Here is a 56255-nt window from a genome sequence, read left to right as displayed (position 1 = left end):
GCGCCGGTGCGCGTCGGCGGGGAGCACGGCGAGGTCGATGGGTTCACCGGCGAGGGCCGTCCGCAGCGCGTCGGTGAGGGACGCCGCGGCGGCGGGCTCGCCCGGGACGAGCAGCTCGGCCGCCACCGCGCCGTGCAGGATCCGGGGCTGGTGCTCCGTCCGCAGCACCGCGCGGGCCTCGGCCAGCACCGCATCGGTGATGGACGGCCGATCCGGGTTTGCTATCAGGACCGCGACCAGCATCGTGGAGTTTCACCTTGCCGCCAGACCGGGAGGAAGCCGGGGGGCGCCCGGCGGCGATCCTCATCGCAGGGCCCACCGCGTCGGGCAAGTCGGCGCTGGCCGCCCGGCTGGCGGAGCGTCACGGCGGCGTGGTGATCAACACCGATTCCATGCAGGTCTACGGCGACCTGCGGCGCCTCACCGCCCGGCCCGACCCGGACGAGGAGGCACGGGTGCCCCACCGGCTCTACGGGCATGTCGACGGCGCCGTGAACTATTCCGTGGGGCATTTTTCACGGGATGTGGCGGCGCTGCTGACGACGCTCGGCGGGCAAAGGCCGGTCTTCGTCGGCGGCACGGGCCTGTACTTCCGGGCGCTGGAGCAGGGGTTTTCGGAGCTGCCGCCGGTGCCCGAGGCCGTGCGCGCGCAGGTGCGGGCGGAGGCCGAGGGCCGTCCCACCGAGGCGCTGCACGCCGACCTCGCTCGCCACGATCCCGAGGGCGCCGCCCGCCTGCGCCCGAGCGACCGGATGCGGGTGATGCGGGCCCTGGAGATTTTTCTCGCCACCGGCCGGCCGATCGCGAGCTTCTACGGCGATCCGATACCCGGGCCGCTCGCCGGGTGGGCCCTCGAAAAAATCTTCCTGGCCCCCGACCGCGCGGTGTTGCGCGCCCGCATCGACGCCCGCTTCCGGACCATGATCGCCGAAGGGGCGCTGGACGAGGTCGCCGGCCTGCACAGGCGAACCCTCGACCCGCTGCTGCCGGTGATGCGCGCCCACGGCGTGCCGGGCCTGATCGCGCATCTCGAGGGGGTGATCGGACTCGAGGAGGCAATCGTCCGGGGGCAGGCGGACACCCGGGCCTACGCCAAGCGCCAGTTCACGTGGTTCCGCCACCAGATGGGGGAGGACTGGCGCTGGATGGATCCGGAGGAGGCCGCGGCGGCGCTGTGAGGCTTCCCGCGGGCTCCCTGCCCGTGCGGGTGAGGGAGCCCGGCTTCCGGAGAAGGCAGGGCCTGCACGCGGGGCAGAATCTTCTGCACCGACGCTGTCCTCGCCCGACACCCTCTCCCGCGACGGGGCGAGGGAGGGGGTACACGGGGCCGTTTCCGACCCCTCCGGACCGCGAGGGGAGCTGCCGCCCTCAGCGCTCCAGCCGGGCCACGAGGCTCGACGTGTCCCAGCGGTTGCCGCCCATGGCCTGAACCTCGGCGTAGAACTGGTCCACCAGCGCCGAGACCGGCAGCTTGGCGCCGTTGCGGCGGGCCTCGTCCAGCAGGATGCCGAGATCCTTGCGCATCCAGTCGACCGCGAAGCCGAAGTCGAACTTGCCCGCATTCATGGTCTTGCCGCGGTTCTCCATCTGCCAGGAGCCGGCGGCGCCCTTGGAGATCACGTCGAGCACCGCTTCCACGTCGAGGCCGGCGCGCTTGGCGAAGTGGACGCCCTCGGAGAGGCCCTGGACGAGGCCGGCGATGCAGATCTGGTTGACCATCTTGGTGAGCTGGCCGGCGCCCGCCGGGCCCATCAGCCGGCAGGCCCGGGCGAAGGACCCGATCGCGCCCTCGACCTTGGCGTAGGTCGCCGCGTCGCCGCCGCACATCACGGTCAGCACGCCGTTCTCGGCGCCGGCCTGGCCGCCGGAGACCGGCGCGTCGATGAAGCCGAGCCCCTTGGCCTCCGCGGCCGCGGCCAGTTCCCGGGCCACCTCGGCGGAGGCGGTGGTGTGGTCCACGAAGACCGCGCCCGGCGTCATGCCGGCGAGCGCCCCGTCGTCGCCCAGCACGACGCTGCGCAGGTCGTCGTCGTTGCCCACGCAGGCGAAGACGATCTCGGCGCCCTCGGCGGCCTGTCGGGGCGTGGGGGCGAAGGCACCGCCATAGGTCTTCACCCAGGCTTCCGCCTTCGGCGTGGTGCGGTTGTAGACGGTGACGTCGTGGCCACCCTTCTTGGCGAGGTGGCCGGCCATCGGCCCGCCCATCACGCCGAGACCCAGGAATGCGACCTTCGCCATGGTTGTCCGCTCCTCGCAGGCCCGGACCGCGCCGGCGCCCTTCCTTCTCCGACGGCGGGCGGCGACGGAGCTCGGCAGCCTGGCCGTGAAGGGGGTCGGGGCCGTGCCGGAGACCCGATGTGACACATTGGGCGTCGTGCCGCCGCCGACGCTGCATCACAGCTCGGATCGCTTGCGTCAACGGCGGACCAATAGGATAACCCGCCCGTGTAGCCCGGGACCACGAAGTCCCAGCCGGAGCCCCCGCGCGTGGCCCCGTGCGCGAGGCGGTCGGTCAGGGAGTGGGACATGGGTACGGCGCTCGGCAGGCATGGGCCATGGGCCCTCGTGGGCGCCCTCGGCGCCGCGGCGCTGGCGATCGTGGCGAGCCAGCGGGGCGAGACCATCAACGCCCTCTGGGTCGTGGTCGCGGCGGTCTGCGTCTACCTGATCGCCTACCGCTACTATTCCCAGTTCATCGCCGACAAGGTGATGCGCCTCGACCCGAAGCGCATGACGCCGGCCGTGCGGCACAATGACGGTCTCGATTACGTCCCCACCAACCGCGGCGTCCTGTTCGGCCACCACTTCGCGGCGATCGCGGGCGCGGGCCCGCTGGTCGGCCCGGTGCTCGCCGCCCAGATGGGCTACCTGCCCGGCATGCTCTGGATCCTGGCCGGCGTGGTCCTCGCCGGCGCCGTGCAGGACTTCATGGTCCTGTTCGTGTCGATGCGCCGGGACGGCCGGTCGCTCGGCGAGCTGATCCGGGCCGAGCTCGGGACGATTCCCGGCATCATCGCGCTGTTCGGCACCTTCCTGATCATGGTGATCCTGCTGGCCGTGCTGGCCCTCATCGTGGTCAAGGCGCTCGCCGAGAGCCCCTGGGGCACCTTCACGGTGATGTCGACGATCCCGATCGCCATGCTGATGGGCGTCTATTCCCGCTATATCCGGCCCGGCAAGATCGGCGAGGTCTCAATCCTGGGCTTCGTCCTGCTGATGCTGGCGATCGTGGCCGGCGGCTCGGTGGCGGCGAGCCCGGTCTGGGGACCGGCCTTCACCTTCACGGGCCCGCAGCTCTGCTGGATGCTGATCGGCTACGGCTTCGTCGCCTCGATCCTGCCGGTCTGGCTGCTCCTCGCCCCGCGCGACTACCTGTCGACCTTCCTCAAGATCGGCACCATCGTGGGCCTCGCCCTCGGCATCGCCGTCGTGGCGCCGCACATGCAGATGCCGGCGGTCACCAAGTTCGTCGACGGCACCGGTCCGGTCTGGGCGGGCAGCCTGTTCCCGTTCCTGTTCATCACCATCGCGTGCGGCGCGGTCTCGGGCTTCCACGCCCTGATCTCGTCGGGCACCACCCCGAAGCTGATCGCCAGCGAGGCCGATGCCCGCTTCATCGGCTACGGCGGCATGCTGATGGAATCCTTCGTGGCGATCATGGCGCTGGTCTCGGCCTGCGTGATCGACCCCGGCGTCTACTTCACCATGAACTCGCCCGCCGCCCTGCTCGGCACCACGCCCGAGACCGCCGCCGCCGCGGTGACCAAGCTCGGCTTCGCCACCACCCCGGAGGTGATCACCCAGACCGCCGCCGATGTCGGCGAGCACACGATCATCTCCCGCGCCGGCGGCGCCCCGACGCTCGCGGTGGGCATGGCCCACATCATCTCGTCGGCCATCGGCGGCAAGGCGATGATGGCCTTCTGGTACCATTTCGCGATCCTGTTCGAGGCGCTGTTCATCCTCACGGCCGTGGACGCGGGCACCCGCGCCTGCCGGTTCATGGTGCAGGATCTGGTCGCGCTGGCGGTGCCGTCGTTCAAGAACACCACGTCGTGGGGGCCGAGCATCGCGGCCACCGCCATCTCGGTGGGGGCCTGGGGCTACTTCCTCTACCAGGGGGTGACCGACCCGCTCGGCGGCATCAACACCCTGTGGCCGCTCTTCGGCATCTCGAACCAGATGCTGGCCGCGGTGGCGCTGACGCTCTGCACGGTGGTGATCTTCAAGATGAAGCGCGAGCGCTACGCGTTCGTGACCATCATCCCGACCGCGTGGCTGTGCATCTGCACCCTCACGGCCGGCTGGCAGAAGATCTTCTCCGCCGATCCGAAGATCGGCTTCCTGGCGCACGCCCAGCGCTACGCGGCCGCCGCCGCGGAGGGCAAGATCCTGGCCCCGGCCAAGAACGCCGACCAGATGAGCCAGATCATCCTCAACGACCGGATCGACGCGGTGCTGGCGGCCCTGTTCATCGGCCTCGTCGTCGCCATCGCGGGCTTCGGCATCGCCGCCTGCCTGAAGGCGTGGCGCGCGGATCGCTGGACCGCCCTGGAGACCGAGCCCCACATGGTCCCGGCGGAGTAGGGGGAGGGCCATGCGGCAGCCGTCGAACCTGCGGGATCGCCTCCGGACGCTGTCCAAATGCGTCTGCGACGGCGCCCGGCTGATGGTGGGGCAGGGGGACTACGCGGCCTATGCCGAGCATGTCCGCCGCACCCATCCGGACCAGGCGCCGATGACCGAGGTGGAGTTCTTCCGCAACCGGGAGAACGCCCGCTTCGGCGTCGGCAACACCGCGGGCTTCCGCTGCTGCTGAGCGCGGACCCGATGCGGCCCGGCCGGCGTTCTCCAGGCCGGAGGGCCGCCCCGCCCTCGCGAGACGCGGAGCACCGATGACCGACGAGAGCGTGCAGGCCCCGATCGAGCCCCGGGCCGTCAACATCGCCCATGCCTGGGAGCGGGCCTACTGGGCGCGCCGGTTCATGGTTCCGGTGGAGCAGGTCGAGGCCGCCGTGGCGGCGGTCGGCGACGATCCGCCCCGCGTGGCGGCCCATCTCGGGCGGGACTGGCCGGGCCACGAGCCCGCCACCTGAGCGCTCGTCCTCCACGATCCCGGGCTTAAGCTCGGCCGCATCTTGACTCGGCGGCCACAATATCCGCCATCTCACGCCCGACGGGAGGTCGGCATGAGCATTTTCCAGGACGCCATCCTTCGGTTTGGCCGCACGATCATGTCGTATGCGGGCGACGCGGTCTTCCTGCAGGCTGCGGTTTCGTCCGCCGCCAACGTCATCGTGGCGGATGGGGACGTGGGCGAGGAGGAGATCGAGTCGGCCATCACCGGCATTCGCGCCAACCCGATCCTCGAGAAATCGTACGACACGCTGCGCGTCGAGCAGGAGCTCTATGAGGCGATCGCCCGAGCCAAGACCCGGGCCGGGCGCATTGAGAACCTGCGCCACGTCGGCGCCATCGCGGAACGGCCGATCGAGCAGCGCCAGGACGTGTTCCTGATCGGCGCCGACGTGGCCGATATCGACGGGATCAGCGCGGTCGAGCACAAGGCGCTCGACGAGATCGCCGCCGCGCTGCAGGTCGACAAGTCCGCGCTGCTGCGGTGATCCAGAGGGCGCAGCGCCCAGCAGGCGCGGGGCTGCGCCGAGATGTATCGCCAACCCGCCCCCTCATCCTGAAGGGCCGAAGCGCCGCGGAGGCCTCGAAGCAGACCGCCAGTCGGCGCCGCGATCCCTGGCGCCCGCCTTCGAGTCCCGCGACGCGGGCACCGCAGGATGAGGGCGCAGCGGGATGCGGGGCATGAGGGGGGGGCGACCGCAACCCTGCGGCGATGCGGTCCGGCCCTTGCTTGACCGGACGTGATCGCGAAACAATCCGGGTCTAGCCGGTGAGCCGGTACACAGCGCGGAATTGCCGGCCCGCGGCCGGCCGGCGGAGACCGCATGGGCCTCGTCCTCTACGCCCTCAAGTTCCGGATCACGACCTACGTGCTCGCCGTGCTGATGATGCTCGGCGGCGTCGGCGCGATCCTCGTCACGCCCAAGGACGTGCTGCCGGTCGTCGACATCCCGGTCGTCGTCGTGGTCTGGACCTATACCGGCCTGTCGGCGCCGGAGATGGAACAGCGCATCACGACCTACGCCGAATACGGGATCTCCAATAACGTCAACAGCATCCGACGGATGGAGTCGACGACGCTCCAGGGCACGGCGGTTCAGCGGATCTACTTCGACCCGTCCGTCAGCCTGGATCTCGCCATCGCCCAGGTGGTCTCCTCCACCAACTCGATCCGCGCCGTGATGCCCACCGGCACGCAGCCGCCGGTGATCGTGCGCTACTCCGCCTCCTCGGTGCCGGTGATCCAGCTCGCCCTGACCTCGGCCAAGCAGAGCCTCAACGAGGTCTACGACTACGCCCAGTACCGGATCCGCCAGACCCTCGCGCAGGTCCCGGGCTCGACCCTGCCGTCGCCGTTCGGCGGTGCGCCCCGGCAGATCATGGTCGATCTCGACCTCAACGCCCTCCAGGCGCTCGGCCTGACGCCGCTCGACGTCACCAACGCCATGACGGCCCAGAACCTGACGGTGCCGTCCGGCCTCGCCAAGATCGGCGAGCAGCAATATCCGGTCCAGCTCAACGGCACCCCGCCCTCGATCGAGACCCTGAACCTCGCGCCGATCAAGGTTGTGGCCGGCCAGCCCGTGCTGATGCGCGACGTCGCCTATGTCCGCGACGGCGGCCCGCCGCAGGTCAACGTGGTCAGCGCCGACGGCCAGCAGGCCGTGCTGATGCAGATCATCAAGAACGGCAACGCCTCGACGCTGAACGTCGTCAACAACGTCAAGGCGGCGATGCCGACGATCCGCGCCGCCGCCCCCGACGGCCTGTCGATCAAGCCGCTGTTCGACCAGTCGGTCTTCGTGTCGAACGCCATCGAGGGCGTGCTGCACGAGGCGCTGACCGCCGCGGCCCTGACAGGGCTGGCGATCCTGCTGTTCCTCGGCTCCTGGCGCTCGACCATCATTGTGCTGATCTCGATCCCGCTCTGCGTGATGACCTCGCTCGCGGTGCTGGCGGCGCTCGGGGAGACCATCAACGTGATGACGCTGGGCGGCCTCGCCCTGGCGGTGGGCATCCTGGTGGACGACGCCACGGTGGCGATCGAGAACACCTACCGGCTGTTCGAGGAGGGCGAGGAGTTCCGCGAGAGCGTGGTCCACGGTGCCGCCGGCATCGCCAAGCCGGCGCTGATCTCGACGCTGGCGATCTGCGCGGCCTTCACGGCGGTGTTCGCGCTGACCGACACGCCGAAATACCTGTTCACCCCGCAGGCGCTCGCGGTCGTGTTCGCGATGCTGACCTCCTACCTGCTGTCGCGCACCCTGGTGCCGCTGCTGATCGACGTGATCGTGGCGCCGGAATACCGGCAGAAGCACGCCAAGGACCGGGCGCAGCACGAGGCCCCCCGCCGGGGCCGGATCGCCCGGGCCGCCGGACTCGTCGGCGCCCCCGTGATGCGGCTTGCCGGCTGGATCCATGGCCACTTCGAGCGCGGCTTCGCGCGGTTCCACCGGGGCTATGTCGGCCTGCTCCACGCGGTGCTGCGCCACCGGATCGTCACCGTCGGCGTCGTCGGCGGCGTGCTCGGGCTGACCGGCGTGCTGTTCGCCTTCGTGGGCCAGGATTACTTCCCGCAGATCGAGGCGAGCCAGATGACCCTGCATCTGCGCACCCGCACCGGCATGCGCATCGAGACCGCCCGGCAGGTCTTCGCCGAGGTCGAGGGCACCGTCCGCGAGGTGATCCCGGCGGATGAGATCGATCAGATCCTGCAGAATCTCGGCCTGCCGTCGAACAACTACAACTTCGCGTTCTCGGACGGCTCGTTCGTCTCCTACAATGACGGGCAGATGCTCATCAGCCTGAAGGAGGGGCACGGCCCGGTGGCCGGCTACATGAAACGCCTGCGCGACGTGCTGATGAAGCGCTTCCCCGACGTGACCGTCTATTTCCAGCCCGCCGACATGATCACCCAGATCCTGAATTTCGGCGTCCTCACACCGATCGACGTGCAGGTCTCCGGCCGGCACAAGGAGAAGGATCTGGAGGTCGCCCAGCGCATCGTCCAGCGGCTGAAGCACACGAAGGGCCTCGTCGACGTCCACCTGCAGCAGATCGTCAACGCGCCGCAATTCTACGTCGACGTCGACCGGCGCCTCGCCTCCGAACTCGGGCTCACCGAGCAGCAGGTGGCGCAGAACATGAACATCTCGCTGTCGGGCAGCTACCAGGTGACGCCGAACTTCTGGCCCGACCCGAAGACCGGCATCCCCTACCAGCTCTGGGTGCAGACGCCCGAATACCGCAACAGCTCACTCACCGATCTGCGCAACACGCCGATATTCGTGCGCGCGGCCGCCACCTCCGGCTCGGGCCCCGGCGTGCTCACCCTGCTCTCGAGCCTCGCCGACATCCGTCGGACGCCGACGCAGACCATGATCAGCCACGTCAACATCCAGCCGACCTTCGACATCTTCGCCTCGGTGCAGGACCGGGATCTCGGCACGGTGGCCCGCGCGATCGACGCCATCGTCCAGGACGAGCAGAAGAACCTGGAGGCGCCCGACAAGATCGTGGTGCGCGGCCAGATCGAGAACATGCGCTCGGCCTTCTTCCGCCTGGAGATCGGCCTCGGCATCGCGCTGATCGCCGTCTACCTCTTGATGGCGGTGAACTACCAGAGCTGGGGCGACCCGTTCGTGGTGATCGCGGCCCTGCCGATGGCGTTCTGCGGCATCACCTTCGCGCTGTTCGTCACCGGCACGACCTTCTCGATCCCGTCGATCTTCGGGGCGATCATGTCGGTGGGCATCGCCTCGGCGAACTCGATCCTGCTCGTCACCTTCGCCAAGGAGCACCGGGAGGCGACGGGCTGCAGCGCCCTGGAGGCGGCGATCACCGCGGGCGAGACCCGGCTCCGGCCGGTGCTGATGACCGCCTCGGCGATGTTTTTGGGCCTGATCCCGATGGCGCTGGGCACCGGCGAGGGCGGTGAGCAGAACGCGGCGCTGGCCCGCGCCGTCATGGGCGGCATCGCCTTCGCGACGCCCGCGACCCTGCTGCTGGTGCCGTTCCTCTACGTGCTGATGCGCGGCGGTCCGGCCCGGCCGGTGCAGGATTACCTGGAGCCGGAGGGGCGACCGGCGGCGGCCTGAGCGCCGGACGCGCGGCTCGCGCCTGCCCCGCGTGGGGAGGCGTCGGAGGTGGGGGGGCAGGCGGCGCCGGGACGCTCGATCCTGCACCTTCCCGAGCCCCACGCCATCAGGAGGAGGGGAAACGGCTCACCCCTCCTTGAACCCGCATTCCGGCGTGTCGTCGGCGTTGCCGTGATACGTCTACGGCAGGAACAGCCTCGGGCCGGCGTGGTGGCGTCGTGCGGTGCCTATCCGATCAGTAGCGCCGCTCCATCCGTCGCTCGTGCCGATCCATCCTCCGGTCCTGCCGGTTGACCTGCCGGTCCATGCGTCGCTCGTGTCGATCCATCCTGCGATCGTGCCGACGCTCCATGCCGAGGGTCTGCGCCTTGAGGATCAACCCGTCTGCGACGCTGGCCGCCTCGACCGCAGGCCGAGAGGTGCCGAAGGGCGCTGCCATCACGCCGCTTCCCAGACCGAGCGCGAGGGCTGCGGCGACGGAAAACCCCGCCAACTTCAGATGCGACATCGCCCTCTCCCTCGCTTGGTCGTTGCCGTCAGGACCGACCCTCGCAGTCTTGCGGATTTTTCGTGCGCTGCTTGATCGACGGAGACAATCCGAACGGAATGCGGCGCACGCCATGGCGCGACAGCGCAGCCGGGATAGTCGCGGATCGGAGGCGTCCGGCGGATTGACGGGATCGATCGGGCTCAGGCCCTGACGGACGCCGCGCGCCCTGAGCCCTCCGGGGCGACGACACGCACGCACGCCATCGCTTGCCGGAGCCGCGCTCCTCCCCCTTGCGGGGTGGATTTGGAGGTGGGGCGCAGGATGAGGCGGTGCGGTGCCTTCTGCACCACCCCACCCGTGACCCCTCCCGGCAGGGGGAGGGGATGCGCGCTGCCCTGTCGGAACGGGGTGTCAGACCGAGCGGTGTGGATCCTGAGGCCCGCAGGGGGAGAGGGGCGGCGGGCGTCGGTTCGGAACCGCCACGCCCGGACACCGCTGGGCCGTGCGGACCGCACGAATGTCCTCAGCCCTCCTTGAAGCCGTATTCCGGCGTGTCGTCGTCGTTGCCGTAATACTTGTACGGCAGAAACTTGCCCGACATGGTGAGCTTCACCCGGTCGCCCTTGTTGTTGGCCTCGCGGGCCATGTCCATGTTGAAGTCGATCGCCGACATGATGCCGTCGCCGAACTCCTCCTGGATCAGCTCCTTGAAGGTCGTGCCGTAGACCATCACCAGCTCGTAGAACCGGTAGATCAGCGGGTCGGTGGGCGGCAGCGACGGGATCGAGCCGCGGTAGGGCGGCTCGTTGAGCATCCGCTCCTCCGCCTCGGTGAGGCCGAAGAGTTCGGCCGCCCGCTTGGCCTGGGCCTTCGGCAGCTTCATCTGGCCGAGGCACGCGGCGGTGATCAGGAACGGCGACAGGCCGCCGATCGCCTCGTGGATGTGCTTCCAGGTCCAGCCCTTCTCGCGCTTGATGTCGAGAAGCTTCTCGGTGAGGTCCTCGCGCTTCATGGTCGGCTCCTGGGTTTCAATCTGCGATGGGTTCGGTGAGGCCGCGTCGTCCGCGGCCCCACCCACCCCGATGCGGGGTGCGCGTCCGGATCGCGACCGGTGAGGGGATACGGTCGCGACCGGACGCGGACATCCGCCGATCATCGGCCTGGCCGCTATCGGGAACGGCACCGGCCGACGGGCGGACCCCCTCCACGGCGCAAGCGGTATGCCAGCCGCGGAAATTCCGGAATCGCCAGCGCCGGCAGGAGGTTGGCCGGCCAGTGCGAGAATCACGACATCTCGTTGGAAACGAGATATCGTCAGACCATGACGACATATCGTGACGCCGGCGAGATGGGCGCGTTCGGGGTGGTCTTCGCGGCGAGCCCGGATCCCATGCTGGTGCTCCTGCCCGAGGAGGACCGGATCGCCGACGCCAACGCGGCGGCGGCGCGTCTGCTCGGTCACGGGCGTCCGGCGCTGCGGCGCGCCCGGGCCAGCGCGCTGTTTCCGGGCCAGCTCGCGGCCCTCACGGCGTTCACCCAGGCCGTCCTGGCGAAAGGGCATTGGTGGACGCGGACCCTGGCGCCCCGCGACGCGGCGGGCCGCGACCTGCGGGTCGAGACCGTGGCCTTCCCGCTTCCGGGCGAACAGATGCGCCTCGTCGTGGCGCTCGCGGATCCGGACGCCCTCCACCGCCGTCAGGTCGACGGCGAGGCCGAGGCTCATATGCGCGCGGGCCTCTCCGAGTGGCAGCGGATGGAGCGGATCTTCCGCGACATCGAGCGGGGCAACCAGCTGATCCTGCGCGCGGCCGGGGAGGGGATCTACGGCGTCAACGCGGAGGGCGTGACCACCTTCGTCAATCCGGCTGCCGCGCGCATGCTCGGCTGCGAGGCCGCCGACCTCGTCGGCCGGGACATGCATGCCGCCGTGCACCACACCCGCGCCGACGGCAGCCACTACCCCCATCGCGACTGCCCGATCTATGCGGCATTCCGCGACGGGATCGTGCATCAGGTCGATCACGAGGTCTTCTGGCGCGCCGACGGGACGTCCTTCCCGGTCGAGTACACCTCGACGCCGATCCGCGACCGGGGACGCCTGCTCGGCGCCGTCATCGTGTTCCGCGACATCAGCCAGCGCCGGGAGGCCGAGGCCCGGCTGACGAGCGCGCTCGCCGAGGTCGACTCCCTCCGGGAGCGCCTCGAGCTGGAGAACGCCTATCTCAAGGAGGAAATCCGGGCCGAGCGCCAGCACCAGGGCATCATCGGCCGCTCCCCCGCCATCGCGGCCACGCTGCGCCAAGTCGACCTCGTGGCCGGAACCGACGCCACGGTGCTGATCACCGGCGAATCCGGCACCGGCAAGGAACTCATCGCCCGGGCGATCCACGAGGCGAGCCGCCGCAGCGCGCGCCCGATGATCCGGGTGAACTGCGCGGCGATCCCCCGCGAGCTGTTCGAGAGCGAGTTCTTCGGCCATGTCAGAGGTAGCTTCACCGGGGCGCTGCGCGACCGGATCGGGCGGTTCGAACTCGCCGATGGCGGCACGCTGTTCCTCGACGAGGTCGGGGAGATCCCCCTCGACCTCCAGGGCAAGCTGCTCCGCGTCCTGCAGGAGCGCTCCTTCGAGCGGGTCGGCGAGGCCCGCACCCGCGCGGTGGACGTGCGCGTGGTCGCGGCCACCAATCGGGACCTGCGCGCCGAGGTCCGGGCGGGCCGCTTCCGGGAGGATCTCTACTTCCGCCTCAACGTCTTCCCGATCCAGGCGCGGCCCCTGCGCGAGCGGCCCGAGGACATCCCGCCGATCGCCCTGCACCTGCTCCGGGTCGCCGCGCGCCGCCTCACCGTCCCGGAGCCGCGGCTCTCGGAGGGCGATGTCCGCCGCCTCTGCCGCTATCCCTGGCCCGGCAACGTCCGCGAGCTGGAGAACGTGATCGAGCGGGCGGTGATCCTCTCCGCCGGGGGCCGGCTCCGCCTCGATCTGCCCGACGGCGAGGCGATCGGGCCCACGGACCCGGCCGCACCGGCCGCGGCGCCCGGCGGGCGGCCGGCCACGGAGGCCGAGCGCCGGGCCCGGGATCGCGCCGAGATCGTCGCCGCCCTGTCCCTGGCGGGCGGCCGGGTCTCCGGGCCGGGCGGGGCGGCCGAGCTGCTCGGCCTGCGCCCGACGACGCTCGCCTCGCGGATCAAGGCCCACGGGATCCCGCGCGGCTGATCCGGCAGGTCCTTGATCCGATCTTAAGATCGCTGTGCCAGGGGTCGCTCCGGCCTTCCCCGTCGACGTCGCAGCGCACCGGCCGATGCAGGATCTCTCCGAGCCCGTCACCCTCCCGGCCGGCGCCGTCCTGTTCGAGGAGGGGGCGATCGGGCACTGTGCCTACCTGATCCTGAGCGGGCGCATCGCGATCTTCCGGCGGCGCGACGGCGGCGAGTCCGTGCTCGGCCGGCGCGGGGCCGGCGAGCTCTTCGGCGAGATGGCCATCCTCGACGCCCTCCCGCGCTCCGCCGGCGTCCGCGCCGAGGAGGACTGCGTGCTCGTGCCCGTGGGGGCGGCGCAGATCCGCCAGCGGCTCGCCGGCGCCGATCCGATCCTGCGCCTCTGCCTCGAGGGGCTCATCGCCCGGTTCCGGGAGACCCTGCCGCGCCTCGGACCGGCGGTGGCGGAGAGCCGGCCGGCGGCGCTGTCGCCGGCCGCCCGAGCCGATTTCGACGCGACGGTCGCCGCCCTCGCGCAGGAGCGCGCCTTGCGGCGGGCCCTGGCCCAGGACGAGTTCGCGCTGTTCCTGCAGCCGATCGTGCGGCTCGCCACCGGGCGGCTCGCCGGCTTCGAGGCCCTGATCCGCTGGCACGATCCCGAGCGCGGGCTCGTGCCGCCCGCGGCCTTCATCCCGGCCGCCGAAGCAAGCGGCCTGATCGTCGCCATCACCGCCTGGGTGATCGGCGAGATCGGCCGGATCGTGCCCCCGATCCTGCAGGCCGGCCTGCGTGCCCCCGGCTCCGTCGAAGCGTCCCTGTTCGTCAGCTTCAACGTCACCGCCCAGGACCTCGCCCGGTCGGACATTCCGGGCCTGATCGACGCGATGCTGCGCCGGACCGGTATCGCCCCCGGGGCCCTCAAGCTCGAGATCACCGAGAGCACGCTGATGCAGGATCCGGCCGGCGCCGCCGCCGCCCTCGCGCGCTGCCGCGCGGCCGGCCTCGGCATCGCGGTGGACGATTTCGGCACGGGCTATTCCTCGCTCAGTCATCTCAGCGCCCTGCCGATCACCACGCTGAAGGTCGACCGGGCCTTCGTCCGGGCGATGCTGGCGGAGCCGCGCGATCGCCGGATCGTCCAGACCATTCTGCGGCTCGCCGAGGAGATCGGGGTCGCGGCGGTCGCGGAGGGCATCGAGGGCCGCGCCGAGGCGGAGGCCCTGGCGGCGATGGGCTGCGCCCTGGGCCAGGGCTACCATTTCGGCCGTCCGATGCCGCAAGCCGATGCCCTTGCGGCGGCGGCTGCCTGGGATGCCCTGCGCTGGCGGTGCGGGCCGGCCGAATTGGCCGATTCCGGGCGGCAGGGGGCCCACGGCGCCCGGATCTGAGGGAGTCCGGGCCTCGGCGGCGACGTTTGCCGCCTCCGCGAGCGTGGTTTCGATGCACCGGGCCGGCGGGAAGCGCGCGGCTCCGGGCGGAAACGCTTGCATCCGGTGCGTGTTTTCGGACCATGCGTCTTCGGGTCTCGGAGGCGGGCTTTGGACGGAGACGAGCGGGACGGGCAGATGGCCGATGGGGCGGCAGGCGCATCCGCGCGGCCGGTGCCCTGGGAATTCGTGCTGCCGGACGAGACGGCCACGGAGGATCTCGGCCTGTTCCTCTCCGAGTTTCTGCTCCCCGGCGACGTCGTCGCCCTGTCGGGTGGCCTCGGCGGCGGCAAGACCACGCTCGCCCGCGCGGTGATCCGCGAACTCGCCGGCGACGCGCAGCTGGAGGTTCCGAGCCCGACCTTCACGCTGATCCAGCCCTATGCGGCCCGGGACGGTCGGCCGATCATCCATGCCGACCTCTACCGGCTGCGTGACCCGGACGAATTGGTGGAACTCGGCTTCGACGAGATGGCCGAGGGCGCGATCACCCTGGTCGAGTGGCCGGACCGGATGCCGCCCCGCGACGGTCCGGTGCTGACCGTCGACCTGTCCCTGCGGGCGGAGTTCGGCCCCGAGGCGCGGCTCGCCCGGATCGACGGCACCGGCGGCATGCGCGCCCGCCTCGATCGGGCCCGGGCGGTGCGCCGCCTCCTCGACCGCAGCGGGTGGGACATCGCCGAGCGGACGCTGATGCAGGGAGACGCCTCCTCCCGCGCCTACGAGCGCCTGACCAAGCCCGACGGCACCAGCGCCGTGCTGATGATCGCGCCGCCTCGGCCGGACGGGCCCCCGGTGCGGGACGGCAAGCCCTACAGCGCGATCGTGCACCTCGCCGAGAGCGTCCACGCCTTCGTGGCCCTGGACCGCGGCCTGCGGGCGCTCGGCCTCTCGGCGCCCAAAATCTACGGCGAGGACCTCGCCGAGGGCCTGCTGATCCTCGAGGATCTCGGCAGCGAGCCGGTGATCGAGGGGGGCGCCCCGCGGCCCGAGCGCTACGCCGAGGCCGTGCGCGTGCTCGCCAAGCTCCACGCCAACCCGCTCCCCTCGGCCCTGCCGGTGGAGGACGGGATCGAGCACGTGCTGCCGCCCTATGACATGGAGGCGCTGCTGTTCGAGGCGGAACTGATGCCCGAATGGTACGCGCCGGCGATCCGGAACGTCCGCCTGACGGCGGAGGCGCGGGCGGCGTTCGTCGACCTGTGGCGGGAGGCGCTTCAGGGCGCGATCCCGGACCGGCCGACTTGGACCCTGCGCGACTACCACTCCCCGAACCTGATCTGGCTGCCCGAGCGCGACGGGCTGGAGCGGGTCGGGCTGATCGACTTCCAGGACGCCGTGATGGGCCACCCGGCCTACGACGTCGCCTCCCTGCTGCAGGATGCCCGGGTCGATTCCAGCGCCGAGTTCGAGCTGCGGCTGCTCGGCCTCTACGCCCGCGAGCGCCGCGGCCGGGACCCGGCCTTCGATGTCGGGGCCTTCGCCACCGCCTACGCGCTGCTTGCGGCCCAGCGGGCCACGAAGATCCTCGGCATCTTCGCGCGCCTGGACCGGCGCGACGGCAAGCCCGGTTATCTCGCCCATCTGCCGCGGATCGAGGGTTATCTCGCCCGCAACCTCGCCCATCCGGCGCTCGCCGGACTGCGGGCGTGGCACGCGGATCATCTGCCGGGCCTCGTCGCTCCGGCTCCCGAACCCTGACCATCGGATTCCCGACCGCATGAGCGAGCCCGCCCCCGCCGTCAGCCGCGCCTTCGTCCTGGCCGCGGGCCTGGGCAAGCGCATGCGGCCGGTGACCGCCACGGTGCCGAAGCCCCTGGTGGAGGTCGCCGGCAAGGCTCTGCTCGATCACGCCCTGGACCGGGTCGCCGAGGCCGGAATCGGGACCGCGGTCGTCAACGTCCACTATCTCGCCGACCTGATCGAGGGGCATCTTGCGGGCCGGACCGAGGGGCCGGCCACGCTCGTGTCCGACGAGCGTGGAGCGTTGCTGGAGACGGGCGGTGGCATCCGCAAGGCCTTGCCGCTGCTGGGCGCGGGGCCGTTCGTGGTGCTGAACTCGGATTCGTTCTGGCTTGAGGGGCCGGCCTCCAACCTGCGCCGGTTGATCGAGAGCTGGAATGGGGACCGCATGGATGGCCTGTTGCTGGTGGCCCCCACCGCCACCAGCCTCGGCTACGAAGGGGCCGGTGACTTCGTGATGGACCCGGACGGGCGCCTGGAGCGGCGCGGCGAGCGTGAGGTGGCGCCCTTCATCTACGCGGGCGTGGCGATCCTCACGCCGAGCCTGTTCGCGGACACGCCGACGGGCGCCTTCTCCCTCAACCTGCTGTTCGACCGGGCGATCGCGGCGGGGCGGCTTTTCGGGATGCGGCTCGACGGCCAGTGGCTTCATGTCGGAACGCCCGAGGCGATCCGGGCCGCCGAGGAGCGCGTGCGGGCGAGCGCGCGGACTCCGTAGGTCCGGGGGAGCGAGGTGGGACGCATGGGCCAGCAAGTCGTTGTCCAAAGTGTCTTGCCAAGCCGGATCCGAGCCTCTAGAAGCCCCTTCACACCGGCGGGCCAAGACCCCGCCGCCGTGTCAGGCGCCCGTAGCTCAGCTGGATAGAGCACCAGACTACGAATCTGGGGGTCAGAGGTTCGAATCCTTTCGGGCGCGCCACCACTTAGCCAGATTTCAAGACATTCCCGAACCCAGCGGGTTAACGCTGTGGGTAACAGCGGAACCACGCGGTAACGGCTGACGCCTGCACCGGATGCGCGATCAGCGTTCGTGACGTCGGGACATGATCCGGCAAAGCTCGCTTGCTACTGCCGAGCTTGTCGGTGGCCTAAGCCCCCACTGACCTTCCACGCTCGCCTCGCCACACCTCCGACCGTAGCGGGCGGGCGTGGATGCCAGGGAGATCGCGAAATGCGACTCCTCCTTTGGCCGCTGGCTTGCCCTCGTTCTGAAGCGAGAGTCCGTCGATCAGGGGACGGACGATGAAGAAGAGCCGGTTCAGCGAAGCGCAGAGCATCGGATCCTGAAGGAGCAGCAGGCCGGATTGCCGGTTGTTGAGATCTGCCGCCGTCGCGGCATCGGCGACGCGACGTTCCACACGCGGTGCTCGCGCTGGGGCGGCACGGAGGTCTCGGATGCGCGCCGGCTGAAGGCGCTCGACGAGGAGAGCCGTAAGCGCAAGACGCTCCTGGCCGAGGCGAGGCTCGACGTGGCCACGCTGCGCGAGGCTCTGGGGAAGACCTTCTGACGTCCAGTGCACGCAGCAGAGCGGCTTCGTCGAGGCCCTCAATGGCCGCTTGCGCGACGAGTGGTTGAGCGAGCAGCTGTTCCGGAGCCTGCCGGCGGCTCGGACCATGGCCGAGCTGTGGCGGCCGGACTGCAACACCTGCCGCCCTCACACGAGCTTCGGCGGGCTCAACCCCGAACGCATCTGCAACCCGGTCCGAGCACGACCAGAACCGAAACGGGCTCCGGTTACGAACGAGGGCAAACAGGGGGCAAGGTCGCCCATCAGGAAGCGATTAAACTCCTCAACCCTCGAACGTCGGTGAGATGTTCAAGGTCGTTGAGACGCGTGATCAGCGCGTCGGCGCGCGGCACACCGAGCACCGGCGTGATGAGGTCGCGCACCTTCGCGTTCACCCGCTCCGTATTCAGGGGGTTCTCCTTGGTCCCGGGCGGAAACTTCGTGAAATGTTCCAGCCTCCTCCCGTCGGTGAGGGTCACCTCGACCCGCGCGCTGCGCGGGGCCTCCCGCGTCATCAGGCCGGGATCGCCCACCACCTCCACCTTCTCGCGTGCGGACCGAATCGAAGGATTCTGCATCAGGCTCGCATCATGGCTGTCCGTGAAGGAGACGGCTCCTTTCACGAGTGCCAGGGCGACGAGATGCTGGCAGTTCACATCCGGCATGGCGCTGTGCCCGACGATGCCAAGCGCGTCGGTCGGCAGGTGCACGACGATCCGCTGCACATCTGCGGCGCGCAGGCCGTGGCGCTCGCGCAAGGTCAGGATTGCATCGAGGGGCGACTGGATCGGATACCCGACCGAGAAGGTCTTGATCGCGGTTTCCGTGATGAAATACCGGCTTCCGAGCCCATCCAGCATCGCTTCGGGCTTGGGGTCGGTCGAGAGCGCGATGAACAGATTGTGCGTGCCGTCGAGGACGTCGGCGACGCCAGTCAGGCCGGCCTGGACCATCGTGACCGCGGTGACGCCGTTGCGGGCGCCCATCCCGGCGAAGTCGAAGGCCTTCTCGATATGGTCCTCGTCCTTGACCCAGCTCCAGAGCCCGGAGACCTGCTGGGCCGCATAGGAGAGCGCGAAGCGCGTGCGCCGCTCGTCGAGGCGGGCGAGCGCGGCCGCTGCGCCCAGGGCCCCGAAGGTGGAACTCGTTCCCTCGGCGCTCCGGTGGGAGCCCCGGACGAGATCCGGCCCGAGCGCCAGGAGGAGACGGCAGCACAGATCGTAGCCGAGAACGACGGCGCGGATCATGTCCTGACCCGAGCGGCCCTCCTTCTCAGCCATCGCGAGAGCCGCCGGCACGGTGGCCGAGCCGGGATGCGCTTTGGTGACAGGCTCGAAATCGTCCGTCTCGTCGGCATGGGCGCACATGGCGTTGGCGAGGGCCGCGTTGATCGCGGTGGTGCGCAGATCCGAGGCCACGACGGTGGCCTGATCGATGCCGCCGAGGCTGCGGACATAGGCCGTCGCCATCTCGCCTGGCCGCATGCGAGCGCCGGAAATCATGGCGCCGAACGTGTCGAGGATGCGGTGCTTGCAGGCCAGCACGACATCCGGCGGAAGCGGCCTGTCGCGTGCCTCGACCATGTAGCGGGCGAGCCGCCCGGTGATCTCCGCCCCGGCCGGGGCCGCCCGGGCCGGCACGGCGGCGGTGGCGAGGAGGCCGCCCGCCGCCTGCAGAATCCTTCTCCGGCTCGTTCCGCGTGCCGTGGTGTCCTGGGCCATGCCGTGCTGCTCCCTGAGCCCTGCCGTGGGCAACGTGGCCCTCATGCGTCGGTTCGAGCGAGATGGGGCGGCACGGCGTGACCGTCTGCCCGGCCGGGCGCAACGGGGCGCGGGTCCCGGGCGCCCGGGTCACCGTGCAGATCCGCGCCGGCGGTCTCCGGGAGAAGAAGCGTCGCACAGAAGGCGACGCCGTAGGCGCACAGGGCGCAGGCGCCCATCGCGGTGCCGAGCGGCAGGCTGGCCGCCAGGATGCCGACCGTGGCGGGCACCACCGAGCCGAACCCGCGTCCGCCACCGAGGCAAAAGCCCTGGCCGCTCGCCCGGATCGACGTGGGGAACAGCTCCGCGAAGGTCGGCAGCATGCCGGCGGCCAGGGCGCCCTGGAACGCGCCCAGGAAGAAGCTCAGCACGATCGTGGTGCCGAGGCCGATCGGCGCGAGCAGGAGGATCGCGACGTTGCCCGATTGCAGGACGAGGAACGTCATGAAGGCGGGACGGCGGCCGATCCGGTCCGACAGCCAGCCGTAGAGCAGCGGGCCGACGAGGGAGCCCAGGATATTCATCGCGAGATAGCCGGTGCTCGACTTGATCGAGAGGCCGAGGGCCGTCCGCAGATAGGTCGGCAGCCACGTGATCATCACGTAGGCGCCCCCGAAGATGCCGGTGGACATCACCGCTGCCGCGAAGGTGCGGCGCAGATGCCGGCCCGTGAAGATCGTCCAGACCGGCGGCGACACCGCGCCGTCGGATTGCGCGGCCTTTGCCTGCATGTAGATGCCGGATTCCGGCACGAGCCGGCGGATGAAGAAGACGAGGCCGGCCGGCACGATGCCGAGGGCGAAGAATACCCTCCAGCCCATCTCCTCCGAGAAGAGCGCGGCGATGACCGGCAGAAGGCTGACCGAGATCGCGTAGCCGACCGCGTAGCTGCTCTGGACAGAGGCCGCGACCCGGCCCCGAAGGCCCGGCCTGATGACCTCACTGATCAGCACCCCGCCAACGGCCGCCTCGCCGCCATAGCCGACGCCCTGCAGGAACCGGACGGCGGCGAGCGACCAGAAATCGCTCATGAACGCGGCGAGGCAGGTGAAGCCGGCCACCATCAGGATGGTGAGCTGGAGAATCCGGACCCGGCCGATTCGGTCGGCCAGGATGCCGGCGGCCCAGCCGCCGACCGCGGCGCCCGCGAGGGAGGCAGTGGCGAGGTAGCCGGCCTCGGCCTGCGTGAGGCCGAGCGTTGCGATGAGGGCCGGAATGACGAGCGCGTAGATCGTCGTGTCCATGGCATCGAGGCCGAAGCCCGCGAAGCAGGCCCAGTAGGTTCGCCGCTCCGTATCGTCGAGGTCGTGGTACCAGCCGAGCTTCATCATGGTGCGTTTCCTCCTGGCACGACGGATCGTGCCCTGCGCCGCCTCTTTCGGGCGGTCTGCCGGGCGCCCGGGTACGGGGGCGTCAGTCCTGCGGATCGTCGACGTATTCCAGGCCGGCGGCCGCGAGGGTCTCGCGCATCCGGTAGAGGTCGAGGCCGAGTTCGCCCGCGGCGAGGCGGGCGCGCTTCGCCTCCTCGTTGGCGGTCCGGGCGTCGGCCTTCGCCGCCACCGCGGCCGCGTCGGCGCAAGGCACGACCACGACGCCGTCGTCGTCCGCCACGATCGCATCGCCCGGCCGGACCAGGGCGCCGGCGCAGACCACCGGGACGTTCACGCTGCCGAGGGTCGCCTTCACGGTGCCCCTGGCCGAGATCGCGCGCGACCAGACCGGGAAGCCCATCTGCTTGAGGGTCCGCACGTCGCGGCAGCCCGCGTCGATGACGAGGCCGATCCCGCCGCGGGCCTTCAGCGAGGTGGCGAGGAGATCGCCGAACATGCCGTCGGTGTTGTCGGTGGTGCAGGCGACGACGAGGACATCCCCCGGCCGGCACTGCTCGATGGCGACGTGCAGCATCCAGTTGTCGCCGGGCTGGGCGAGCACCGTGACGGCCCTGCCGGCGATGGCAGCACCTTCCCAGATCGGACGCATGTAGGGCTTCAGCAGGCCCGTGCGTCCCTGGGCCTCGTGCACGGTGGAGACGCCATGTCCGGCGAGCCGCTGCGCCACCTCGGGCGCGAGGCGCGGGATGTTGCGGACGACGACGTTCCTCATGACAGCACCTCCGCCGCCATCGGGAAGAGCCGCTGGTAGGCCTCGCCGTATGTCATCGCCGTGCCGGAGTTCCGGCCGCCCTGGACGCCGCGGTTGAGGGCGACGCGCTCGTAATAGTCCCAAAGGTGGCGCTGGGCGGCGAGCACCCGGAAGGCCCGCTGCTTCGTCGCCCAGACGGAATCGATGTTGAGGATCACCTGGGGCTTGAAGTTGCACTGCTCGGGCTGGTGCGGCTCGAACAGGAAGACCGGCGGCGCGCTGTAGCGGCGCTCGTGGTCCGGCTTATGGCCGGCGGCCTGTGCGATGACCCGCGCTTCCTGGGCGAGATGGGCGGCGACCGGATGGTCGAAGTTGTAGGGATCCTCCAGCGCGTGCGTCAGCACGAAGGCCGGATTCAACTCGCGGTAGACATCAACCAAGCGGTCGAGCTCGGCCTCGCCCACGCGCAGGGGATAATCGCCGACGTCGAAGAACTCGATTTCGGCGCCGAGGATCGCGGCGGCCTCCTCCGCCTCGGCACGCCGCTGCGCCTTCACATCGTCCAGGCGCACGCCGGCCGACTTCCAGGCCCACTGGCTCTCGCCGCGCTCACCGTAAGAGAGGCAAACGATCTTGAGGCGGTAGCCCTTCGCTGCGTGGAGCGCGATGGCCCCGCCTGCCCGCCAGACGAAATCGCCGGGGTGGGCGGTCACCACGAGACCTGACTTGGGAACTGAAGTCATGGCCGTCGGTGTCCTCCCTCATTCCAGCGGCGAGGCAGGACCTGCGCGCTGTCTTCAGGATCGATGACTAGTCAACGCCCATGTATGAGACAAATGAAATGATTGCAGTTTTTATTGCATAAAATCGATAGATGAGTGCGATCCCAAGGCCCGCCGTCCCCGCTCAGACCGTCTGAAAATACTCGCGGAAGATCCGCGCCAGACGTTCGGCCGGCGACGACAGCGTGTGGCCGCGGCGAGTGACGATGCCGATCGTGCGCGAGATGCTGGGCCCTCGCAGCGGCACGGCGACGAGGTCGCTGCCGGGTGCCGTCTGGAAGGCAAGGCGCGGGACCACGGTGATGCCGAGGCCGCCGAGCACGAGGCCGATCGCCGTGGCGACGCGGTGAACCTCGTATGTCCAGCCCATCTCGGCATAGCGCCCGCCGAGCCCGGCCGCGATGAGCAGGTTGTTGCCGGTCTGCTCGCCGATCTTGACCAAGCGCTCGTCGCGCAGATCGCTCCATGTAACCGCCTTTTCCCCCGCGAACCGATGACCGGCACGACAGACGAGCACGAAGGGCTCCTGATGGATCGGAGCGATGTCGAGGTCGTAGTGCTGGGCGGACATGATGGTAACGCCGAACTCCGCCTCGCCCGCCCGCACGCGCTCCACGATGGCAGTCGCCGAATGGTCTAGAATGCGTACGAGCACCCCTGGGTCGCGCTGGCCGAAGCGCTGCAGGATGAGGGGCAGGTGAGAACTCGCGATGGTTGGCAGGCACCCGATGCGGACGAGATCCTGGCTCTCGCGCCCCTGCGCGCGCAGCTTTCCGAAGATCTGGGACAGCTCCTCGACGATGCGCTGAGCGCTCGGCAGCAGGTCGACACCGGCGGGGGTCAAGGTGACCTGGCGCGTCGTGCGGGCGACGAGCTTCACCCCGAGTTCGTCCTCCAGCTTCTTGAGGCGATGGCTCAAGGCGGCCTGGGACAGGTTGAGGCTGGCCGCCGCTCGGTTGAAGCTTCCCCAGTTGGCGATGCTGAGAAAGGCCTGAAGCCCCAGGAAGTCCACGCGCTCCATCGTGCCCTACGTCCCACGCGCGACCGCGCTGTCCATCGTGCGGAGTGACATGCTTGCGGCTCGGCGAGAAGCTGCCCCTGTCCGCACGCTCGGGACCGGATCATGCGGCCAAGCCCATCGCACGGGCACGATGCCGCGTTTGCGCATCGGCGGAGACACTGGCCCATTCGCTGCACCGGCGATCGGTGGGTAAGGCCCTGCGGATGACAGCTGTGCCGGCGTTCAAGCCGGTCTGATTCTTCGCATCAGAGCTTTGCGACGCAGGCATTGGCGCTGGAGCGCTTCCGCTCCGGTCGGCCGTGCGCCGCCTCGTCGGGGCTGACATCGCTGCAGGACTGCAGCGGCGGCCGGGCGACCGCGGCCTGCGCCGCCTGTCCGACCTGGCCGTGCCCGCGGGCATCGTACTCGCCCACTACGTGCCGCCGGACGGAGCGGGCGATTGACCGATCTTCCACTGGAACGGGGGCTCGGTGCCGTTCACGGCGAAATCCCCGACGATGCGGTCCTTGTAGATCCGCGGATTGTGGGACGCGATCGTCCGGGCGTTGCGCCAGTGTCGGTCCAGCGCGAGACCGGACCGGGTGGCCGACGCGCCCAGGGCGTCGAACAGGATCGTTCCTGCGTCCAGGACGAGTCCGGTGAGAACGCTCTGGGCCTGCGCCAGCTCGATCTCCGCCCTCACGTTGATCGCATGGGCTTCCTCCTCCCGCACAGCACCGATGCGGGCGTCGTAGGCGCGCTGGACGGCCTCCGCAGCCCGCAGGGTGATGGCGCCGGCGGCATAGGCGAGGCCGTGGACCCGCCCGACCACCTGGAGCACCTGCGGATCGGAACTCGGCCGGGCCCCCGCCGCATGGGAATAGGTCCGGTTGCGGTCCCGGACGGCGCTCGTCACCTCCGTGGCCGCGGCCCGGGCGATGCCGGTGAGGGTGGCGAGATGGACGGCCTGAAAGAAGGCCGGCCCGTAGGAGAACCGCGAGGCGGTCGGAAGCGGATCCCCTAGAACGTCGGCATCGTCGAAGACGGTCGAACCGCTGGCCGTGAGCCGCTGGCCGAAGCCGTCCCAATCGTCGACGATCTCGAGGCCCGGTCCTTTCGCCGCGACGATGGCGGAGGTCTCTTCGCCATCAGGACCGGTGCCGACCACGTCGATCCAGTCCGCGAAGAGAGAGCCGGTCGTGTAGAATTTCTGACCCGTCACGCCCCACCCCGCACCGCTGCGATGGATGCGGGTTTCGAACACGCCGACTTTGGCCGGGCCGGTCTCGGACCACGCTCCCCCGAACAGGTCGCCCGCCGTCAGACGCTGGATCCACCGCGCGCGGCGCTCGTCTTTCGGGCTGCCGACGGTGTCCTCCGCGAAGCCAAAATGATTTCGCAACGCCTGAGGCAGGTTGGAATCGGCCTCGGCCAACTCGGCGAGGAGCGCGAACAGGTCCGGCAGGCTCGCCCCGAACCCCCCCTCGGCCTCGGGGACCCGAAGGGCACCGAATTTCGCGTCCCGCAACGCGGCGAAGGCCGGATAGGGAAGGTCTCGGTTCCGTTCCCGTTCGATGGCGCCCTCGCGGATTTGGGCAAAGAGCGGCCGAAATCGCCCCGCGAGGGCCTCGTAGCGCGGGCTCGGCGCGACCCCCCAATGGGCAGATCCCTGTCGTTCCGAAGCAGTCATGGCGGTCTCGTGTCCTCCGGATGCGATGGAAGCCGGGCGCGGGTCAGTGGCGTGTCGGCGTGGCGCCCGGCTCACCGAGGTAGAGAGCGTCGAGCCGGCCGCTGGCCGAGAGGTCGCGGCCATTCCCGGTCGCGACGACGCGCCCGTTCTCGAGCACGACCGCGCGGTCGGCGTGCTCCAGGACGAGGTGAGCGCTCTGCTCGGCGATGAGGAGGCTCAGCCCCTCTTCGCGGTTCAGGCGAGCGAGGCTCTCGAAGATCTCGGCGACGACGCGGGGGGCGAGGCCCATGGAGGGCTCGTCCAGCAGGAGCAGCTTCGGACGCGTCATCAGGGCGCGGCCGATGGCCACCATCTGCTGCTCGCCTCCTGAGGTCAGTCCCGCCCGCGTATGCCGGCGCTCCCTGAGCCGTGGGAACCACGCGTAGATCCGCTCCAGATCGCGGGCGAGTTGCGCTCGGCTCGGTCGGCGGAGATAGCCGCCGATCTCCAGGTTCGTCTCGACCGTGAGCTGGCCGAAGACGTGCCGGCCTTCGAGCACCTGCACCAAGCCCCTTCGGACGAGGCTGGCCGGATCGAGCCGCGCGGTCGCTTCCCCCTGCCAGCGGACGTGGCCGCGGCGAAGTGAGCCGCGCTGCGCACCGAGCAGGTTCGAGATCGCCCTGAGCGTCGTGGTCTTCCCGGCGCCGTTCGCGCCGAGCAACGCCACGATCTCTCCCGCACCGAGGGAAAGGGAGACGTCCCTCAGCGCCAGGATGGCGTTCCCGTAGACGGCCTCGATGCCGTCCACCTCGAGAAAGGCCGCCGGCGCCGTCATCGCGCGATCGCCTCGGCGGTCTCCTCGCTGCGGGGCGTGATGCCCTTCTCCCGGGCATAGGCCGCGGCGCGCTCGTAGATGCGCGGAAGGAGCAGGTCCCGGTCGGACTTCACCCAGCCGTGGCTGACCGCCGCCCATTGCGTGCCGTCCCACTGCAGCACCTTGCCGGCACCGCCTCCCTCATGGTCCTTCACCGAGAGACGGAGGGGCTGCACCAGCCCTTCCGCGCCCAGCGCCTTCAGGCGGGGCTCGTCGAGGACGAGGTGCTCCAGGCCCCATTGCCCTTGTGCGCCGTCGATCGGCTTGCGGCCAAAGCGCCCCTGCGCCGTCCGGATGGCCTCGACGGCGATGATCGCTTCGATCACGCCGGAATTGTAGTAAACCGATCCGAAGCTCTTCGGGTCCTTCAGGTTGCTCAGGCCCTTGTCGACGATGGCGGCCTTGATCTTCTTGAGGATCTCGAAGTCCTGCCCCGCCGGGAACGGTGTGATGGCGCGATATCCCTTCCCGACGCTGCCGGCCGGGCGCACGTCTTCCTCGGAGCCCGACCAGATCCCGCCGATGATGTGATCGACGGGGAAACCCGTCTTGGCGGCGGTCTTGATCGCCACCGGCGTCATCACGCCCCATCCCCGCAGGAACACCCAATCCGGCTTGATCTGCCGGATCCGCGCCCATTGCGCGGACTGGTCGTTGCCGGGATGCGGCACCGCGATCTGGATATTCTCGAAGCCGTAGGTCTTGGCCAGAAGGTCGAGGGGGATCTGCGTCTCCTTCCCATACGGGCTGTCGTGGTAGACGGTGGCGATCTTCAGGCCCTTGAGCTTGTCCTTCCCGCCCACTTGCTCGGCGATATAGTTGATTGCCGAGGAGGCCTCGCTCCAGAAGCTGAACAGAACCGTGAAGCTGTAGGGAAACACCCGACCGTCGATGGCCTCCGTTCGGCCGTAGCCGGTGGTCACGAGGGGGATCTTGTCGGCCACCGACTTCTCGGTGAGCGCCTTCGAGACCGGATCGCCGTGGGGTAGGAAGAGGGGCACGGGCGAGCCGTCACGGCCGCCTTTCACCCGCTCGTAGCACTCCACGCCCTTCTCGACCGCCCATTCGGTCTCGCACTCGTCCCAGAACAGCTTGACGCCGTTGATGCCGCCTTCGACCTCGTTGATGTAGCGAAGGTAATCGATGGTCCCGGCCCAGACGGGAATGCCGGACGAGGCGTAGGCGCCCACGCGGAATGTTGGGAGCGGGAAGTATTGCCGGGCCGCGTCTCCGGCCGGGGCCGTGGTGACCGTGCCGGTTCCGAGAAGGGCGGCCAGCGCAACGATGCGCATGGTCCGTGCAAGGCGGGTCATCAGTCTTCTCCGAGAGGGTCAGGTCGGTGGGCCAGACGGCGCAGGCGGTCGACGAGGCTCCCGAGGAGCGCGGCGAGGCCGTTCGGCTCCTTGATCAGGAAGCCGATGATGAGGGCGCCGAAGACGACGCGCTGGAGATTGGCGATCTGCCCGCCGTCGAGGCCCGTTCCCAGGATCGTGCCGGACAGGTGCGAGAGCAGGATCGGCGTGAGCACGATGAACGCTGCGCCGAGGAAGCTTCCCGACAGGCTGCCCAGACCGCCGACGATGATGATGAACATCGCCTGGAACGAGCGATCGAGATCGAAGCTTCGGGCATCGACCGTGCCGAGATAGGCGAAGGCCCAGAGTGCGCCGGCCACGCCGCTCACGGCAGCCCCGACGAAGAAGGCCGACAGCTTCGCTCGGGACACCGGGACGCCGATGATCGCGGCAGCCGTCTCGCCGTCGCGTACGGCGCGCCAGTCGCGGCCGGTCCGACTCCGCACGAGCCGCCACGCCACGGCCGTGACGACGACGACGCTCGCGAGCGTCAAGGCGTAACGCCCGGCCGGGCTCGACAGATCGCGGCCGAGCAAGGCCAGATGGGGGGCCGAGATCGCGCTCGACGTGGCGTAGTTCGAGAACCAGCCGACCTGATTGAAGGTCCACGCGATCAGGAACTGCGCCGCCAAAGTCGGCGCCACGAGGTAGAACCCCCTGATCCGCAGGCTCGGCAGGCCGACGACGAGGCCGACGAGGCCGGCGATCAGCCCTCCACCGAGCAGGCTGAGGGGCAGCGGGAGCACCGGCACCCTGAGCAGGAGGTTGTAGGTTGCGTACGCGCCGACCGCCATGAAGGCGCCCGTGCCGAGGGACGCTTGGCCCGCGAAGCCCATGGTCAGGTTCAGGCCGAGGCCCGCCAGCGCCATGATCAGGAACGGAATCAGGATCGCGTTGTACCAGTAGTCGTCCGCGACGACCGGCACCGCCACGGCGGCGATGGCGAGGGCGGCGAGAATGCCCGCTGCCCGGATCGGTGAACCGGCCGGCGTGAACGTCGCGGCGAGGGCGCGGCCGTCGAGGGCCGCGGCGGCGGGAGGCATCGCGTCAGACCCTTTCGATCGGCCGCTCGCCGAACAATCCGGCCGGCCGTACCAGCAGGAAGGCGACCGCAAGCCCGTAGGCGAACCACGTGGAGACGGATCCGCCGAGGAGCGGCCCGAGATAGATCTCGGCCAGGGCGTCGCCCGCCCCGACGATGAGGCCGCCGACGATGGCGCCGGCGATCGAGGTGAATCCGCCGATGATGAGCACCGGCAGCGCCTTCAGCACCACGAAGGTCAGGGAGAACTGGACGCCCTGCCGTGCGCCCCAGAGCAGTCCCGCCACCAGCGCGACGAACCCGGCCACGGCCCAGACGGCCGCCCAGAGTGCCGGAAGCCGGATTCCCACGGACAGCGCGGCCTGTGGGTCGTCCGCGACGGCGCGCAGGGATTTGCCGACCCGGGTGCGTTCGAAGAACAGGGCGAGACCCAGGACCAGCGCGCCGGCACTGGCGGCGGCCACCAGATCGAACGAGCTGACCTGGATCGGTCCGAGCGCGACCGGAAGGTCGGCGATCCCGAGGTCGAGTTCGTGGACGCGCGCGTCCATGAGAAACTGCGAGCCGCCCTCGATGATGTAGGACAGGCCGAGCGTCGCCATGAACAGGGTGACCTGCGAGCGGTTGACCAGCGGGCGCAGCACCACCCGCTCGACCGCCACGGCGAGCGTCACCATGATCGCCAAGGCGACGAGACCGGCGAGCCAGAACGGAAGTCCCTTCTCCGTCAGGGTCACGAAGGTCAGCGCAGCGCAGAGCACCATCGAGCCCTGCGCGAAGTTGAACACGCCGGACGCCTTGTAGATCAGCACGAAGCCGATCGCGACGAGGGCATACATCACGCCCGCGAGCACTCCGCCCACGAGCGTCTCCAGGAAGAAGCTCATCGCGCGGTCCTCACTGCGGCTTGCCGAGATAGGCGGCGATGACGGCCGGATCGCTGCGGACCTGGGACGGTGGGCCGTCCCCGACCTTGCGCCCGTAATCGAGGACGACGACGTGGTCGGAGAGACCGAGGACCACGCCGATATCGTGCTCGATCAGGACGATCGTCGTCCTGAGGGTGTCGCGCGCGGACCTGATGAAACGCGCCATGGCCCGCTTCTCCTCGCCGTTCATCCCGGCCATGGGCTCGTCGAGAAGCAGGAGCTTCGGTTTCGCGATCAGCGCCCGCCCGAGATCGACGCGCTTCTGAAGGCCGTAGGGAAGGGTCGAGACGAGGCGGTCGCGGTGGGCGGCGAGATCGAGGAAGCCGAGGATCTCGTCGGCTGCAGCGAGAAATCTGCGCGTCTCCGCGCGCGCGCGCGGCAGGCCCAGGGCATCGTCGAGGAGCGTCGTCCGGCTCTTGCGCGACAGGCCGGCGAGAACGTTGTCGCGCACGCTCAGGCCGCCGAACAGGGCCGCGTGCTGGAAGGTCCGCCCGATGCCCCGCCGCGCGGCCGTGACCGGACGGATCTGTCCCAGGCGGCCGCCGTCGAACACGATCGCCCCGCCATCGGCGCGATAGACGCCGTTGAGGATGTTGAGGACCGAACTCTTTCCCGCGCCGTTCGGACCGATCAGGGCGCAGATCTCGCCGCGCGTCACCGAGAAGCTCAACGCGTCGAGCGCCTTCAGGCCTCTGAAGGAGAGTGAGACGTCCAAGACGTCGAGAAGAGGTTTGGGCATCGCCGCCCTCACTCGGCCGCCGCAAGGCCCGCGGCCTCGCGCGCCTTCACGGCTTCGATGTCCCGGTAGCCGTGAGCCGGATGGGACTCGGGCAAGTAGGCGCCGCGTCCGAACAGTTTCTCGCGTAGGGTCCCGGGCCTGTACGCCTTCGGATAGACACCGCGACGCTGCAGTTCCGGCACCAGCAGGTTGACCGTATCCTCGAAGGTCTCGGGCGTGACCGCATAGGCGAGGTTGAAGCCGTCGACCCCGGTCTCCTCGACCCATTCCTGCAGGATGTCGGCGACGGTCGTCGGCGAGCCGACGAAGACCGGCCCGATTCCGCCGATGCCGCCCCACCGGGCCAACTCGGCGATCGACCAGGGTTTCTCGTCCGCCGTGAAGGTCTCGACCATCGAGACGATGGCGTTGGTCTCGACCTTCTTCACGAGATCGGTCGGTGCGTATTGCCCGAAGTCGATCCCGCTCCAGCCCGACATGAAGACGAGCGCGCCGTCGTAGGATGCGTAGTTTTGATAGTCCTCGAACGTCCTCTGCGCGGCTTCGTCGGTCTCGGCGACGATCACGGTCGTGAGGTTGTAGATCAGGATGTCCTCAGCCGACCGCCCCGCGGCGACGGCCTTGGCGCGGACATCGGAGACATAGGCCCTGAGCATCGCCTTGAGGGGCGCGGCCACGAAGACGCATTCGGCATGCGTTGCCGCGAAGGCCTTGCCGGGGCCCGACGCGCCGGCTTGGTAGAGCACGGGTGTGCGCTGCGGTGAGGGCTCGCTGAGATGATAGCCGGGGACCGTGAAGTGCCGCCCGCGGTGGCCGATCTCATGGACCTTCGACGGGTCCGTGAAGATCCGCCTATCCCGGTCCCGCAGGACCGCCCCATCCTCCCAACTCCCCTCGAAGAGCTTGTAGAGAACTTCGACGTATTCCGACGCGACCTCGTAGCGGTTGTCATGGCGCTGCAGGCCGCTCTGGCCGACATTCCTGGCTCCGCTCTCCAGGTAGGACGTGACGATGTTCCATCCGATCCTGCCCTTGGTGTGGTGATCCGCCGTCGAGAGGCGCCTTGCAAAGGTGTAGGGGTGCTCGAAGGACGTGGATGCAGTGATGCCGATCCCGAGATGGTCCGTGGCGAGGGCGATCGGCGCGGCCAGCTGCAGCGGATCGTTCACGGGGATCTGGGCCGCCTGCTCGAGGGCGTGCCAGTTGGAGCCCTTGTAGACATCGTAGTATCCGACGACATCCGCGATGAAGATACCGTCGAAGATGCCACGCTCCAAAGTCCGAGCGAGATCCTGCCAGTATTCCAAGTCCTTGTATCGCCACGAACGGTCTCGCGGGTGGGCCCAGAGGCCGGGCGATTGATGGCCGACGCAATTCATGGCGAAGGCGTTGAAGCGAATGGTCTGGCCGGGCATGGCAGCGCGTCGCAGTCGGTGTGGTGAGGGCGGGAAGGTCGGGCGGTTCAGCCCGGAGCGAGGCCGAAGATCGCCGCCAGCGGGACGATCCGCGTGGCGTCAACGTCAACGCCGTCTTTCGAGCGATTGTCCGTGTGCGGATTCCAGTATGGATCACCGTTCACGACGTACTGGACCACCGGCTCGAAGAAGATACCGTTCCCTACGGCAAGATGAGCGTGGACCTCGAAGACGAGCTTGTCGCGAGAACAGGCGCTGCCGGTGCCTCCTGAGATCAGGTTGGCCTGACAACCCCGCCGCAGCCAGCGAGGCCGTGTCGGGTGCCCGCGGCCCATGCCATTTGACGCCGCCATGGGGGGCGCCGCCGATCGCGCCGGCATCCGTCTGCGGGCCCGCCTCGCCCGTGACGGTCTCGACGGCGCTCGGCGACAGGGCCTCGGCGGAGAGAGGGGCAAGGAGTGCGAGACAGCCTCGCCGAACCCCGAGCCGGGATGAGACTCTGCGAGAGATGGCGGAAGGTGCAAACTGCATCGGCGAGTCGTCTCGGTATAGCAAGGACATCCGAAGTGATGCCCCAGTAAATAATCATATTGATTATATTTTTTCGGGGAAAGATCGCTTGTGTCCCCTCAGGCAAAGAACTTATGCGCAAACGATATCGTCGTTCAAGAAAACAGAATGCCATTTTACTTGAGGCGACGAGGCTAAGATTCCGCTTCGTCGAGGGTGGGTGGAAGGACTCTTCGATTAGCCTGCAGCGCCTCGGATCTGCGCACCGGACGCACTGGGGGCGAGGGTCGGCCGGTTGGAATGTTGTTCGTGTGACTTGCTTCGCCGGCGAGCGGCGTTGCGTCGGGGGCGCAGATCCTCGCTTGAGCCGCCATTTTTCGATCGCGGCGCGTTCAGCGCGCTACCGGTCCGGCCGGTGAAGCGCACGACCCTCGACCTGGAACGATGTCCATGTTTCCTGGTTTCGAGATCCCTAAATATTCGCCCGTCTCAAGTGCAGTTTTGTTCGGCTGGTTCAGAAGCACCTTGAGGATGTTGCCGAACGGTCGACACTTGGATTTTGGCCCTGGCAGCAAGCGTGACCAGTCTCGACCTTGGCCCCGACGGACCGGACCGTGCACGCCATCGTCGTGTGACCGCGCGGCACAAAGCCATTCTGCTCGATTTTCGACGCTGCCGTCCTGCCCTGGGGCGACAAGCGTCACCATGGGGCAGGTTCGCGTTGCGCAGAGGTGCCCGCCCGCAACGATCCGTGGGGCATATTGGCTGGTCTCGGTTGGCTGCCGTTGTCATGCGCGCAAGCCGGCGCACGCCGTCATGTCGCGTGCCGCTTTCGGGCACTGCCTTGGGGGATTTGGACGACCCAAATGGGCGCGCATCCGTCGACCGACACGATCCGGGCGAACGGGCGAACTTACGGATTCGGCCGCCGAAAGCCGATGGGCAGGAAAGCACCCAACCCAGTCATTCTGAAGCGCCCCCGATCCGGCGGTCATGGCCGGAAGCAGAATTCCCGCTTTGTGAACCTTATACTTGGGACGCGGACCTTTCATCGTTCCGCGATGGATTGCTTCCATGCCTGACCGGCGCGTGCCCATGGCGGAACCGTCAAGGGGGGGCTCGCAACGGTCGAGATCGCGAGGCCCCGCAGGAGTAGCGCTAGGTCGCGGGCGACATCGCCGCCGCGGGCGCGGACTTGCGGTCCATCGCCGAGACCACGAACGCCGTGAGGAATGCCAATGGCATCGTCACGATCGTGGGCGGATCGATCGGGAAGATCGGCGCGGCGTTTCCGAGCACCTTCACCCAGACCGGCGGGCCGAGAACCGTCAGGACGGTCGCGCCAACGAGCCCGGTCACTCCTCCCGCGATGGCGCCCCGGGTCGTCAGGCCGCTCCAGTACAGCGCCAGGATCAGCAGCGGCAGGGTCGAACTGCAGCTGACCGCGTAGGCGAGGCTGATCATGTAGGCGACGTTCTGGGTCTGGAAGGCGATGCCGAGCAGTACCGAGATGATGCCGAGGCCGACCGTGGCGAGCCGCGAGGCGCGGATCTCGCTGCGCTCCGTTGCCCGGCCCCGGCCGATGATGCGGGCGTAGAGATCGTGCGAAACCGCCGAGGCTCCCGTCAGCGTCAGTCCTGCGACCACCGCCAGGATCGTGGCGAACGCCACGGCGGAGACGAGGCCCATGAGCGTGTCGCCGCCCAAAGCGTGCGACAGATGGACGGTGGCCATGTTGCCGCCGCCGCGGATGGCGCCCTTGGCGTCGAGATAGGCCGGGTCCCCGCCTATGATGGCCAGCGCTCCGAAGCCGATGACGAAGATGAGGGCGAAGAAGCCGCTCTGGCACATCACCGCCCAGAACACCGACACGCGGGCGGCACGGGTATCCGGGACGGTGAAGAAGCGCATCAGGACATGCGGCAGGCCTGCCGCCCCGAGCATCAGGGTCATGCCAAGGGAGATCGACTGCCACACGCTGCCCGAATAGACCTGGGGCATCATCATGGCCGCGTGCTTCGGATGCACCGCTATGGCCTGGGCGATGAGGCTGTCGTAGTCGAATCCGAAGCGCGCCAGGATGAGCAGCGCGATCGCGACGCCGGCGGCGAGCAGCAGCGTCGCCTTGACGATCTGCACCCAAGTCGTCGCCACCATGCCGCCGAACATCACGTAGCAGATCATCAGCGCGCCCACGAGGATCTGCGCGTAGAGATAGTCCAGCCCGAAAAGCAGTCGGATCAACTGTCCCGCCCCGACCATCTGGGCGATGAGGTAAAACATCACGATGACGAGGGTGGCGACGGCAGTAAAGATGCGGATCGGCGTTTCCGACAGGCGCGTCGCGAGGACGTCGGCCACCGTGTAGCGGCCGAGCTTCCTCAATCTCTCGGCCACCAGGAAGACGACGAAGGGCAGGCCGGTCGCGTAGCCGACGGCGAAGATCAGGCCGTCGAAGCCGGAGGAGCAGATCAATCCGGCGAGGCCGAGGAGCGCGCCGGCCGATATCATGTCACCGGCCAGCGCGATGCCATTCTGGAAGCCGGAGATCTGGCCCCCGGCGGCATAGAACTGATCGGCGGATTGAGCGCGCCGGGCCGCCCAGTAGGTGATGCCCAGCGTCACGATGACGATGCCGACGAACATTCCGATCGCCGCGGCGTTCAGGCCGCCGCCGGGATCGCCCGCGAGCGCCGGGGCGGTCGCGCCCAGGAGCAGCAGGGTGGCCAATAGGGATCTTCGCATGGGGTCGCCTCCTCAGCGCGCGGTGAGACGGTTGGCGAGCAGGACGTAGAGTCCCGTCAGGATCATGGTGGACAGGATGGCGAGGAGGCCGCCGACGGTGGCGACCGTCACGGCCATCCCGGGCGCGATCGGCCGCGTCATGGTGGCGGGCGAAACGATGAAGGTGCCGACGAAGCTGCCGTAGATCACCGTTTGAATGCACGCCATGATCCATCCGAGTCGGGCCTGCGGCAGATCGTTCTTCGGGACTTCGAGATGTGTTTCCTCTGCTGACACCGTTCGACCTCCGGCTTCGACGCGTTGATGTTGGATCGGGCGTTTATTCGGCAGCCTTCGATGCGGCATCGGCGACCACGTGGCCGAATCCGTTGTTGACGCGGCTGCGTTGATACTTGTTGAGCCAAGTTTTGAACTGGACGGGCAGCATGTCGTAGGGGCGCGCCTCGCCCAGAACCATCGCCGCGTAGACCGGCCAGTGGGGGTTCGCGAGCATCGGCCTGCCGAGCATGACGATGTCGACTTGGCCCTCCCTGACGATCGACTCCGCGAAGACGGGATCAGCCAGGTTCCAGTTCGCGGCGGTCAGGACCCCCGCCTCCTTGCGGATTCGCTGCGCCGCCGGGACCATGAAGCCCTCCTCGTCCCACGGCGTTTGGGCGCGGCCCGAGTTGCCGCCGAAGGAGACGTCCACGAGGTCGAGTCCCCGGGGCGCGAGGAGGCGAGCCAGTTCGACCGACTCGTCGATGGTCTGGCCGCCGGGTGCGAATTCCGTCACGCCGAACCGCATGGAGAGCGGCAGCCGCTCGGGCCATTCCGAGCGGACGGCCTCGAAGACCTCGACAAGCAGCCGGCTGCGCCCGGCGAAATCGCCGCCGTATTCATCGGTGCGCCGGTTGGCCAGGGGCGAAAAGAAGCTCGACAGGAGGAAGCCGTGCGCGCAGTGGATCTCCAGCCACTGAAAGCCGGCGTCCCGCGCCCGGCGTGCGGCCTCGGCGTACTGGCGCGTGACGGTCGCGATATCGTCGTGCGTCATGGCCCGCGGGATGCGCGGCATGACCCCGCCGAACGCATCCGCGGAGGGGCCGATCATCTCCCACGCGTCGGGGTGATCTTCCGGCAGGTGGCCGCCGCCTTTCCACGGAGGCTCGACGCAGCCCCGCCGGCCCGTGTGGCCGAGCTGGATGCCGGGCACGGCCCCGACGGTCGAGACGAAGCGGGCGATCCGGGCCAGGGCTTCACCCTGCTCGTCGTTCCAGATGCCCGCGCATTGCGTGGACATGCGGCCTTCCGGCGACACGGCCGCCTGCTCGACCACCACGAGCGCGGCGCCGCCCGCCGCCTTCGAGCCCAGATGGACCAAGTGCCAATCGTTCACGAGGCCGTCCGGCGACGAGAACTGGGTCATCGGCGAGACCGCGATGCGGTTGCGCAACGTGACATCGCGGACCCGGAGTTCGCTGAACAATGAGGACATCGTGCCCGCTCTCCACGCACGCTCCGTCCAGCCGAACATCCTGCCGGAGAAGCGAGCTATCTGCTCGAAATTGAGCCAATACAGTTGCGGAACGAGCAGTCGAATGCCGAGCTGTCCGCCAGTGATGACTTGTTCAAGCCCTAGACTGCCCTTAGCTTTGGACGGCACTCTTCCAAATTCGGGCCGGGCTCGAACAGATTCCGGACAGCGTGCGGCGCGGAGGCTGGCGGGACGTGCCGACAGGGTCGGGGACATGACGAGCGCGACGATGCAGACGCGTGACATCGGCTCCTGGCCGAAGAATATCGCGCTGGCCCGCAGCACGGGGCGGGGCTGGCGGGACATTCACGCGCAGCACGTCGCCGTCGAGCCGTGGACGGGGACGCTCGATCCGGTTGGCAATCCCTGCCTCGGCTACTGCGTCGCGCGTCCGGCCCAGATCCGTCGACGCATCGGGCGCGGCGGCGCGACCGAGGCGAGCACGTTGCGCCCCCGGCAGTTCCACCTGATCCCCGCCCACGACAAGAGCGAGTGGCAAAGACGCGGACGCTCCGAGATGCTTGCGATGCATCTCCGCCAGGGATTGATCGACGAGACCGCGCGCCAGATGTGGAGTGCGACGGCGCCACGGGTCGAGCTCGACATTCCGCTTGGAACGTCTGATCCGCTCCTCGAGCAGCTGGCCCTGGCCATCCTGGAGATCCTGCGGGAGGAGCCCGATGCCTCATCGGCGCTCTATGTCGACGAGCTGGTCCACGCGATGGTCGTGCGCCTTGTCCGGGCCTATACGGCGAACGGTCGCTCATCACGGACGGTATTGGACAACGATGCGCTGGATCGCGGCGAGATGCGGCGCATCCGCGACCTGATCGAAGAGCGGCTCGCCGAGGACCTCTCCCTCGAGGCGCTTGCCGCCGAGATCGGCGTATCCCCTCGCACCCTGTCCCGCGTGTGCCTCAAGCAATGGGGAACGACGGTTCACCAGTATGTCCTCTCACGCCGTGTCGAGCGGGCCAAGACCATGCTCCTCTCGACCGACCTTGCCGTCACGGCGATTGCCTTCGATACGGGCTTCTCCAGTCAAAGCCATCTGGCAACGGCCTTTCGGCGGTTGACCGGGCTCACACCGAAACATTACAGGCTCATTGGCAGATCGTAATTCTCAAGTTGTTCTGACCGAAAATATACTGGAAGCATTTCCGCCACGTTGTGATTCGCCGGTCGGATCTGATTTCATTATGCTTTGAGCCCGTATTCCGGCCTGTCGTCGTTGTTGCCGCAAGACTTGTGCGGCGGGAACTTGCCCGACATGGTGAGCTTCGCCCGGTCGCCCTTGTTGCTGGCCTCGCGGGCCATGTCCATGTTGAAGTCGATCGCCGACACGATGCCGCGCCGAACCCCTCCTGGATCAGCTCCTCGAAGGTCGTGCCGTAGACCATCACCCGCTCGTAGAACCGGTAGATCAGCGGCTCGTTGAGCATCCGCTCCTCCGCCGCGGTGAGGCCGAGGAGTTCGGCAAGTCACGCCTCGCGTTCGCGCACCGGGCGAGGGTGACGGGCGAAGCGGTTTACCGTCGGGACTGCCGATGCCTTCCGCGCGATCCGGCGGCCATCCCGACGCGTGGGCGACGGCCGCGGATCAGGCCCGGCGGGCTGGAGGCTCGGCGGCGCCGGCTGCCGCGTCCGCCTCGCTCAGGGAAGGCCGCACGACCGGCGGATGGCGCGGGTCGTACCCGTCCGGCATCGCGTCCCGCAGCGTCGTGGAGCGGGTCACCAGGAAGTCGATCAGGTGGTTGCGCAGGGCGTAGTACCCGGGCGCATGGTGGAGCTGCGTGCGATCACGGTCCTTCGGCAGCGGGTTCTCGACGAGCTCCGCGACCCTCGCTCGGGGTCCGTTGGTCATCAGCACGATCCGGTCGGCGAGATAGATCGCCTCGTCGACGTCGTGTGTGATCATGAACACCGTCTGGCCGGTCTCGACGCAGATGCGGCGGACCTCGTCCTGCAGGGTTCCCCGGGTCAGCGCGTCCAGCGCCGAGAAGGGCTCATCCATCAGCAAGATCTTCGGCTCGATCGAGAGCGCCCGGGCGATGCCGACGCGCTGCTTCATGCCGCCCGACAGTTCGGAGGGGCGCTTGTGCTCGGAGCCCGCCAGTCCCACCGTGGCGATGGCCTTCCTCGCGCGCGCCTCGACCTTGGCCCTGGGCGCCGTCCGCCAGCGCGCGGAGACCGCGTAGGCGACGTTGCCGAGCACGCTGCGCCAGGGCAGCAGGGCGTGGCCCTGGAAGATCACCGCCCGATCGAGGCTGGTTCCTTCGATCGCCTGCCCATCCACGATGACGACGCCCTCGGACGGGGCCTCGAGCCCCGCCAGGATGTTGAGCACCGTGGTCTTGCCGCAGCCCGAGTGCCCGATCATGCACACGAACTCTCCGCGGCGCATGGGCAGCCACAGGTCCTCGAAGATCGTGGTCGTCTTGCCCCCTGGCCCCGGATAGCGCCGCGCGATCCCTTCGATGGAGATGAACTTCTCTGCGTTCGACATGCGGCTGGTCCCGGCCTGAACGGGAGCGGGGGCGGCACGGCTGGAGCGCCGCACGAAGGGAAGCAGCTTGCTCATCGGGTGCCTCATTCGGGGAAGGTGACGAGGCGCTGCGCGCGCGCCAGCAGCTGGTCGAGGGCCATGCCGACGACGCCGATCACCAAGATCGAGGTGATCACGTTGGTGATCGAGAGGTTGTTCCACTCGTTCCAGACGAAGTAGCCGATGCCGGTGCCGCCCACGAGCATCTCGGCCGCGACGATCACGAGCCAGGCGATGCCGATGGAGATGCGCATTCCGGTGAGGATGGTCGGCGCGGCGGCCGGCAGGATCACCGTGAACGCCCGGCGCACCGGCCCGACCTCCAGGGTCCGGGCGACGTTGAGCCACTCCTTCCGCGTGCTCGACACGCCGAACACGGTGTTCATCAGCATCGGCCAGAGCGAGCAGATGAAGATCACGAAGATCGCCGACAGGGCCGAGTCCTTGATGGTGTAGAGGGCGAGCGGCATCCAGGCGAGCGGCGAGACCGGCTTCAGAATCTGGATGAACGGATCGAGCGCCCGGCTCATCAGCGGCGACATGCCGATGAGGAAGCCGACCGGGATCGCCACCAGCACCGCCAAGCCGTAGCCGAGCGCCACGCGCCCGATCGAATAGGCGAGCTGGATACCGATGCCCTTGTCGTTCGGGCCGCGGTCGTAGAACGGGTCACTCAGGTGCCCCCAGATGGTCGCCCCGACATCCAGGGGGCCGGGCATGGCCGACTTGCCGGTGGTGGCCGCCTGACCCATCAGGGCCGCGTATTCCGGATCCATCGCCTCGGTCTTGGCCGTGCCGCTCACCGCGACCTGCCAGCCGAGTAGGATCACCGCGAGGAGCGCCAGGGAGAGGATGCCGGCGCGCAGGGTCAGGGTGCGTTGCATGACTCAGCTCGCGCGCTTGATCTTGAAGGAATCCAGGTATTCCTGGGGCTTGGCCGGATCGAAGGGCTTGCCCATCACCACGAACGTCTTCGTGGTGGCTTCCGGCGGGGCGAGGCCGTCCTGCTTCATCAGCTTGGCGGCATCGGTGGCGCGGTAGACCTGCCTCGCTACGGCGGCGTAGTCGACATCGCCCTTGATCTGGCCCCAGCGCTTCATCTGGGTCAGCGTCCAGATCGCGAAGCTCTCGTACGGGAACGGGTCGAAGGCGACCCGCCGCGGATCCTTCCTGACGCTGCCGAGGCCGTCCGCGTAGGTGCCGGTCAGGACTTGCTCCACGACGGTGAGCGGCTGGTTCAGGTAGTTCGCGGGCGCGATTGCGGCGGCGATCTCCTTGCGGTTCTCCAGTCGCGAGGCGTAGGCGGTCGCCTGGAGGATGGCGCGCAGGAGCGCGGCCGTGGCGTTCGGCATCTCGCGGATCGTGTCCTGCGCGACCGAGAACGAGCAGCAGGGATGCCCGTCCCAGATCTCCTTCGACAGCACGTGGATGAAGCCGACGCCGTCGTAGACCGCGCGCTGGACGATGTTGTCCGGCGCCAGGAAGCCGTCGATGTTGTCGGCGCGCAGGTTCGCGACCATCTCGGGCGGCGGCACCGAGCGGAGCTGCACGTCGGTGTCGGGATCGATGCCGTGCTCGGCCAAGTAATAGCGCAGCAAGTAGTTGTGGTTCGAGTAGTCGAACGGGATGGCGAGTTTGAAGCCCTTCCAGTTCTTCGGGTCGCGATTGTCCTTGTGCTTGTTGGCGAGGCAGATCGCTTGGCCGTTGACGTTCTCGATCGCCGGCACCGCGAAGGGAACGGGATTCGAGCCGAGGCCGAGCGTGATCGCGATCGGCATCGGCGCGAGCATGTGGGCGGCGTCGTATTCCTTGTTCAGGGTCTTGTCGCGCACCACCGCCCACCCGGCGGTCTTGACGACGTCGACGTTCAGGCCCTGCTTCTCGTAGAACCCCATGGGCTTGGCCATGATGATCGGCGTGGCGCAGGTGATCGGGATGAAGCCGACCTTGAGATCCGCCCTTTCCGGCCTGCCGGCCTCGGCGAACGCCTCGGCCACGAACTGCGTGGGCAGGAACTGGGCGACCGCCGCTGCGGCGGTCGCGGCGCCGACGCTCTTCAGGAAGGCGCGGCGTCCGGCATCGTGCGGGAACAGCGCCCGCAGCATCGCTGCCTCGACGACGCGCACGACCGCGGCGTCGCCCGACGGGAGAGAGGCTTCGTGCGCGGCTTGGTCCGCATGCGCACCGCAGGAGCAGCCGCCGAGCCTGCGCCGGGCATCAAAAGGATTGTCGGAACGGGCCATCGAGAACTCCGGCGTTGAAGTCTTGAAATTCGCAGCAACTGTCGCGCCAAGCGCGCCGCATCATGAAATCTTCGCTCGGATCAGCATCCCCCCGCCTGGCTGGCGAAGGTCGAGACGGTGGGCCGGTGCCGGTCTCTCGGCAGCGTCGAGCCGTGCCGGATCACCGGAGCAGCATCGCGAGGCCGGCACCTCCGATGAGCCTTCCCGGCACCGTGTCGAGCGGGCTCTTGCGGGTTGCACGGGCGGAGGGCCGGGGAAGCCCAGAGAGGCCGCTGCCGGCGCCTTCCGCGAAGGCCGGGACCAGGGCTCAGTCGACGCGGGAGACGCGGGAGACGCGGTAGACGCGGGAGACGCCGGCGATCGCGAACGCTCCCGTCCCGACCGTCACGGAAGCCGTCACCCTCGTCGAACAACCGGTCGAACGCGGCGCCTGTGCGGGCGACCTCAGTCCCCGCGTTGAACAGCGTGCCGCACGCGTCCTGCACCTGGAGGATGCCGCGCCCGATCCCGGGCCGGCCGCCAAGACCCTCCCGGAGGTGCGGCGCGGCCGAGAGGGGGGCGGCGTGGCCGGGGGGCTCCAGGATCCACGCGACGGTCCGGCCCTGTTCGCCGACATGGGCGATCACGCTGTCGATCGCCGCCGCGGCGCGGCTCCGGGGATCGTGCACGACGAAGGTTGCGGTGTGGGTCGGCTCGTCGATGAGGCCGTGCACGGCGAGGCGCGGGGTCGTGCCCGAGAGGCTGGCCTCGACCTGCCCGCGCGCCTGCGCCAAGGCGGGATCGGTTGCGTGGAAATCGTTCGTCATCGTCAGCGCCTCAGGCGGCCAGCCAGGCGGTGACCTCGCCGTCGCGCCGCTGTTCCATCGCGAGCCGGCTCTCGGTGTGCTCGACGATGTGCCAGGGCTCCCCGGGGAGCGGCGCGCCGTGCAGCGCGATCGGTGTCGAACGCGTCTTCAGACGGATGACGGGCGCGGCGTGCGCGTAGCCCGGATGCTCCCGGCCCAGGATCGCGTGGGCGATGGCCTCGGCCTGGCGGGCGATCGGCTCGATGAAGCGGCAGGGTCGCCCCGCGATGCTGATGCAGTCGCCGAGCGCGAAGATGTCGGGTCCGCTCGTGCGCAGGGTCGCCGGATCGACGACGATCCCGCGGTCGAAGGCGAGCCCGGCACCGCGCACGAGCCGCGAGGGCGTGGCGAGCCCGGTCGCGGCGATCACCGTCGTGGCGACCAGAATCGTCCCGTCCGCGAACGTGAGCGCGACCTCGCCGCCCGGCCGGCGGCCGAGGCCGCGCACGACGGCGTTGGCCCGGTAGCGCACGCCCAGCCCTTCGAGTCCGGCCAGGAGCCGGCGGCCCGCCACGTCCGGCAGGAGCTCGGGCAGCGGCAGCGCCCCGATCCCGACGAGCGTCACGGCGTGTCCGGCCCGGGCGAGGTCCTCCGCGAGTTCGCAGCCGACCATGCCGGCGCCGATCACCGCGACGGCACGGGGGCCCTGTGCGAGTTCGGCGTGCAGGGAGGCCCAGGCCGCGAGGTCGTTCACGCGCCAGCACAGGGTCGGGTCGAGGCAGGCCGGCAGCGCCGGACGCGCGCCGTGGGCCAGGACGAGGGCGGTGTACCCCAGGGTGCCGCGCGTGGTGCGCAGGCTGTGCCGCTCCGGGGAAAGGCCCACGGCCACCGTGTCGGCCATCAGGCGCAGGCCCAGGCGGGCAGCCGCCGCGGCGCCCGTCTCCCGACGCAGCCTGTCCGGCGACAGGTTGCGTCCCAGCGCAACCGAGAGTTCCGGTTTGTGGTAGACGTCGCCGCCGCAGGCCGTCACCAGTGTGATCGGAACCTGGGTGTCCTCGGCCCGGATCGCCTCCGCGGCCGCCCATCCCCCGGCACCGGCGCCGACGATCACCACGCCCGGCCGGCGCTGCGCGGCCGCGGCCGCCGGCACCGGCGCGACCGGGGCCCGCCGCCGGTACGGTTCGAAGTCGGACTTGGTCACCCCGCAGATCGGGCAGGCCCAGTCGTCCGGGATGTCGGCGAACCGGGTTCCGGGCGCCAGGCCGCTGTCGGGATCGCCCTCGCCCTCGTCGTAGATCAGCCCGCAGGCCCGGCAGAGGAACTGCTTCCAGGGGCCGAGGCCGTCGGTGGGTTCCAGGACGGTCATGCCCGAGCTCCCACGCCGGTGCCGCTCGGCAGCACCTCCCGGGACAGGCGCGCCATCTCCCAGCGCAGGTGCTTGATCGCCGGCGTGACGATGGCGACGAAGTGCGCCTCGCGGACGCGGCGCTGCGGGGCCGCCGACATCAGGTAGCCGCGCGCGCCCTGATGCAGGAGCGCCGACTGCGACGCGCGCAGGGCCAGCTCGGCGGTCTGGGCCCGGGCGTCGAGGACGTCGATCAGGTAGTCGGTCGAGCCATCGTAGGGCGTCTCGGCGAGCCGCATCACCCGGGCGCGGAGCTCCGCGAGCTCGGCCGCGACCGTGTCGGGGCGGTCATCGAGGAACTGGTTGACGTGCCCAAGGGTCTCCTCAACCGCCAGCATGGCGTCGAGGCTTCCCTCGGCCACGCCGAGCCCCATGCCGCATTGGAGCAGGATGAAGGCGCCCCGGATCCCTCCGATAAAGGGCCGGGCCGGATCGGCGATCAGGTCGTCCTGCCCGACGAAGTACTCGTCGAGCCGCACGCCCCAGGTGCTGGTGCCCTCCATGCCGGAGAAGTGCGGGCAGGGCCGCAGCTCCGCGCGGTCGCAGCGCAGCAGGAACATGATCTCGTGGCTGATGGCGTCGCCGGCGCCGAGGACGCCCGCGATGGCCCCGCAGTACTGGCCGGCGCCGATGTGGCTGACCCAGGGCAGCATGCCGCTGACCCGGTAGCCGCCGGGCACGCGACGGGCGCGCAGCAGGATCGGCTCGATCCCGGCGAACGCCTTCATCGGGTTGGAGAGCGCCGTGCCGCCGAAGGTGCGGCCCGCGACGTGGTCGTCGAGGAATGCGCCGGAGAGCGCCGGGTTGCCCGAGCGCTCCAGGTAGAGGCCGCAGACATCGTGGCACCACATCAGGAAGCCGGTGGCGCCGCAGGCCCGGCTCGCCGCCTGCATGGCGGCGATGGCCAGGCCGACGCGCGCGCCGTGCCGGTCGAGGTGGACGCCGAGCGCGCCTGCGTCTCCGAGCCTGCCCATGATGTCGAGCGGGTACGCGCCGTGGTCGATCTTGCTCGCCGCCGCGCCCAGGGGGCCGTCGGCAATGGCCGTCGTCTCGGCGAGGACGGTCTCGTCCGTCCACGTGCGGCCGGCCGGGCTCGCGAACGGCGCCTCCGTCACGGAGGGCCCGGCCGGTGGAAGGGCGAGGGCGCTCGACATCGTGCAATCTCCTCAGGAAGGGGAAAGGGGGCGGGGCCGCCGGGTCATGCCGACGGGCTCAATCGGCCAGGCCGATCTTGAAGGGGACCGGGTTGCGCAGGGTGTTGGCCACCGGCGAGAAGTGGTTCGCGTGGCGCACGATCTCGTCGAGCGCCTCGCGGGTCGCGTCGCCCTCGATGGTCACGGCGACCCGGATCTCCTGAAAGCCCATATCCTCCGGCTTCTTCTCCGCCCCGCCGGCGCCCCAGGCGGCCGGGTTGCCGATGTCGCCCTCGAGGTGGAGCTCCAGGCGGGAGAGGCGCACCTGCTTCCAGGTCGCCACCGCGGTGATTCCGACCGCGAGGCAGCCGCCGAGGGCGGAGAGCGCGATCTCGCCGGGCGCCGGCGCGGTGTTCTCGCCGAACAGATGCAGCGGCTCGTCGACCACGACGGGCGCATGGTCGCCGACGTAGCTGAGGGTGCGGTACTGGCCGTCGACGACCGTGTGCACCTTGTTGGTGCCGCGCGAGCCGGGATTGCAGCGGCCCTTCTCGGCGAACTGCATCAGGCCGTCGCGGTCGATCGGACGCAGGTAGGTGGTGACGGTCTTCGGGGCGGCGCTCGCGCTCATCTGGTGTTCCTTCCGGCTCAGCCCCGCAATTGTCGGGGGCGGCTCGGAAGGACTTGCGCAAGGCAGATGCCAGGATGGCCGAACCGGGAATTATCTTTGAAAATCCAGGTTTTCCAAATTCTTAGGTGAGGGCCGCGGTGATTTGATCGCCCGGTTGCGACAGTGAATGTCGACATTGTGTCGACATTGTCGGACTTGGGCGAGGCTGGTTAGGCCATCGGCTGGAGCTTCCGCCAGCGGTAGGAGAACTGGCGCTCGGTGAGGCCAAGCCTCTGCGCGGCGCGGGTCTTGTTGCCACCCGCTTGCGTGAGGGCCAGGCGCAACTGCGCGCCATCGTGCGAGTCGGCGGGCAGATAGGGCCGAAGGCCGCCCATCGCATGGACCGGGTCTCCCCCTGTCGGCACGATGTGCCGTGCCGGTCCCGGCGCAACCGCCCCCGAGACAGTCACGCCCCCAAGCATCGGCTGCAGGTCGTCGACGTCGAGAACGCCCTCGCTGGCCAGCAAGACGAGCCGCTCGATGAAGTTGGCGAGTTGGCGGATGTTGCCCGGCCAGGGCTGGCGGGCGAGATGTGCGACGGCCGACCGGGTCAGGTTGACGTTGCGCTGGTTGGCCTGGTTCGCCTGCGTCAGGAAATGCAGCACGAGGTCCGGAATGTCGTCTCGCCGTTCGGCCAGGGGCGGCAGGGTGATCGGGATGACGTTGAGTCTGTAGAAGAGGTCCTCCCTGAAGCGGCCGTGGGCGACCTCGGCCGCGAGGTCCCGGTTGGTCGCGGCGACCAGGCGCATGTCGACGCGGATCTCCCGTTTGCCACCGAGGCGAACGACCGTCCCCTCCTGCAGGGTCCGCAGCAGCTTGGTTTGGAGGATCGCCGGCATCTCGCCGATCTCGTCGAGGAAGATGGTGCCGCCGCTCGCCTGCTCGAACCAGCCGGCGCGTGCCGCGACCGCCCCGGTGAACGCGCCGCGCTCGTGGCCGAACAGTTCCGATTCGAAGAGGCTCTCTGGAATGGCCGCACAGTTCACCTTGACGAACGGCCGGTCCCGCCGGGGGCTTGCGAGGTGGAGCGCGCGGGCGAACAGTTCCTTGCCGGTGCCGGACTCGCCGAGCAGCAGGACGCTCGCGGTCGCGTCCGCGACCTTCTCGACCTGTACGAGCGCGCGCAGCAGCGCGGGCGAGGTGCCGATGATGCCGTAGCGGGCCCGCTTGATGCGCAACTCGCGAGCCAGCATATCGTTGTGCTCCTCGAGCGCGCGTGTCTTCCGCTCGACCCGCTCGTTCAGGGTCAGCAACTGGCTGACCATCGTGGCGATGATGCGAAGGAGGGTGAGGTCGTCGGAGAGCGGTCGCTCCCGGTGGCGGATCCTGTGGCAGGCGATGGCGCCGACAGTTCTCTGCTCGACCCGGATCGGGAGCGCCAGGAACGACACCGCGCCACGGGGCAGTCGCGCGCGCTCGACCGCACGCCCTAGGAAGACCGGGTCATTGTCGATGTCCTGGACGATGACGAGGTGGCCATCCTGGATGACACGGCCGGTGATGCCCTCGCCCGGCGCATACCGGCCGCGGGCGACCTCCTCGCGGGTCAGGCCGTAGGAATGGGCGATGCGATAGCCGGCGCCGTCAGGGTCCTTCAGGACGATGCGTCCACGGTTGAGCCCGACGATCTCCGAGAGCAGGTGCAGCATCTCGCGGGCGACCTGGTCGAGGTGCAGGCCCTTACCGACGAGGTTCATGACCTCTTGGATGAGGAACATCTCCTGCGTGCGCCAGTAAGTGCTCGACGTTGCGTTGCTTGCCCGCTCCTCCATGGCTGATCGCACCTCAGTTGCCCGACTGCCGTCGGCAACCTGCAAGCCCTGTGCAAGGAGAGGTGCGAGACACGCCAGCACCGCGTCCCCGAAGACGCGCCGGATGACCGGCAACCGATGCAAAGGCCGAAAGCGGCCCGCTCCCGTCCTCCCCGGAGGCGGCGGAAGCCGACATTCCCGCGGACCCCGCCATGTCGGCGATGCTGCGGGCAGACCCCTGAGATCGGGTGTTGGATCCCGCGGGATGCGCGCTGGGCCGAAGGCGCCACGGCAGCGCCCGCACGACGGAGGCGCTCCGTCGCGCAAGACAGCGCCGTCAAGACGGTGTGAGGGCCGCCGCCGGACGCTGCGGCGTCAGCCCGACGACGCCAGACGTGGCGAGCTCGGCAGACGGCGGCCGATGCGGCGAAGGGCCGAAAAGGCGATCAGCGCAAGACGACGCGCTTTGCCGATGATGTCATCGGCTATGTCCACATCGATCTCGCAGAGGTCTGGACGGGAGATGGCACCCTCTACCTGTTCGTTGCCATCGATCGAACTTCAGAGCTGGCTTTCGCCAAGGTGGACGCTGACGCGAACCGCATCCTCACCATGTCGCGCCGGACGATCTCGATCGTCCAAGCCCAGAGCAGGTGCCCGAACACCTCCGAGAACACCTCATGGGCGGAAATGTCCCAGACCTGGGGCGCCCAGCCGCCCAGCGGCAGCAGGATGGCGTGGAACAGGAGGGTTATGATCAGTCCGAAGGCCAGTCCTTGCCCCAGCGTCACGAGCGGGCATGCCGTTGCGAGCAGGCAATAGAGCAGGCCGAAGACGATCGAGAAGCCCTGGTGCACCAGGGCGACGCCGTAATTGATGACGTGACCGGTGAAAACGTAGGTCATGTCCTCGGCGTTCAGGCCAAGCGCCTTGAGGATGGCGAAGGGTGGCGAGATGCGGCCGGCCTCCCGGGGCGGGAAAGGGATCTCGGATCCCCACTTGACGAAGCTCGAAAGATTTCCGCCTAGGAATCCCGCCCAAGCCGCGTATCCGTAATCGACAATACCGTCGTTTTTCGAATTTGTCCCCAATTTGTCCTCCATATGTAATTCTATGTCGTCCGTACAATCTCCCTAGGAATTCCAATCTTCTTAGGTTTGCGGACATAGATCCAAAAAACGGATCGATCAACTGCCTGTATCACAGTTTTAAACCAAAAATTTGCAAAATCGTAATATGATTTAACCTAGAGATTTTGGTCGATTGCGGAGGTTGTTGTGAAAATATCGACTTTGATCGTCGCTGTGTCGGGATGTGTCGGTGCGCTGTGCGTGACTGTTACTGCAAAGATGGAAATCGACGAGTACAAATCATACAGTGATAGCGTCAATGCGCTGACGGGTGCTTCCGCGTCATTGAAGATCCTGGGCGCTTCGACCCGCATCGCGCAGGAACGGGGGCCCACCAACAGCAGTCTCGGCAGTGAGAGACCGGTGCCACGCGCTGTCGAGCAGGCGCTCAGCGAGGCTCGCACCGACACCGATGCGGCTCTACGAGAGGCCAGCCTCGCCGTGTCCACATTGCCGGAGCGATGGGGAGCCAAGGCCGCCGAGGCCGTCTCCGAGACCGTTCGGCGCCTCGCCACCGTGCGGCAGCAGGCCGATGCCGTGACGGCTCACGTTCAGGCACAGCGATCCCAGGACGCGGTGGCGGGGATCGTGAAGGCCTTGATCGCCGTCCCGCCAGTGCTCGACCAGGCGTTGAATGCTGTGGACGATGCCACGATGTCGGCCGATCCGAGCCTGGGCTCCTGGCTGACGATGGCCCGGACCGCGACGGAGCTGCGTGACTTCGCGGGTCAGATCGGATCCGTGTTCACCCCTGCTCTCGTGACCAGGCGGCGTATGACGGACGAGGAGATCGGGCAATACAATCGATTGAGCGGCTATGTCGACGCACAGATGCGGCAGATCCTGCTCGCCCGTGGGAAAATCGGCGACGATGCGGGTGTCGATGAGCTCATAAGGACCATGCGGGCGCAATACATCGAAGCCGGCCAGAAATTGGCCGCCGATCTCGTGGCCCAAAGCTTATCCGGTCAGGCCGCGACCCTGACGGTGCAGGACTTTGCCGCCCGTTATGTCCCGGCCATGAGCGCGATCGTCGAACTTCGCGATCGATTGTTCGTCCGGGCTTTCGACCTGATCAAGGCGCGCATCGCCGCGGCCCGGACGCGCTTCGTCCTCTTCCTGCTGGGCGGCGGCGCGGTGCTCGTGATGTGCGGCGGCGTGATCGTGGTCTGCGTCCGGAGGATCTCGATGCCGATCCGCCGCATGGCACAGGTCATGAGCCGGATTTCCGACGGTGACACCAGCCTCGTCGTTCCCGACACGGCCACGAAGAACGAGATCGGCGCGATGGCGGCGGCCGTGCAGGTCTTCAAGGATAATCTGATCCGGAGCCGGCACCTGGAGCTGGAGGCTGCTCAAGCGCGGGCCGCCGCCGAGGCGCAGCGCAAGCGCACCATGCTGGAGCTGGCCGACGAGTTCGAGCGGGCGGTCGGCAGCATCGTCGGCCAAGTCTCGTCCTCGGCCACGGACCTGCAGGCCACCGCCCAGGCCATGACCGCCACCGCCACCCAGACGGCCGGCCAGTCCACGACCGTGGCGTCCGCCGCCGAACAGGCCGCGAGCAACGTCAACACCGTGGCGGTCGCCGCCGAGGAGCTGGGCACGTCCGTGCAGGAGATCAGCCGGCAGGTGGACGGCTCTTCCAAGCTCGCGCAAGCGGCGGTGGACGAGTCGGATCAGACGGCGGCTTTGGTGCAGGAGCTGAGCGGGACGGTCGCGCGGATCGGCGACGTGGTCGGGCTGATCTCCTCGATCGCCGGGCAGACCAACCTGCTGGCGCTGAACGCCACGATCGAGGCGGCCCGCGCCGGCGATGCCGGGCGCGGCTTCGCGGTGGTCGCTGCCGAGGTCAAGGAACTCGCCGGGCAGACCGCCCGGGCCACCGAGGAGATATCAGGCCAGATCACGCGTGTTCAGGGCGTGACGGCCGAGGCGGTCGGTGCCATCGGGGCGATCACGGCGCGGATCCGGGAGATCAACGGCGTGGCGGCCTCGATCGCCGCGGCGGTCGAGGAGCAGGGCGCCGCCACGCAGGAGATCGTGCGCAACGTCGCTCAGGCGGCCACCGGCACGGCCGAGGTGACGAGCAACATCACCGGCGTGGCCGAGGCCTCCGAGGAGACGGGCGCGGCCGCGGCCCAGGTGCTCAGCGCGGCGGACGAGCTGTCGCGCCAGTCCGAGCATCTCGGGGCGGAGGTGGCGCACTTCCTCGCCACCGTCCGAGCCGCCTGAGACTGGCGCGGGCTCCGAGCCCCCTCCCGGTCGCCCGACTGCGTGCAGGCGGCTGGATCGGGTGCGATACGGGGCTCGGCCATCCGAGCGTCATCGCCGACGCCGGTCAGCCTGAGGAATGTGTCACGGCCTAAGCTGCTTCATCTTGAGGCAGAACCAAGCCGCCATGACCGGAACGAACATCCCGCTGGGCTCCAAGGAGGATGAGACCGCCGTCGGATCACGGATGGACGCGCTCGCCGCGGATCTGGTCGTGGCGCGGATCGAGACGCTCCTGCAGGTGTTGCGTCGGAGACGGACCGAGCTGAAGGCCCAGATTGCCAATCTGCAGAGCGTGCAGCCGAGTGCCGAGACCCGGCTGACCGAGCTCACCGCGGCGTTGGTCGGCCAGATGAGCGACAGCGTGGCGCATCTGAACCTGCTCGTCGATCAGGCCGAGCTGTTCGTCCAAGAGCTGACACGCGACGCCCCCTCGGCTTGAGCCCGTGTGAGATCAGCCGATCGCGATCGCCCGAGCCGCGTCGAAGGCGGGATTGGCGAAGCGGGGACCGGCCGGGTTGCACAGGATCCGGGCTCCGCCGGGCCGAACCAGGTCGAGGCTGTGGTGGACATGGCCGTGCATCCACAGAGCCGCGCGGCCGGTATCGGTCAGGGCGGACAGGTCCAAGGTTAAGCTCCCTGCGTTCCAGGTGCCGCGCCAAGCGGGAGCGATGCAGTCCGGATGCGGGGCGTGGTGGGTGACCCCGATGAGCGGCAGCGCCCCATCACCCTCGTCCATGAGCGCAGCCAGCTCGGCGCGCGCGTGACGGTGCAGGGCCGCGGCGTCCCCGGCCGTGAGCAGGTGATGGCCGCCGTCATGGGCGACATCGATCGGCTCGCCGGTCGGCGTGTCGGGATCGAGCTGTCCGGCCAACCGACAATCGCCCCGCAGGGTGGTGCCGACGAACCGGCATCCGGCCAGGATCTGAGCGCGGGCGAGATCCGCGGGCACGATGTCGTGCCAGTGCTCGTGGTTGCCCAGCACGAACACGACGGGCTCGTCGTTGGCGAGGCGGTGCAGGACCCTGAACGTCTGCCGGGGGGCGGCCTTCCACATATCGCCGGCCGCGACCAGCATGTCGAAGGCGGGCGGCTCGGACCGGAACTGATCCGGATACAGCACCGCCTCGAGGTGCCGGTCGGACAGGATCCAGAGCTTGGCCAAGGATCGCCCGCGCTCTCAGGGGCGCACGATGCGCACGGCGTCGAAGCCTTCATCGGGACTGGGCGGCTCGAAGCGTTCGGCCACGGCACGCAGCGCAGCCCAGGCTCGGATCGTCAACGGATGAGAGTCCTTACCGGGCGACCTCAAGTGCAGCCTGCCGGAACTCGCTCGGCGTCATGCCGTGATGCGCTTTGAAGCGGCGGGAGAAGTGGGCCTGGCTGGAGAAGCCGCAGCTATACGCGACTGTGCCGATCGGCAGATGGCCATGCTCGATATTGCTCAGCTGGTGCCCGGCCCTCAGAAGACGGCGCTCCCAGATGTAGTCGGACACGTGCCTGCCACGCTCATGAAACATCTCCTGTAGCCGGCGCAGCGAGACGCCGACAGCCGCGGCGAGTTCCGGAGGTCCGAAGTCGGCGTCACCCAGATTAGCCTCGACATAGGTCTTGGCGCGCTGGACCGTGACTGTTTCATGCAAGGGGCGAGATACCTCCTGTGCCAAGCGCTCGGCGATGCTGGCCGCGATCAGGTCGATGCCGATGGCCGACATGCGGTCTGCCACGGCCGGCGTCAGGCTGTGACTGGCACGCATCAGTTCGGTCAGAAAGCCTGTCGCCAAGGCGGTGCTGCCGAGGTCTGCACCGATGGTCAGCCCGCTGTAGAGCCGAGCTGGACCGAGGACAGACTCGAGCCGCTCGCGGGGGATGTGGAGGGTGAGCATCTGGCTGCCCGAGCTGTATTCCTGCGCCGCCGGACGACAGTCGAGCACCATGAGATCGCCGGGCCGTTGCACCGAGGTCCTGTCGGATTGACCGGTCTTTGCAATTCCTGCCTGCCGGAAGAATATTCCGACAGCATTCTCCTGGCCATGATTCCTGACCAGGTCGGGCGTCGCCTCAGCGCGTAAAGCGCCATGGGAGGTGCGTATCGCTTCGATCGAGCCGACGGTAGCAATTTCTATCTTGGCATCGAATGGATCGTCGGTCAGGCGCTTCTGCTCGGCCGGCACGCGCATGTCGGACATGGCATCGCGCCAGCTTCTAAATCTGTCGCGAGGATGAAATTTCTCCGTTGAAAACAGTGTCCGCATGTATTTTCGTCTATATTAAAATATACCACCACTTGTAGTGCATGAATTCTAGCCGAACTCCGATGCAGCATGGCTTATGATATGGAAATGGAGTAATGTCAAAATCTAACAAATCTCAGCCAAAAAACAAATCTAAGAGTGAGTTGTCGGCAAATATACCTTTTCTATGATCGCTGAGGTTGTGAGGCGAGTGGCCAACATTTGTATAAGTTCAAAACTGTTATTAAGCGCTAAAATTGATTTATATTAAGCGTGAACTGTCAGAAAATACGATCTAATTGTGCGATAGGCGCTGAACTGACCATTATTATAGACCGGGCTGATCGAGAGGCTGCTGCAGGGCCGGGGCCATGGGAAGCCGGAAGGCCAGATCCGGGACGGTGACAGGCGCAGGTGGTCGGTAGCCCGAGGACGAATGCGGGGCGAACGCGGTTGTCGGTATCCCGCCACCGCCTGCCGGCGTCGTTCGCAACCCGCATTCTTCATGAAATTTACTGATAGCCGCAATGATTTATTCACGGTCGCAAAATCAAATTATAACCACCCCAATGCGCAACAAGTTTTGGAAATTTTTTACTTGATCAATGCGCGTTGTCGGAAGGATTGCCGTGAAACCCGCGCCTGACCCAATTTATGACGGGCGCCAGAAATTCATCGGTTTGCGTTATGGGTATCAAAAACAAAGGGGACAGCAGGACAGCGGTTACCCAGGCCGGGGCGGACTGGTTTACGACATACACCAGCAGTATTGAGGCGGCAGCAGCGGACACGACGAGCCAAATTCTTATAAAACCTTTGATCATACGCATTGAACAAGCTCCTTGGCGCGCGCAGGATTTTCGATTGTCCTGCTGAAGATAGAGGAATATAGAAATATCTGGCCGAACGGGCGTAGGGCGAAGGGCTCGTCTGGCTTCCAAAAACTTACATTCCACCGCATTCCCGCCATCCACTAGCGGTTATGGCATCAACTCATAAATTGATTTTAGCCGACTCGGAGTGACGGATCGCACGCTCGGGCTATGATTAATTTTTATCTATTTCATTCGATAAACAATAGCTCTTTTAGTCGGTGGCGAGACAGGTTTTCTCGTAATTTTAGTCATGAATTCACAACTATGCAATAGATCTGCTCTTCATTGGCGCGCCGAGCATGATATTTATAGATATATCTGATCACATCCTGCATCGCGAGGACGCGAAAATAGATTGAGATTCCCGACAGGCCTTAAATCGTTCCTCCCGTCGCAAGGCCGCATCGAACGATTGCGGTCCTTCCGGGATTGACCTGCCTTGAAGGAGCGCTGGCGCTGCGGGGCGCCTGCGCGGGCCGTTTCGCGCTTGAAGGACCCGGACATTCTGTAGACCGACCCACCGCGTCGTCTCATATCGGCGCCGGACCGTGTCCATAAAACGAGGGCTCCTCCGACGCGTGCCAGAGAGGCAGGCTGGATCACCCCAATCCGGCCCCCATGCTGTCGGGGGATCGTGTCGGCTCGTCAAACCTCGGAAAAGCGGTCTCGCTTACGATCGATCGGGCAGGGGCATGTCCAATCCAGCGCGATGCGCTTCTGGTGCCGAGCGCACGACTGTCGACCCCTGCTGCCACAGCTCGAATGTCTGCGTCCTCGACCGTCCGCGCGGTAGCAGACCGCCACGAGACCACTCCTTTTAGACAGTCGCACAGCCAGGCGGATCGCGCTCACACGCACGGGCGCCGACGGCAGCCCTGGTGCCGGACGCCCCCTGCGCGCAGAGCGAAGCACGCCCGCAGCACCACGCCCGAGGCCGCCTGCGACGCCGGCCTGCTTCGTTCCGCGCGCAAGAACCGGAATGCTGCAACGGATCCCGTTCCGCCGGCTTGGTGACGGGAGGGGCACGCCCGGCCCGACCCGAGAGACGCGCCGCATGGACGACACCGCCTTCAAGCCCTCCCGGCGCCACGCCGAGCTCGGGCCCGCCTTCTTCGATCCGGTCACCCCGGCCCGTTTCCCGCAGACGATCCTGCGCTACCGCAATCAGGCCTGGGCGGAGCGGGTGGGCCTCGGCGGCCTTTCGGAGGCGGCGTGGATCGCCCATTTCGGCCGGTTCGAGCCGCTGTCCGGCAGCTTCGAGACGCCCCTGGCCCTGCGCTACCACGGCCATCAGTTCCGCTCCTACAATCCGGAGCTCGGCGACGGCCGCGGCTTCCTGTTCGCGCAGCTGCACGACCTCGAGGACGGGCGGCTGCTCGACCTCGGCACCAAGGGCAGCGGCACCACGCCCTGGTCCCGCGGCGCCGATGGACGGCTCACCCTCAAGGGCGGCGTGCGCGAGGTGCTGGCCACCGCGCTCCTGGAGGCACAGGGCGTCTACACCTCGAAGAGCTTCAGCCTGATCGAGACCGGCGAGGACCTCGTGCGCGGCGACGAGCCCTCGCCGGCCCGCTCTTCCGTACTGGTGCGCCTCTCGCACGGGCATATCCGGATCGGCAGCTTCCAGCGCGTCCTGGCGCTCGGCGAACCGGACAACGTCGCCCGGCTCCTCGACCACACGATCGAGACCCACAGGCCGGACCTCTGGCGGGCCGGCCTGGAGGATCGCGGCGTCGCCTTCCTGGAGGATGTTGTTTTCCGGGTCGCCCGGATGGGCGCGCAATGGGCGGCGGCCGGCTTCGTCCATGGCGTGCTCAACAGCGACAACATCAACGTCACCGGCGAGAGTTTCGATTACGGACCCTGGCGCTTCCTGCCGCATTTCGACCGGGACTTCACCGCGGCCTATTTCGACGAGACCGGGCTCTACAGCTTCGGCCGTCAGCCCGAGGCCCTGTTCTGGAATCTCGCCCGGCTCGCCGACTGTTTGCTCACGCTGGCTCCCCAGGCGCGCCTCGAAGCCGCCCTCTCCGGCTTCGGCCCGGCCCTGCAGGCGGCCTTCGCCGAAGCCCTGTTCCGCCGCCTCGGCCTCGCCGCGGCGCCGCAGCCGGAGACCGACCGGCTGGTCTCGGCGGTCTGGCGGTTCCTCGCCGAGACGCGGGCGCCCTTCGAGCGGTTCTTCTTCGACTGGTACGGGGGGCTCGCGAGCGCCGGGCGGGCGGAGGCGGGACCGGCCGCCGCGCAGTACCGGTCCGAGGCCTTCACGGCCGTGCGGGCCGCGCTGGAACCGCTGGCGCCCGCACCGGGCGCACGGCTCGACCATCCCTACTTCGCGGAGGCGCCCTGCACGCTCCTGATCGACGAGGTGGAGGCGTTGTGGGAGCCGATCGCCGCGGCGGATGACTGGTCCCTGTTCGCGGCGAAGCTCGCCGGGGTGGCCCGGATGGCCGAGGCCTGCGGAACGGCGCCCGCCTCGGCCTGAGCGGCCTCTTCCTCGGCGAGCCGCCGGCGCTCCTCGGCGTAGCCCCCCGCGATGGCGAGATCGACCAGGCGCCGGGTCAGCCGGAAGGCCAGCCAGAACAGAGCGAGGCAGAGAAGCGTCGCGGCGGCGGCCTTGAGCGGATCCACGGGTTTCTCCGGTGATGTCTCCTCGGTCGGAGCGGCCCTCTTAGAGCCGCGCCCGGCCGCGGGGCAACTGGACTTCGGGCCAAGATCGACCTCGCGCGGCCCGTCGATGCGCGCGGAACTCCCCGGCAGCGCCGCGATCGAGCGCGGGGCGCGTCTCTGGGTCGCTGCGCGGCGCACGCGACGACGGTGTTGATGGGCCGATGCGGGCGATCCGAGCCGAAACCGGACCGGAACATGCTATGGCGCCCGCCGGCCGGATTCCAACATCCGGTCTTCATGCCCCTCGATGAAACGGATCCCCGTGCGCGAGACCTTCCACATCGAAGTCCTCGGACCGGAACCGGACGAGATCCAGACGCGGATCTCCGTGCGGGTCGGCAGCCTGGAGAGCGCGCAGGAGCGGGCTCTGCGCCTGTTCGCCCGCGCCCGGGTGCCGCAGCGGTCGGGGGAGCCGGCCGAGGCCGTCCGGGTGATCGACGGTGCCGGCCGCGAGGTGTTCTATCGCACGCGCTTCGACGCGGGGGATTGAGGCGCGAGGAATCCGTCGATGCGCACAGCCCTGATCTTGCCGCTCC

Annotated in this window: 50 protein-coding genes, 1 tRNA gene and 2 pseudogenes (2 of these 53 running past the window's edge); 19 read left to right on the top strand and 34 right to left on the bottom strand. The window is 68.6% G+C overall.

Annotated features, from left to right (window positions below; all coding sequences use genetic code 11):
• Positions 1-243, bottom strand: the beginning of a protein-coding gene (serB, locus tag ABC766_RS15890) for a phosphoserine phosphatase SerB (protein WP_075381093.1). Its footprint begins 651 nt before the window's first position; 243 of the gene's 894 nt are visible here — the first part of the coding sequence; the start codon lies at positions 241-243; its stop codon lies off the left edge, out of view.
• Between the two features lie 14 nt (positions 244-257).
• On the opposite strand from serB, the gene miaA reads away from it, so the two are divergent.
• Entirely contained in the window at positions 258-1178 is a 921-nt protein-coding gene (gene miaA / locus ABC766_RS15885) for a tRNA (adenosine(37)-N6)-dimethylallyltransferase MiaA (RefSeq protein WP_279901183.1), read from the top strand.
• 190 nt (positions 1179-1368) lie between these two features.
• On the opposite strand, the gene ABC766_RS15880 is transcribed toward miaA, so the two are convergent.
• Positions 1369-2238 carry an NAD(P)-dependent oxidoreductase gene (locus tag ABC766_RS15880; protein WP_043354879.1) on the bottom strand — a complete coding sequence of 290 codons (870 nt, stop codon included), beginning with the start codon at positions 2236-2238 and terminating at the stop codon, positions 1369-1371.
• Between the two features lie 288 nt (positions 2239-2526).
• On the opposite strand from ABC766_RS15880, the gene ABC766_RS15875 reads away from it, so the two are divergent.
• The 5 genes from ABC766_RS15875 (at position 2527) to ABC766_RS15855 (ending at position 9233) form a co-directional block, all read left to right on the top strand.
• Positions 2527-4587, top strand: coding sequence for a carbon starvation CstA family protein (locus ABC766_RS15875; RefSeq protein ID WP_043379307.1), 2061 nt, complete (start codon positions 2527-2529; stop codon positions 4585-4587).
• A 10-nt stretch (positions 4588-4597) separates the two neighbouring features.
• Positions 4598-4819: a YbdD/YjiX family protein gene (locus tag ABC766_RS15870; protein ID WP_043354884.1), complete on the top strand. Its 222-nt coding sequence runs from the start codon at positions 4598-4600 to the stop codon at positions 4817-4819.
• Positions 4820-4895: 76 nt separating this feature from the next.
• A complete protein-coding gene (locus ABC766_RS15865) occupies positions 4896-5096 on the top strand; it encodes a DUF3606 domain-containing protein (RefSeq protein WP_342144432.1) in 201 nt (66 codons plus the stop codon).
• A 93-nt stretch (positions 5097-5189) separates the two neighbouring features.
• Entirely contained in the window at positions 5190-5624 is a 435-nt protein-coding gene (locus tag ABC766_RS15860) for a tellurite resistance TerB family protein (protein ID WP_043354888.1), read from the top strand.
• Between the two features lie 336 nt (positions 5625-5960).
• Complete coding sequence (locus ABC766_RS15855) at positions 5961-9233, top strand: efflux RND transporter permease subunit (RefSeq protein ID WP_345818886.1); 3273 nt, start codon at positions 5961-5963, stop codon at positions 9231-9233.
• 235 nt (positions 9234-9468) lie between these two features.
• Here ABC766_RS15855 and ABC766_RS15850 read toward each other — a convergent pair whose 3' ends face one another.
• Both ABC766_RS15850 and cynS read right to left on the bottom strand, forming a co-directional pair.
• Entirely contained in the window at positions 9469-9741 is a 273-nt protein-coding gene (locus ABC766_RS15850; RefSeq protein ID WP_345818885.1) for a hypothetical protein, read from the bottom strand.
• A 505-nt stretch (positions 9742-10246) separates the two neighbouring features.
• On the bottom strand, positions 10247-10735 hold the full coding sequence (cynS, locus tag ABC766_RS15845) for a cyanase (RefSeq protein ID WP_051044981.1): 489 nt from the start codon (positions 10733-10735) through the stop codon (positions 10247-10249).
• Positions 10736-11071: 336 nt separating this feature from the next.
• Here cynS and ABC766_RS15840 point away from each other — a divergent pair, with 336 nt between their 5' ends.
• The 6 genes and pseudogenes from ABC766_RS15840 to ABC766_RS15815 all read left to right on the top strand — a co-directional run bounded on the left by ABC766_RS15840 (position 11072) and on the right by ABC766_RS15815 (position 17874).
• Positions 11072-12937 carry a sigma-54 interaction domain-containing protein gene (locus ABC766_RS15840; RefSeq protein ID WP_345822771.1) on the top strand — a complete coding sequence of 622 codons (1866 nt, stop codon included), beginning with the start codon at positions 11072-11074 and terminating at the stop codon, positions 12935-12937.
• An 85-nt stretch (positions 12938-13022) separates the two neighbouring features.
• The gene (locus ABC766_RS15835) at positions 13023-14306 is read left to right on the top strand and encodes an EAL domain-containing protein (RefSeq protein WP_345822648.1); all 1284 of its coding nucleotides are present in this window, start codon (positions 13023-13025) and stop codon (positions 14304-14306) included.
• A gap of 177 nt (positions 14307-14483) precedes the next feature.
• Positions 14484-16046: a tRNA (adenosine(37)-N6)-threonylcarbamoyltransferase complex ATPase subunit type 1 TsaE gene (tsaE, locus tag ABC766_RS15830; RefSeq protein ID WP_246410544.1), complete on the top strand. Its 1563-nt coding sequence runs from the start codon at positions 14484-14486 to the stop codon at positions 16044-16046.
• Between the two features lie 19 nt (positions 16047-16065).
• Entirely contained in the window at positions 16066-16806 is a 741-nt protein-coding gene (locus ABC766_RS15825; protein WP_345822647.1) for a nucleotidyltransferase family protein, read from the top strand.
• Between the two features lie 124 nt (positions 16807-16930).
• Positions 16931-17007: transfer RNA gene (locus tag ABC766_RS15820), tRNA-Arg, on the top strand.
• A gap of 323 nt (positions 17008-17330) precedes the next feature.
• A pseudogene (locus tag ABC766_RS15815) lies at positions 17331-17874 on the top strand (integrase core domain-containing protein).
• On the opposite strand, the gene ABC766_RS15810 reads toward ABC766_RS15815, so the two are convergent.
• The 17 genes from ABC766_RS15810 to ABC766_RS15730 form a co-directional block, all read right to left on the bottom strand.
• Complete coding sequence (locus ABC766_RS15810) at positions 17860-19317, bottom strand: MmgE/PrpD family protein (RefSeq protein WP_345822646.1); 1458 nt, start codon at positions 19315-19317, stop codon at positions 17860-17862. The pseudogene ABC766_RS15815 and the gene ABC766_RS15810 overlap by 15 nt on opposite strands.
• Before the next feature lie 41 nt (positions 19318-19358).
• Positions 19359-20687: an MFS transporter gene (locus ABC766_RS15805; protein WP_345822645.1), complete on the bottom strand. Its 1329-nt coding sequence runs from the start codon at positions 20685-20687 to the stop codon at positions 19359-19361.
• Between the two features lie 82 nt (positions 20688-20769).
• Positions 20770-21459 (bottom strand): 4-carboxy-4-hydroxy-2-oxoadipate aldolase/oxaloacetate decarboxylase, encoded by a 690-nt coding sequence (locus tag ABC766_RS15800; RefSeq protein ID WP_287090149.1) that lies wholly within the window; start codon positions 21457-21459, stop codon positions 20770-20772.
• A complete protein-coding gene (locus tag ABC766_RS15795) occupies positions 21456-22181 on the bottom strand; it encodes a PIG-L deacetylase family protein (protein WP_043759770.1) in 726 nt (241 codons plus the stop codon). Before ABC766_RS15795 ends, ABC766_RS15800 begins: the two co-directional genes overlap by 4 nt.
• 163 nt (positions 22182-22344) lie before the next feature.
• A complete protein-coding gene (locus ABC766_RS15790) occupies positions 22345-23241 on the bottom strand; it encodes a LysR family transcriptional regulator (RefSeq protein WP_043379259.1) in 897 nt (298 codons plus the stop codon).
• A gap of 245 nt (positions 23242-23486) precedes the next feature.
• The gene (locus tag ABC766_RS15785) at positions 23487-23654 is read right to left on the bottom strand and encodes a hypothetical protein (RefSeq protein ID WP_159020355.1); all 168 of its coding nucleotides are present in this window, start codon (positions 23652-23654) and stop codon (positions 23487-23489) included.
• A complete protein-coding gene (locus ABC766_RS15780) occupies positions 23654-24910 on the bottom strand; it encodes an acyl-CoA dehydrogenase family protein (protein WP_345822644.1) in 1257 nt (418 codons plus the stop codon). The genes ABC766_RS15785 and ABC766_RS15780 overlap by 1 nt, the downstream gene beginning before the upstream one ends.
• Positions 24911-24953: 43 nt before the next feature.
• Positions 24954-25724: an ABC transporter ATP-binding protein gene (locus ABC766_RS15775; protein WP_345822643.1), complete on the bottom strand. Its 771-nt coding sequence runs from the start codon at positions 25722-25724 to the stop codon at positions 24954-24956.
• A complete protein-coding gene (locus ABC766_RS15770; protein WP_345822642.1) occupies positions 25721-27076 on the bottom strand; it encodes an ABC transporter substrate-binding protein in 1356 nt (451 codons plus the stop codon). Before ABC766_RS15770 ends, ABC766_RS15775 begins: the two co-directional genes overlap by 4 nt.
• Entirely contained in the window at positions 27076-28161 is a 1086-nt protein-coding gene (locus ABC766_RS15765; RefSeq protein WP_345822641.1) for a branched-chain amino acid ABC transporter permease, read from the bottom strand. The genes ABC766_RS15770 and ABC766_RS15765 overlap by 1 nt, the downstream gene beginning before the upstream one ends.
• Positions 28162-28165: 4 nt before the next feature.
• Positions 28166-29047, bottom strand: a complete 882-nt coding sequence (locus tag ABC766_RS15760) for a branched-chain amino acid ABC transporter permease (protein ID WP_345822640.1) — start codon at positions 29045-29047, stop codon at positions 28166-28168.
• 10 nt (positions 29048-29057) lie between these two features.
• On the bottom strand, positions 29058-29828 hold the full coding sequence (locus ABC766_RS15755) for an ABC transporter ATP-binding protein (RefSeq protein WP_345822639.1): 771 nt from the start codon (positions 29826-29828) through the stop codon (positions 29058-29060).
• Positions 29829-29836: 8 nt separating this feature from the next.
• On the bottom strand, positions 29837-31243 hold the full coding sequence (locus ABC766_RS15750; RefSeq protein WP_053609348.1) for an LLM class flavin-dependent oxidoreductase: 1407 nt from the start codon (positions 31241-31243) through the stop codon (positions 29837-29839).
• Between the two features lie 47 nt (positions 31244-31290).
• The gene (locus tag ABC766_RS15745) at positions 31291-31596 is read right to left on the bottom strand and encodes a hypothetical protein (protein WP_345822638.1); all 306 of its coding nucleotides are present in this window, start codon (positions 31594-31596) and stop codon (positions 31291-31293) included.
• A gap of 1315 nt (positions 31597-32911) precedes the next feature.
• Positions 32912-34498, bottom strand: coding sequence for a sodium:solute symporter family transporter (locus ABC766_RS15740; protein WP_043379231.1), 1587 nt, complete (start codon positions 34496-34498; stop codon positions 32912-32914).
• Between the two features lie 12 nt (positions 34499-34510).
• Positions 34511-34774: a DUF485 domain-containing protein gene (locus ABC766_RS15735; protein ID WP_043379227.1), complete on the bottom strand. Its 264-nt coding sequence runs from the start codon at positions 34772-34774 to the stop codon at positions 34511-34513.
• Between the two features lie 43 nt (positions 34775-34817).
• Positions 34818-36257, bottom strand: a complete 1440-nt coding sequence (locus ABC766_RS15730; RefSeq protein WP_236961872.1) for an NADH:flavin oxidoreductase/NADH oxidase — start codon at positions 36255-36257, stop codon at positions 34818-34820.
• Here ABC766_RS15730 and ABC766_RS15725 point away from each other — a divergent pair.
• On the top strand, positions 36241-37131 hold the full coding sequence (locus ABC766_RS15725; RefSeq protein ID WP_345822637.1) for an AraC family transcriptional regulator: 891 nt from the start codon (positions 36241-36243) through the stop codon (positions 37129-37131). The genes ABC766_RS15730 and ABC766_RS15725 overlap by 17 nt on opposite strands.
• Positions 37132-37208: 77 nt before the next feature.
• Here the strand turns inward: ABC766_RS15725 and ABC766_RS34000 are convergent, their stop codons facing one another.
• From ABC766_RS34000 to ABC766_RS15680, 9 genes are all read right to left on the bottom strand, one after another.
• A complete protein-coding gene (locus ABC766_RS34000; RefSeq protein ID WP_427902309.1) occupies positions 37209-37355 on the bottom strand; it encodes a hypothetical protein in 147 nt (48 codons plus the stop codon).
• Between the two features lie 255 nt (positions 37356-37610).
• The gene (locus ABC766_RS15715; RefSeq protein WP_345822636.1) at positions 37611-38591 is read right to left on the bottom strand and encodes an ABC transporter ATP-binding protein; all 981 of its coding nucleotides are present in this window, start codon (positions 38589-38591) and stop codon (positions 37611-37613) included.
• Positions 38592-38599: 8 nt separating this feature from the next.
• Positions 38600-39439, bottom strand: a complete 840-nt coding sequence (ntrB, locus tag ABC766_RS15710) for a nitrate ABC transporter permease (protein WP_043759789.1) — start codon at positions 39437-39439, stop codon at positions 38600-38602.
• 3 nt (positions 39440-39442) lie between these two features.
• A complete protein-coding gene (locus tag ABC766_RS15705) occupies positions 39443-40798 on the bottom strand; it encodes a CmpA/NrtA family ABC transporter substrate-binding protein (protein WP_043379219.1) in 1356 nt (451 codons plus the stop codon).
• An 80-nt stretch (positions 40799-40878) separates the two neighbouring features.
• Positions 40879-41604 carry a hypothetical protein gene (locus ABC766_RS15700; protein ID WP_345822635.1) on the bottom strand — a complete coding sequence of 242 codons (726 nt, stop codon included), beginning with the start codon at positions 41602-41604 and terminating at the stop codon, positions 40879-40881.
• 10 nt (positions 41605-41614) lie between these two features.
• The gene (locus ABC766_RS15695) at positions 41615-42949 is read right to left on the bottom strand and encodes an FAD-dependent oxidoreductase (protein WP_345822634.1); all 1335 of its coding nucleotides are present in this window, start codon (positions 42947-42949) and stop codon (positions 41615-41617) included.
• Positions 42946-44142 carry an acyl-CoA dehydrogenase family protein gene (locus ABC766_RS15690; RefSeq protein WP_287090161.1) on the bottom strand — a complete coding sequence of 399 codons (1197 nt, stop codon included), beginning with the start codon at positions 44140-44142 and terminating at the stop codon, positions 42946-42948. Before ABC766_RS15690 ends, ABC766_RS15695 begins: the two co-directional genes overlap by 4 nt.
• A gap of 58 nt (positions 44143-44200) precedes the next feature.
• Positions 44201-44752 (bottom strand): OsmC family protein, encoded by a 552-nt coding sequence (locus ABC766_RS15685; protein WP_053609340.1) that lies wholly within the window; start codon positions 44750-44752, stop codon positions 44201-44203.
• A 209-nt stretch (positions 44753-44961) separates the two neighbouring features.
• On the bottom strand, positions 44962-46563 hold the full coding sequence (locus ABC766_RS15680; protein WP_053609339.1) for a sigma-54-dependent Fis family transcriptional regulator: 1602 nt from the start codon (positions 46561-46563) through the stop codon (positions 44962-44964).
• Between the two features lie 444 nt (positions 46564-47007).
• Between ABC766_RS15680 and ABC766_RS33995 the strand changes: the two are divergent.
• Positions 47008-47127: pseudogene (locus tag ABC766_RS33995) on the top strand (IS481 family transposase); the annotation flags it as partial.
• On the opposite strand, the gene ABC766_RS15670 reads toward ABC766_RS33995, so the two are convergent.
• Positions 47076-47645 carry a YagU family protein gene (locus ABC766_RS15670; RefSeq protein ID WP_053609338.1) on the bottom strand — a complete coding sequence of 190 codons (570 nt, stop codon included), beginning with the start codon at positions 47643-47645 and terminating at the stop codon, positions 47076-47078. The pseudogene ABC766_RS33995 and the gene ABC766_RS15670 overlap by 52 nt on opposite strands.
• Positions 47646-47891: 246 nt before the next feature.
• Here ABC766_RS15670 and ABC766_RS15665 point away from each other — a divergent pair, with 246 nt between their 5' ends.
• The gene (locus ABC766_RS15665; protein ID WP_345822633.1) at positions 47892-49904 is read left to right on the top strand and encodes a HAMP domain-containing methyl-accepting chemotaxis protein; all 2013 of its coding nucleotides are present in this window, start codon (positions 47892-47894) and stop codon (positions 49902-49904) included.
• Between the two features lie 226 nt (positions 49905-50130).
• Positions 50131-50385, top strand: coding sequence for a hypothetical protein (locus ABC766_RS15660; RefSeq protein ID WP_345822632.1), 255 nt, complete (start codon positions 50131-50133; stop codon positions 50383-50385).
• Positions 50386-50397: 12 nt separating this feature from the next.
• Here the strand turns inward: ABC766_RS15660 and ABC766_RS15655 are convergent, their stop codons facing one another.
• From ABC766_RS15655 to ABC766_RS15645, 3 genes are all read right to left on the bottom strand, one after another.
• Positions 50398-51108 carry a metallophosphoesterase gene (locus ABC766_RS15655; protein WP_345822631.1) on the bottom strand — a complete coding sequence of 237 codons (711 nt, stop codon included), beginning with the start codon at positions 51106-51108 and terminating at the stop codon, positions 50398-50400.
• Positions 51109-51238: 130 nt separating this feature from the next.
• On the bottom strand, positions 51239-52198 hold the full coding sequence (locus ABC766_RS15650; RefSeq protein WP_345822630.1) for a helix-turn-helix domain-containing protein: 960 nt from the start codon (positions 52196-52198) through the stop codon (positions 51239-51241).
• A gap of 581 nt (positions 52199-52779) precedes the next feature.
• On the bottom strand, positions 52780-53007 hold the full coding sequence (locus ABC766_RS15645; RefSeq protein ID WP_345822629.1) for a hypothetical protein: 228 nt from the start codon (positions 53005-53007) through the stop codon (positions 52780-52782).
• Positions 53008-54106: 1099 nt separating this feature from the next.
• On the opposite strand from ABC766_RS15645, the gene ABC766_RS15640 reads away from it, so the two are divergent.
• The 3 genes from ABC766_RS15640 to ABC766_RS15630 all read left to right on the top strand — a co-directional run.
• The gene (locus ABC766_RS15640; protein WP_345822628.1) at positions 54107-55534 is read left to right on the top strand and encodes a protein adenylyltransferase SelO; all 1428 of its coding nucleotides are present in this window, start codon (positions 54107-54109) and stop codon (positions 55532-55534) included.
• A gap of 447 nt (positions 55535-55981) precedes the next feature.
• On the top strand, positions 55982-56209 hold the full coding sequence (locus tag ABC766_RS15635; protein WP_020091174.1) for a hypothetical protein: 228 nt from the start codon (positions 55982-55984) through the stop codon (positions 56207-56209).
• An 18-nt stretch (positions 56210-56227) separates the two neighbouring features.
• On the top strand, positions 56228-56255 hold the 5' end (the start) of the coding sequence (locus ABC766_RS15630) for a hypothetical protein (protein WP_043759809.1). The gene runs 329 nt beyond the window's last position; the window shows 28 of its 357 coding nt (coding positions 1-28); its start codon is at positions 56228-56230; its stop codon lies off the right edge, out of view.

Source organism: Methylobacterium fujisawaense, from assembly GCF_039619325.1.
GTDB classification, from domain to species: domain Bacteria; phylum Pseudomonadota; class Alphaproteobacteria; order Rhizobiales; family Beijerinckiaceae; genus Methylobacterium; species Methylobacterium fujisawaense.
This window is presented reverse-complemented; position numbering and strand designations above follow the sequence as displayed.

What these genes read in the sequence shown, in the direction of transcription:
- ABC766_RS15825 (WP_345822647.1), top strand. Translation starts at nt 16,066, where the DNA reads ATGAGCGAGCCCGCCCCCGCCGTCAGCCGCGCCTTCGTCCTGGCCGCG.
- ABC766_RS15660 (WP_345822632.1), top strand. Translation starts at nt 50,131, where the DNA reads ATGGACGCGCTCGCCGCGGATCTGGTCGTGGCGCGGATCGAGACGCTC.
- ABC766_RS15765 (WP_345822641.1), bottom strand. Translation starts at nt 28,161, where the DNA reads ATGCCTCCCGCCGCCGCGGCCCTCGACGGCCGCGCCCTCGCCGCGACG.
- ABC766_RS15805 (WP_345822645.1), bottom strand. Translation starts at nt 20,687, where the DNA reads ATGATGAAGCTCGGCTGGTACCACGACCTCGACGATACGGAGCGGCGA.
- ABC766_RS15685 (WP_053609340.1), bottom strand. Translation starts at nt 44,752, where the DNA reads ATGAGCGCGAGCGCCGCCCCGAAGACCGTCACCACCTACCTGCGTCCG.
- ABC766_RS15835 (WP_345822648.1), top strand. Translation starts at nt 13,023, where the DNA reads ATGCAGGATCTCTCCGAGCCCGTCACCCTCCCGGCCGGCGCCGTCCTG.
- ABC766_RS15690 (WP_287090161.1), bottom strand. Translation starts at nt 44,142, where the DNA reads ATGTCGAGCGCCCTCGCCCTTCCACCGGCCGGGCCCTCCGTGACGGAG.
- ABC766_RS15695 (WP_345822634.1), bottom strand. Translation starts at nt 42,949, where the DNA reads ATGACCGTCCTGGAACCCACCGACGGCCTCGGCCCCTGGAAGCAGTTC.
- ABC766_RS15650 (WP_345822630.1), bottom strand. Translation starts at nt 52,198, where the DNA reads ATGCGGACACTGTTTTCAACGGAGAAATTTCATCCTCGCGACAGATTT.
- ABC766_RS15715 (WP_345822636.1), bottom strand. Translation starts at nt 38,591, where the DNA reads ATGAGCAAGCTGCTTCCCTTCGTGCGGCGCTCCAGCCGTGCCGCCCCC.
- ABC766_RS15670 (WP_053609338.1), bottom strand. Translation starts at nt 47,645, where the DNA reads ATGGAGGACAAATTGGGGACAAATTCGAAAAACGACGGTATTGTCGAT.
- ABC766_RS15665 (WP_345822633.1), top strand. Translation starts at nt 47,892, where the DNA reads ATGGAAATCGACGAGTACAAATCATACAGTGATAGCGTCAATGCGCTG.
- ABC766_RS15770 (WP_345822642.1), bottom strand. Translation starts at nt 27,076, where the DNA reads ATGACCCGCCTTGCACGGACCATGCGCATCGTTGCGCTGGCCGCCCTT.
- cynS (WP_051044981.1), bottom strand. Translation starts at nt 10,735, where the DNA reads ATGAAGCGCGAGGACCTCACCGAGAAGCTTCTCGACATCAAGCGCGAG.
- ABC766_RS15640 (WP_345822628.1), top strand. Translation starts at nt 54,107, where the DNA reads ATGGACGACACCGCCTTCAAGCCCTCCCGGCGCCACGCCGAGCTCGGG.
- ABC766_RS15875 (WP_043379307.1), top strand. Translation starts at nt 2,527, where the DNA reads ATGGGTACGGCGCTCGGCAGGCATGGGCCATGGGCCCTCGTGGGCGCC.
- ABC766_RS15775 (WP_345822643.1), bottom strand. Translation starts at nt 25,724, where the DNA reads ATGACGGCGCCGGCGGCCTTTCTCGAGGTGGACGGCATCGAGGCCGTC.
- ABC766_RS15860 (WP_043354888.1), top strand. Translation starts at nt 5,190, where the DNA reads ATGAGCATTTTCCAGGACGCCATCCTTCGGTTTGGCCGCACGATCATG.
- ABC766_RS15755 (WP_345822639.1), bottom strand. Translation starts at nt 29,828, where the DNA reads ATGCCCAAACCTCTTCTCGACGTCTTGGACGTCTCACTCTCCTTCAGA.
- ABC766_RS15840 (WP_345822771.1), top strand. Translation starts at nt 11,072, where the DNA reads ATGGGCGCGTTCGGGGTGGTCTTCGCGGCGAGCCCGGATCCCATGCTG.
- ABC766_RS15880 (WP_043354879.1), bottom strand. Translation starts at nt 2,238, where the DNA reads ATGGCGAAGGTCGCATTCCTGGGTCTCGGCGTGATGGGCGGGCCGATG.
- ABC766_RS15725 (WP_345822637.1), top strand. Translation starts at nt 36,241, where the DNA reads ATGCAGACGCGTGACATCGGCTCCTGGCCGAAGAATATCGCGCTGGCC.
- ABC766_RS15800 (WP_287090149.1), bottom strand. Translation starts at nt 21,459, where the DNA reads ATGAGGAACGTCGTCGTCCGCAACATCCCGCGCCTCGCGCCCGAGGTG.
- ABC766_RS15750 (WP_053609348.1), bottom strand. Translation starts at nt 31,243, where the DNA reads ATGCCCGGCCAGACCATTCGCTTCAACGCCTTCGCCATGAATTGCGTC.
- ABC766_RS15855 (WP_345818886.1), top strand. Translation starts at nt 5,961, where the DNA reads ATGGGCCTCGTCCTCTACGCCCTCAAGTTCCGGATCACGACCTACGTG.
- ABC766_RS15810 (WP_345822646.1), bottom strand. Translation starts at nt 19,317, where the DNA reads ATGGCCCAGGACACCACGGCACGCGGAACGAGCCGGAGAAGGATTCTG.
- ABC766_RS15865 (WP_342144432.1), top strand. Translation starts at nt 4,896, where the DNA reads ATGACCGACGAGAGCGTGCAGGCCCCGATCGAGCCCCGGGCCGTCAAC.
- ABC766_RS15740 (WP_043379231.1), bottom strand. Translation starts at nt 34,498, where the DNA reads ATGCGAAGATCCCTATTGGCCACCCTGCTGCTCCTGGGCGCGACCGCC.
- ABC766_RS15850 (WP_345818885.1), bottom strand. Translation starts at nt 9,741, where the DNA reads ATGTCGCATCTGAAGTTGGCGGGGTTTTCCGTCGCCGCAGCCCTCGCG.
- ABC766_RS15705 (WP_043379219.1), bottom strand. Translation starts at nt 40,798, where the DNA reads ATGGCCCGTTCCGACAATCCTTTTGATGCCCGGCGCAGGCTCGGCGGC.
- ABC766_RS15700 (WP_345822635.1), bottom strand. Translation starts at nt 41,604, where the DNA reads ATGACGAACGATTTCCACGCAACCGATCCCGCCTTGGCGCAGGCGCGC.
- ABC766_RS15760 (WP_345822640.1), bottom strand. Translation starts at nt 29,047, where the DNA reads ATGAGCTTCTTCCTGGAGACGCTCGTGGGCGGAGTGCTCGCGGGCGTG.
- ABC766_RS15680 (WP_053609339.1), bottom strand. Translation starts at nt 46,563, where the DNA reads ATGGAGGAGCGGGCAAGCAACGCAACGTCGAGCACTTACTGGCGCACG.
- ABC766_RS15780 (WP_345822644.1), bottom strand. Translation starts at nt 24,910, where the DNA reads ATGACTGCTTCGGAACGACAGGGATCTGCCCATTGGGGGGTCGCGCCG.
- ABC766_RS15730 (WP_236961872.1), bottom strand. Translation starts at nt 36,257, where the DNA reads ATGTCACGCGTCTGCATCGTCGCGCTCGTCATGTCCCCGACCCTGTCG.
- ABC766_RS15790 (WP_043379259.1), bottom strand. Translation starts at nt 23,241, where the DNA reads ATGGAGCGCGTGGACTTCCTGGGGCTTCAGGCCTTTCTCAGCATCGCC.
- ABC766_RS15745 (WP_345822638.1), bottom strand. Translation starts at nt 31,596, where the DNA reads ATGGCGGCGTCAAATGGCATGGGCCGCGGGCACCCGACACGGCCTCGC.
- ABC766_RS15870 (WP_043354884.1), top strand. Translation starts at nt 4,598, where the DNA reads ATGCGGCAGCCGTCGAACCTGCGGGATCGCCTCCGGACGCTGTCCAAA.
- tsaE (WP_246410544.1), top strand. Translation starts at nt 14,484, where the DNA reads ATGGCCGATGGGGCGGCAGGCGCATCCGCGCGGCCGGTGCCCTGGGAA.
- ABC766_RS15795 (WP_043759770.1), bottom strand. Translation starts at nt 22,181, where the DNA reads ATGACTTCAGTTCCCAAGTCAGGTCTCGTGGTGACCGCCCACCCCGGC.
- ABC766_RS15645 (WP_345822629.1), bottom strand. Translation starts at nt 53,007, where the DNA reads ATGCGTATGATCAAAGGTTTTATAAGAATTTGGCTCGTCGTGTCCGCT.
- ntrB (WP_043759789.1), bottom strand. Translation starts at nt 39,439, where the DNA reads ATGCAACGCACCCTGACCCTGCGCGCCGGCATCCTCTCCCTGGCGCTC.